Genomic DNA, 57,671 nt, shown 5'->3' with positions numbered 1-57,671 from the left:
GCCCAGTTCTACCAGCGCTGGCGCGCCCTGATGGCGCCCGTCTGGTCGCAGATGGCCGTGGTGGCTGCCGCCGACGCGCCCAGCGTGGAGCACTACGCGGCCCTGGGCGTGCCCGCCGACCGCCTGGTGCTCACCGGCAACCTCAAGTTCGACCAGCGCGACACGCCCGAGAGCCCGGACCGCCTGCCCTGGTTGGCGGGACGGCCCATCGTGGTCGCCGGCAGCACGCACGACGGCGAAGAAGCGGCCCTGCTGCTGGCCTGGCCCGAGCTGGCGCGCCAGCACCCCGGCGCGCTGCTGATCCTCGTGCCGCGTCACCCGGAGCGCTTCGACGAGGTGGCCGAACAGATCACAGCCAGCGGCCTGAGCTTCGTGCGGCGCAGCCGTGGCGAAACGCCGGCGGCTGGCACCGCGGTGCTGCTGGCCGACACCATGGGCGAACTGGGCACCTGGTACCTGCACGCCAGCGTGTGCTTCATCGGTGGCAGCCTGGTGCCCATCGGCGGTCACAACGCGCTGGAGGCCATGGCCTGTGCCCGGCCGGTGCTGTTCGGCCCGCACACCCACCACTTCCAGGAGCTGTACCAGGACGTCGAGGCCTGCGGCGCCGGCGAACGCGTCGACTCGGCCCGCCTGATGCTGCACACCGCCGCTCAGTGGATGCGCGACAAGGTCTTGTTGCAGCGCAAGGGCCAGCAGGCGCGCGATTTTGTTCTGCGCCAGCAGGGCAGCAGCCAGCGCAGCCTGCAGGCGCTGCGCCAGGTCTGGGCCCCCATGCGGCCCGAGCGCCTGGCACCGGCCCGGGCCTCGACGCCGGCCGGCCAGACCATCTGGTTCGACCCCACCCAGGTTGTCGAGGCTCTGCCGGCCCTGTTCACGCCGCCACTCGACGACAGCGCGGCGCTGGCCACCGGCAGCGGCCGCGGCCAGGCCCACCGCGTGGCACTGGACCACGGCGAAGGCGTGCTGCGCCACTACCGGCGCGGGGGCCTGATGGCCCGGCTCAGCTCCGACCGCTACCTGGGCCGCTCACCGCTGGCCAGCCGGTCCATGAACGAATTCACCCTGCTGCGCCGCCTGCGCGCCTGGGACCTCCCGGTGCCGGCGCCCGTGGCCGCGCGACAGGTATGCGGCCTGATCGGCCACACCGCCGACATCGTGGTCGCGATGATCCCGCAGACCCGCAACGTGGCCCAGGCGCTGTCCGAAGGACCGTTACCGGCCACGGACTGGATCGCACTCGGAAGCGCCATCCGCCAGTTGCACGACCGCCAGGTGTTCCACTCCGACCTGAACTGCCACAACCTGTTGCTGGACGCGCAGGGCCGCGCCTGGATCGTGGACTTCGACAAATGCGGCGTGCGACCGGGCGAGGCCTGGAAGCAGGAGAACCTGGAGCGTCTGCGCCGTTCGCTGCGCAAGGAACAGGGCCGGCGCCACCCGTTCCACTGGGACGAAGCCCGCTGGGACGACCTGCTGAAGGGCTACGCCGGCGAGGCCTGAACCGCCGATGATGGCGGGCGACGGCCCGCCGAGGCCATCAGCAGCGCGGTCATCAGGATGAAAAAGTGGCTCTCGGTCGACAGCCACAGCGAGCTGTGGGTCATGTTCGAGGTCAGCATGATGCTCACGAAGGCCAGCATCAGCGCCCGGTGTGTCGAACGGTAGCGCAACCCCTGCCGCACGATGGTGCCCATGAACCAGAGGATCAGCACGAAGCCGGGCAGCCCCTGCTCGAAATAGAACAGGATGAACTGGTTGTGCGGGTGCGGGCAGATGGCGTCGCAGAACTTCGGATCCTTGAAGTACGAACGCGCCAGCACCGGGTAGGACGCGGTTCCGGCGCCCATCAGCTTGGCGTTGTCAAAGTCGGTCTGGCGGACCATGAAGCGCCAGACCTCGATGCGCGCGCCGATCGAGGTCACGGTCCCCGCACTGTGGTTCTGCGCCTCCTGCCAGGCCAGGTTGGTGCGGTGCTGGAACTGCGGCGAGAGCGTGTAGGCCGACATCAGGGCCAGCGCGCCGGCCAGCACCACGCCCAGCAGCATCTGCGGGCGGCGCCAGAGCATCGCCAGTGAGAACACGACAGTGGCCAGCAACAGGCTGAGGTAACCGGTGCGGCCCTGCGTCAGCACCAGGATGCTCACTGCGGCCAGCCCGGCCACCAGCCAGCACAGGACCTTCTTCCAGTTCGATGTGGCCTTGATCGCCCAGTGCGCGCACAGGACGGTGAACAGCGACATCATGATGCCCTGCGAGATGTGGTCCTTGAACACGGTGTGGTCGGCACCGAAGCCCTGGTTGTAGGTGCGCGACCAGGGCAGCTGGAACCACACGTTCAGCCAGGTGGACACCAGCGTGAACAGCAGAGCCAGACCGAACGCCGTCCAGCAGTGGGCCCGGTCTTCGCGGCGCGCCAGCAGGAAGATGAACACCGGCAGCAGCAGGAACTTCACGTATTTCTTGTAGTAGCCCCCGATCTCCGCCCAGCTGGCGGGCGACCAGAACGAGGCCAGGACGATCAGCAGCACCAGCGCCAGCGCCGGACGCACCACCGGGTTGGCCCAGGAACTGCGCAGGAACTCGCGCAAGTCGGTGCCGTCGAGGCTCAGCGCCCACAGCAGGACGACGATCAGCATCAGGCTGTTGGCCAGCGCCACCGACATCGGAAAGGCGCCGAACAGCAGCGCCAGGCTGTAGATGGCGGCCCTGCGGGCAAACGTTCGGAAACTCATTGCAGACTTGTCGTGGGAAGAAGTGCCGGTTCAGGAGGTCGGCAGCGGCTCAGCGCTTGACCATGGTGTCGCCGGGCACAGGCCGGTCGTAGCGGATGATGGCGTAGCGGAAGAAGCACTCCAGTGCCACCAGCAGGCAGAACAGGAAGCCTTCCGCGCCACACAGGAATCCGCGCCGGAAGATGTACAGACGGATGAAGTTGCTGGTGGCCGAGGCCAGGCCGCGCAGCACGCCACCGCGGCGCCCGGCCTGCACGCGGCGCACCGCGCCGAGCTGGGCGTACTGCGCCATCTTGAGCAGGCCGCCATAGACCGACTCGCGCGAGTGGTGCAGCAGGCGGGTGCGGAAGGTCCTGACCGGCGTGGCCGGGTCGCGCAGCACCGCGTGTTCGTGCACAACGCCCTCGTAGCGCAGCAGCTGGTCGGTGCGGAACAGGCGCCACACGCCACCTTCGGTCTTGGCCATGCGGTGCAGGGTGCGGCCGAAAGCCACCTGGTCCCAGTAGATCTTCCACACCGCGTTCTCACCGGAGGCCACCGCAGCCCTGATCTCGTCCTGCAGGCCCTGCGGAATCACCTCGTCGGCGTCCAGGAAGAAGATCCAGTCCGCCTTCACATGGGTCATGAGCCGGTTGCGCTGCTCGGCGAAACCGCGCCAGTCCGGATACAGGTGCACCTGGGCCCCCATCTCCTGGGCGATCTCACGCGTGCGGTCCTCGCTGCCGCTGTCAATCACCACCACCTGGTCGGCGAACGACGCACTCTGGATGCAGCGCGCGATGCGGTGCGCTTCGTTGAGCGTGAGGATGCCGATGCACAGCGTCGGTTTGCGATGTTCAGCCACGGGCCCTCCAGCCGATGAGCCCGCGCCAGCGGCCGAACATGCGGGCCAGCAGCTTGGGCGAAAACACGATGGCCCGCAGGGGCAGTCCCAGGGTGGTGGTCACCAGCAGCCATCGGCGCAGGCGCTGCGCCTCCTCGCGCGAGCGGTACTTGGTGGCGAACTGCAGCTTGGACTGCGCGTGGTGGAAGCCCCGTGCGTACTCGTGGCGCCAGGGCGACGCGCCGCGCACCGAGCCGCGCGAATGGTGGATGGCCTGCACCGCGGGCACGACGACGATGTTCTGTTTCGCGTTGAACAGGCGCAGGCACAGGTCGTCGTCCTCGTAGTAGAGGAAGAACTGCTCGTCGAAAAACCCGACCTCGCGGAACGAGGCCATGCGCAGCAGCATCGCCGCGCCACAGACGAAGCCCACGCAGGTGGGGCCGGAAGCGCCCGGACCGCGCGGTGCCCACCAGGTCTGGGGAAAGCGGTAGTTGATCTCGGGCTTGCCGGAGGCGCTGACCAGCTGCGGCGCCAGCACGGCGGCCTGGGGCATCGCGGCCGCGGTTGCGAGCAGGGCTTCCAGGCCCGGGCCGTCGATCTCGCAGTCCGGGTTGAGCAGGAAGGCGAACGGGGTCTGCACCCGGGCCAGCGCGCGGTTGTTGGCCGCCCCAAACCCCAGGTTGCGACCATGGTCCAGCACGATCGCATGCGGCCAGAGCCGGCGCGCCGAGGCGGCCGTGCCATCGGCGCTGCCGTTGTCCGACACGATGACGTTCGGACAGTGCGACAGCAGCGTGTTCAGGGCCGGCAGGCAGTGCGCGCTCTCGCGCGTGACCACGATGATGGTGACCGCCGCCAGGGCATCACCGCTCAGGCGCGCTGGATCCAGGGGCACGTCGTGGCTGCTCGGCACCAGGGTATCCTCAGTGCGCACTCGCGCCCACCACCGCGTCGGGCTTGGCCTGGCGCAGCAGATCCAGCATGGTGTGTTCGATGCGGTGCAGGGCCTCGGCCGAATGGCCCTCGAAGCGCAGCACCAGCACGGGCGTTGTGTTGGAGGCACGGATCAGGCCAAAACCGTCGGGCCAGTCGACCCGCAGGCCGTCGATGGTCGAGACCTTGGCCGGCACCTCGAAGCGCGCCAGGGTCAGCAACTGTTCCACCACCGCGTGGGGTTCGCCTTCCGCGCAGGCCACGTTGAGCTCCGGCGTGCTGTGCGAGGTGGGCAGCGCGTTGAGCACCGCGTTGGCGTCGGGGCTTCGGCTGAGGATCTCCAGCAGGCGCGCACCGGCGTAGCTGCCGTCGTCGAAGCCGAACCAGCGCTCCTTGAAGAAAATGTGGCCGCTCATCTCGCCGCCCAGCGGGCTGTCCAGCTCCTTCATGCGCGCCTTGATCAGCGAGTGGCCGGTCTTGTAGATGTTGGCCACACCGCCGGCCGCCTCGATGGCCGGCGCCAGGCGCTGCGAGCACTTGACGTCAAAGATGATCTGGCCGCCCGGCACGCGAGACAGCACGTCCTGAGAGAACAGGATCATCTGGCGGTCGGGGAAGATGTTCTGACCGTCCTTGGTCACGATGCCCAGGCGGTCGCCATCGCCATCAAACGCCATGCCCAGCTCGGCATCGGTCTCTCGCAGCACGCGGATCACGTCCTGCAGGTTCTCAGGCTTGCTCGGGTCCGGGTGGTGGTTCGGAAACTCGCCATCGACCTCGCTGAACAGCTCGATCACCTCGCAGCCCAGCGCTCGGAACAACGCCGGGGCCGAGGCGCCAGCGACGCCGTTGCCGCAGTCGACCACGACCTTCATCGGGCGCGAGAGCTTCACGTCGCCGACGATGCGGTCGGTATAGGGTTTCAGCACATTGACATGCCGCACCCGACCGCCGTCCTGGCGCACATGGGTTTCGGTCTCCATCATCCGGCGCAGGGCCTGGATGTCCTCGCCATAGATCGCCCGGCCGCCCATGACCATCTTGAAGCCGTTGTAGTCTTTGGGATTGTGGCTGCCGGTGACCTGGATGCCGCTGCTGCACAGCGTGCTGGCCGCAAAGTACAGCATGGGGGTGGTCGCCATGCCGATGTCGATCACGTCGATGCCTGCGGCCACCAGGCCCCGGATCAGCGCCGCCGACAGGCCGGGGCCGCTGAGCCGCCCGTCGCGGCCCACGGCCACCGAGCGCTCGCCCTGCTGCAGGGCCACCGTGCCGAAGGCAAGCCCCAAAGCTTCCGCCACCGTCTCGTTGAGGGCGCCGGGAACGATGCCCCGGATGTCGTAGGCCTTGAAGATGGAGGCGGTCACTTGCATGGTCGTCGCTCGGGGGAACAAACCCGCGATTGTAGGTGGCCGGGCCATGCTTCCCGGCCCGGGACATGTCCGGAAATGGCCAGTCTCAACTCGGAATAACACCTACCATGCCAGCCATGAACCGCCCTGCCCCGCTCGACGCCGACGCCCTCTACCGGGCGCTGGGCGCGCGCGACGCCCGTTTTGACGGGCGCTTCTTCACCGGCGTCACCTCCACCGGCATCTACTGCCGCCCGATCTGCCGGGTCCGCACACCCAAGCGAGACAACTGCCAGTTCTTTGAACACGCCGCCCAGGCCGAACAGGCCGGCTTCCGCCCCTGCCTGCGCTGCCGGCCGGAGCTGGCGCCGCGCGACCGCCACTGGTCGACCGAGGACGCCGGGGACATCCTGATCCGCCAGGCCACCGCCCTGCTCGACACGCCGGAGACCTGGAACACAGGCGCGAATGAACCACCGCTGGAGCAGCTGGCGGCTCGGCTGGGGGTGAGCGGACGTCACATCCGCCGGCTGTTCGAAAGCCGACTGGGCGTCTCGCCCCTGCAGTACCTGCAGACGCGGCGCCTGCTCGCCGCCAAACAGATGCTGGCCGACACCGACCTGCCGGTGGCCCAGGTGGCCCTTGCCGCGGGGTTCAGCAGCCTGCGCCGCTTCAACGACGCGTTCGTGGGCCGCTACGGCCTCAATCCGACCCAGTTGCGGCGCAGCCGGTCCACCGACTCGCCCAACGCCCCGCGGGCGCCGGCCGAGGTGCGGCTCTCCTGGCGGCCGCCCTACCGGGTGCAGGACGTGCTGCGCTTCTTCGCCGACCGTGCCCTGCCGGGACTCGAGGCCGTCGACACGGTGCAAGAGACCCTGGTGCGAACGCTGCGCCTCTCGGTGCGCGGCACGGTTGCGTGCGGCTGGATGCTCATCCGATTCCTTCCGGACGAGCACCGCATCGGTCTGCGGGTCAGCGAGGGCCTGATGCCGGCACTGCCCGCGGTCATCGACCGCGTACGGGCGGCCCTGGACCTCGACGCCGACCCGCAGGCCATCGACGCCGTGCTGCACCCCGATTTCCCGGACGGCGACGGCGTGCGCGTGCCCGGCGCGTTCGACGGCTTCGAACTGGCGGTGAGGGCTGTGCTGGGTCAGCAGGTGACGGTGGCTGCGGCACGCACCCTGTGTGGCCGCCTGGTGGACCGGCTGGGCACACCGTTGCCCGACGGTCCACCGGGTCTGCAACGCCTGTTCCCCACGCCCGAGACGCTCGCCGATGTCGACGGGCAGGTGCTGGGCGAGATCGGGATCGTGCGCCAGCGCCAGCAAGCGATCTGCGCGCTGGCGCGCGCAGTGGCGGACGGCCACCTGGTGCTCGACGGTCGTGCCGACCCGGCATCGACCCTGAAGAGCCTCGAGACCCTGCCCGGCATCGGCCCCTGGACGGCCCAGTACATCGCGATGCGGGCCCTGCGCTGGCCCGACGCCTGGCCCAGCGGCGACGCCGTGCTCCTGCAGGCGCTGGGTCTGCGGGGCCTGCCCGCCGCCGCGGCACGCCGGGAAGCCGATCGCATAGCCCGGCGCTGGCAGCCCTGGCGCAGCTACGCCGTGATCCGAGCATGGACCACGCCACCGCACCTCAAGACCTCCGAGGAGATTCCCAATGAACAACACCCTTGACCATCGCATCCAGACCATCGTGGGCAGCCCGCTGGGCGATCTGCGTCTGGTAGCCAGCACCAACGGACTGGCCGGCCTCTGGTTCGTGCAGCGGCAACGCCACGAACCACCCGCAGAACGCCGGGCGAACTGGTCCACCGTGGCGGCGCACCCGGTGCTCGACGCCACGAAGCGGCAACTGGACGAGTACTTTCACGGGCGCCGCCAGCGCTTCAATTTGCCCCTGGATCTGGAGCAAGGCACACCGTTCCAGCGCGCCGTCTGGCAAGCCCTGCTGGCGATCCCGGCCGGCGCCACCACGAGTTACGGCGCTCTGGCCTCCGGCCTGGGCAAGCCCCAGGCGGTGCGCGCGGTGGGCGCTGCTGTCGGTCGCAATCCACTGAGCATCGTGGTGCCCTGCCACCGGGTGGTTGGCGGCAACGGTTCACTGACGGGGTACGCCGGCGGTCTGGACCGCAAGCAGGCTCTGCTGCAGCTCGAGGGCGCATTGATCGACAAACCGCATCAATAACCAGAGCGAACATCATCAACGCTTCAGCCCGCCGCACGGCCTTTGCCTGCACACTGAATCCATGTCGCCCACACTCGCTCTCGAATTTTTCCTGCTCGCCGCCCTCTGGGGCTCGTCTTTTCTCTTTATGAGACTGGGGGCGGCAGAGTTCGGCGCCCTGCCCACGGCAGGCATGCGGGTGGCGCTGGCGGCGCTGTTCCTGCTGCCGGTGTTTCTGCTCAAAGGCGTCTGGGCCGACTTCCGCCAGCGCGCCCGGCTCATCCTCTTTGTGGGCCTGCTCAACTCGGGCATCCCGTTCGCCCTGTTCGCGTATGCGGTCATGCACATCAGCACCGGCCTGACCTCGATCCTGAACGCCACGGTGCCGCTGACGGGGGCCCTGGTGGCCTGGGCATGGCTCAAGGACCGGCCCGATGCCTGGCGCGCCACCGGCCTGGCCATCGGCTTTGTGGGCGTCTGCCTGCTGGTGATCGGCAAGTCGGGTTTCAGCCTGGCACCGGGAGCCGCCTCCGCTGGACAAGCCCTGTTGGCCATGCTGGCCTGTCTCGTGGCCACGTTCTGCTACGGGCTGGCGGCCAGCTTCACCAAACGCCACCTCACCGGCGTCCACCCGCTGGCCACCGCTTCGGGTAGCCAGATCGGCGCTGCCCTGGGGCTGGCCCTGCCCACGCTGTGGCTGTGGCCTGACCAGCCAGTCAGCACCGGCGCCTGGGGCGCGCTGGTCGCCGTGGCCCTGCTGTGTACATCGCTCGCTTACGTCCTGTTCTTTCGCATCATTGCCCAGGCAGGCCCCAGCAAGGCGCTCACCGTGACCTTCCTGGTACCCGTGTTCGCGCTGATCTACGGGCGCATCTTTCTCGACGAAGCCATCACCCCGTGGATGATCGGCTGCGGCCTCGTCATCATGGCGGGCACGGCCCTGTCGACGGGCCTGGTGAGGCGACGCCCACAGGTCGGCAGCGCATAAAAGCAGACACGCCGGCGTGCGTGTTGCGGAAATGAAAAAGCCGTTCAGACCAGAGATCTGAACGGCTTATCAAAACTGGCGGAGTGGACGGGGCTCGAACCCGCGACCCCCGGCGTGACAGGCCGGTATTCTAACCAACTGAACTACCACTCCGCAGTGGTGCAGCTTCTGCCTTCTGCTCTCGCATCAGGCCAAGTGCCACAAACTTGGCGACCCTACGGGGATTCGAACCCCGGTACTCACCGTGAAAGGGTGATGTCCTAGGCCTCTAGACGATAGGGTCAAAACCTAAGAACCGAACTGTGCATTGTAGCAAAACCACGCTGCCCAATTCTTCAATTTTTGGTGGAGGTAAGCGGGATCGAACCGCTGACCTCTTGCATGCCATGCAAGCGCTCTCCCAGCTGAGCTATACCCCCACGAAATCCATTTCTGGGATGCCGACCCTGCTTTGTTGCGAGCAACTCAGTGTGAATCAGCAAGACTCAAATTATAGACCATTTTTCAGGCTTTCTGCAACCTCGTCAAAACTGTTTGTCGATTTTGCAGTTCCAGCACCGCATCAAGCGACGGTGTCTGTGCTGTGCCCATCACGAGCACGCGCACCGGCATGGCCAGTTGCGGCATCTTCAGACCATGCGCCGTGATGGTCTCCTTGATCGCTGCTGAAAGGCTGGCCTTGTCCCAGGCACAGTCGACCAGTTTGCTGGCCAGGGTCTGCAGCGCGGGACGGACGACGTCGGTGATGTGTTGCGTGCGCTCGGCGTCTGACGGTGTCACGTCGGTGTAGAAGGCCGCTGCCCAGTCGGCCAGCGCCACCGTGGTGTCGCAGCGGTCCTTGAAAAGACCACAGATGCGCGGCAGGCGCTCGTCGGCGGCGATGCCACGCTTGGCCAGTTGCTCAGCCACCAGCACCGACAGTGCAGCGTCGTCCATGGCCTTGAGGTGTTGCGCGTTGACCCAGCGCAGCTTGGCTTCGTCGAAGCGGCCTGCGCTGCTGCCCAGATGGTCGAGGTTGAACCACTGCAGGAACTGCTCGCGGCTGAAGATCTCGTCATCACCGTGGCTCCAGCCCAGGCGGGCGAGGTAGTTCACCATCGCGTCGGGCAGGTAGCCTTCGTCGCGGTACTGCGTCACCGGCTTGGCGCCATTGCGCTTGCTCATCTTCTCGCCCTGCTCGTTGAGCACGGTGGGCAGATGGGCGTAGACCGGCGGTTCCTTGCCCAGGGCACGGAAGATGTTGATCTGGCGCGGCGTGTTGTTGACATGGTCGTCGCCACGGATCACGTGCGTGATGGCCATGTCGATGTCGTCCACCACCACGCAGAAGTTGTAGGTGGGCGTGCCATCGGGGCGCGCGATCACCAGATCATCGAGTTCGTCGTTGCTGAACTCGACACGGCCTTTGACCTTGTCCTCCCAAACCACCGAACCGCCCTGTGGGTTCCTGAAGCGCAGCACAGGCTTCACACCTTCCGGGATGGGCGGCAGGGTCTTGCCAGGCTCCGGGCGCCAGGTGCCGTCGTAGCGCGGCTTCTCCTTGTTGGCCATCTGGCGTTCGCGCAGTGCGTCCAGCTCGGCCACGCTCATGTAGCAGGGGTAGACAAGCCCTTTTTCAACCATCTCGGCCAGCACCGCCTTGTAGCGGTCCATGCGCTGCATCTGGTAGAACGGCCCTTCGTCGTGGTCCAGGCCCAGCCACTTCATGCCTTCGATGATCACGTCCACCGCGGCCTGGCTAGAGCGCTCCAGATCGGTGTCTTCGATGCGCAGGATGAAGGTGCCGCCGGTGGCGCGGGCAAAGGCCCACGGGTACAGCGCCGAGCGGATGTTGCCCAGGTGGATGAAGCCGGTGGGCGATGGTGCGAAGCGGGTGCGAACGGTCATGTGAGGGAAAAGAAGATTCAAAGACTGGAGAGGCCGCGATCCAGGTCGCTGCGGATGTCGTCCAGGTGTTCAAGGCCGACGGCGACGCGGATCAGGCCCTGACCGATGCCGGCGGCCTGGCGCTGCGCTTCGGACAGCTTGCCGTGCGAGGTGCTGGCGGGGTGGGTGCACAGGGTCTTGGTGTCGCCGAGATTCGTGCACAGCGACAGCACTTGCAGCGCATCAAGCACATGAAAGGCGCGCTGGCGCGCCTGCTCGGGGCTGGCTGCTTTCACGTCGAAGGACAGCACGGCGCCACCGATGCCGTTCATCTGGCGCATGGCCAATTCGTGCTGCGGGTGGCTCGCCAGGCCGGGGTAGTACACGCGGCCCACGGAAGGGTGGGCCTCCAGCCAGTGCGCCAGTGCCAAGGTCTGCGCACTCTGCGCCTTCATGCGCAGCTCCAGCGTTTCCAGGCCCTTGAGCACCACCCAGGCGTTGAATGGCGAAAGCACCATGCCGGAGTTCTTCTGCACCGGCAGGAACTTCTCGCGCACCATGGCTTCGCGGGCACACAAGGCGCCGGCCATCACGCGGCCCTGCCCGTCGAGGTACTTGGTGCCAGAGTGCATCACGATGTCGGCACCCAGAGCGATGGGGCGCTGCAACACCGGTGTGGCAAAGCAGTTGTCCACCGCCAGCAAAGCGCCGGCGTTGTGGGCCAGATCGGCCAGGGCCTGGATGTCGCACACCTCACCCAGCGGGTTGGTGGGTGTTTCGGCAAACAGCAGGCGGGTCGTGGGCCGCATGGCCGCGCGCCAGGCCGCCAGATCGGTCTGCGGCACCACCGAGGTTTCCACGCCGAAGCGCCCGAACTCCGAGCCAATCAGCTTGAGCGTGGAGCCGAACATGGACTGCGAAACGATGACGTGGTCGCCCGCCTTGAGCAGGCTGAAGCACATCAGCATGACCGCGGCCATGCCCGAGGCGGTGGCCATGCAGGCCTCGGCACCTTCCATCGCGGCCAGGCGCATCTCGAAGCTGGTCACCGTGGGGTTGCCGGAGCGGCCGTAGGTGTAGCCGTCGTCTTCGCCGGCAAAGCGGCGTGCGGAGTCTTCGGCGGACGGCTGCACATAACCGCTGGTCAGGAACAGCGCCTCGGAGTTCTCGCCGTACTGGCTGCGCTCGGTCGCCAGCCGAACCGCCAGGGTTTCGCGGTGCAGAGCGTCAGCGGATTTCGCGTTCGATGACATGGCGGATCAGGCGGTCTGGGCGTTGGGCAGGGCCAGGCGCGAGCTGTCTTCCTGCCCTTCTTCGGTCTGGTCGCGGCCCTGGTTCATGCGCGCGATGGTCTCGGGCGTGATGTCACCGGTGACGTACACCCCGTCGAAGCACGAGGCATCGAAACCCGCCAGCTTCGGATTGAGCGCGGCGATGGCCTGCTTCATCGCGTCCACGTCCTGGTAGATCAGCGCGTCGCAGCCGATGAGTTCGCGAATCTGCTCAACCGTACGGTCGTGCGCCACCAGTTCCTGCGCGGTGGGCATGTCGATGCCATAGACGTTGGGGTAGCGCACGGGCGGCGCGGCGCTGGCCATGTAGACCTTGCGCGCACCGGCGTCGCGCGCCATCTGCACGATCTCCTTGGAGGTGGTGCCGCGCACGATGGAGTCGTCCACCAGCAGCACGTTGCGGCCCTTGAACTCGCTGGCGATCACGTTGAGCTTCTGGCGCACCGACTTCTTGCGCACCCCCTGGCCGGGCATGATGAAGGTGCGGCCGACGTAGCGGTTCTTCACGAAACCTTCGCGGTACGGCAGGCCCAGGATCTGGGCCAGCTCCATGGCGCTGGGACGCGAGGATTCCGGGATCGGGATGACCACGTCGATTTCATTCGGTGGCACGGTGGACACCAGCCGCTTGGCCAGGGTCTTGCCCATGTTCAGGCGGGCCTGGTAGACCGAAATGCCGTCGAGCACCGAGTCCGGCCGCGCCAGGTAGACGTATTCGAAGATGCAGGGGTTGTGGCTGACCTTGTCCGCACATTGCTCGAAGCTGGCCTGGCCATCCAGGTCGATGAACACGGCCTCGCCGGGCGCCACATCGCGTTCCAGTTCAAAGCCGTTGCCCTCAAGCGTGACCGATTCGCTGGCGACCATGCGGGCGCCATCGGCGTTGCGACCGATGCACAGCGGACGGATGCCGAAAGGATCGCGGAAGGCCAGCAGGCCGTGGCCGGCGATCAGCGCGATCACGGCATACGAACCCTTGATGCGCCGGTGCACGCCACGCACCGCGGCGAACACGTCGGCCGGCTTGAGCGATGCCCCGCGGGTGGACTTTTCCAGTTCGTGCGCGAGCACGTTGAGCAGCACCTCGGAGTCGCTCTCGGTGTTGATGTGGCGGTGGTCGGTCTGGAACAGCTCCTGCTTCAGACCCTGGGCATTGGTCAGGTTGCCGTTGTGCACCATCACCAGACCGAACGGCGCGTTGACGTAGAACGGTTGCGCCTCTTCTTCACTGAAGGCGTTGCCCGCGGTGGGGTAACGCACCTGACCGAGCCCGACATTGCCCGGCAGCGCGCGCATGTTGCGCGTGCGAAAGACGTCGCGCACCATGCCCTTGGCCTTGTGCATGAAGAACTTGCGCCCTTGCTGGGTGACGATGCCGGCGGCATCCTGTCCCCGGTGCTGCAGCAGCAACAGGGCGTCGTAGATCAGCTGATTGACAGGCGCCTGGCTCACCACGCCCACGATTCCACACATGATTGGATCCTCAACGAAACAAAGACTGTCGACTCAGGCCAGGTAACGGGCCACCGGCTCGGGCAGCAGCGGCCTGAGGGCCTGCAGGCTGTCACCCAGCACCTGGGCCACCGCTGACGTCTGCCAGGCTTGTTGCGACTGGAGCGGTGTCATTCCCACCACCACCGCCACCGCCAGCAGCACCACCGCGCCACGCAGCAGGCCAAACACACCACCCAGCACGCGGTCAATGGGACGCAAACCCACGGCCGTCACCATCTTTTTCACCAGCCACGCCACAAACCCGCCGGCGAACGCGCTGGCCACAAACACCAGGACGAATGCCACCGCAATGCGCAGTGCCGCGGAGAGGCCGTCCAGCGGCAGCAGGCGCGCCACATCTCCTGCATAGGCCTGGGCCAGCAAGAACGCCGCCACCCAGACCATCAAAGAAAGCACTTCGTACACCAGACCCCGCCACATGCCGACCACGGCCGACAGCAGCAGCACGAACAGCAACAACCCATCCACTGCGTTCATGTCGCCGCCCCCAGGCCCCGGGCCAACGCCGTCACAGCCAGAGCAGGGCCGTCGACAGACCCAGCGCCTTGGCGCGCTCTGCGGCCTTTTCGGCCTCCGCGCGCGTGGCGAAAGGTCCCAGGCGCACCCGGATGCGACGCCCCTGCGGCGTCTCGGCCACATGGGTGTAGGTCTTGAGTCCGGCCCGCTCCAGCTTCAAACGGGCCTCGCGGGCACGTTCGGCCTCCGAAAACGCCCCCACCTGCACGACGATGCGCTCGTTGCCGGTAGCGGTTTTTTCAGAGGGCTTCTCAGGTGGTTTTTCGGTGGTATTCCCCGCCGCAGCCTTGTCGGCAACGGGCTTCTCAAGCGGAGGCTTCTCTGCGGGCTTTTCAACGGGTTTGTCGGCCGGCTTGGCCACAGCCTTCGGCTCGACCACCTCCTCGCGCGCGGCAAGGCTGTCGGCCGTGGCCACCGGCGCCGGCCTGGCCGCGGCAGGAGCCTCGGTCTTGGGTGCAGGCGTTGCGGGCGTGTTGCGGGAGGGAATCTCGATCGGCACGTCGACCGCAATGGGGCGGGGTTGCGTATCGAACAGCAGCGGGAACCCGAGCACCCCCACCAGCACCAGCACGGCCGCCCCGATCAGGCGGTGCCGGGCCCGACGACGCACGGCCTCGATGCTTTGCGGCGGCGGTGGGGCGGTGTGGCCCGCAGAACCGGAACGGGATGTGAGCATGCGGAAATGGGTCCGGCGGAGATCGCGGAGAGGATCAGTTCGCGAGGTGCCTGGCCGCCAGACGCGGCACGCCATCCTTCAGAACACCCCCCACCGTGTGGAAGGAACCAAAGACCACGATTCTATCAGTGGGGTCCGCTTCCAGCACCGCCGCGCGCAGCGCCTCCAGCGGCGACGGATGGCATCCGGCCACCCGCGAACGCCCGCCAGAGGCCTGGCCGGCGCCGCTGTCGAGCACGGCCGCCAGATCGGTCGCCCGGCTGGCGCGCGGCAATGGCAGATCGGTGAGGTGCCAGCGGTCGATCAGCGGTGAAATGCGCTCCAGCATGGCGGGCAAGTCCTTGTCGGCCATGGCACCGAACACCGCGTGCGTGACCGGGTAGTAGCCCATGGCGTCGAGGTTCTCGGCCAGCGCGGCCACGGAATGGGGGTTGTGGGCGACATCGAGCACGAGTGCGGGCTCTCCGGGCACGATCTGGAAACGGCCGGGCAGCTCGACCATGGCCAGCCCGTTGCGGACGGCCTGTGCCGTCACGGGCAGGCGGGGTCGCAGCGCCTCGATGGCGGCCAGGACGCCCGAGGCGTTCACCAGCTGGTTGGCGCCGCGCAGGGCCGGGTAGGCCAGACCACTGAACTTGCGCCCACCCTGTGAAGGGTGCATGGCCCAGCCCCACTGCTGCTTGTCACCGGCGAAATGGAAGTCCTTGCCGATGCGCCAGAGCTGGGCGCCGACTTCGAGCGCCCGGTCCAGCACGCTTTGCGGCGGCACCGGATCGCTGACCACCACCGGCCGGCCGGTGCGCATGATGCCGGCTTTCTCGTAGCCGATGGCCTCGCGGTCGTTGCCCAGCAGGGCCATGTGGTCCAGCGCGATGCAGGTGATGACCGCGCAGTCCGGGTCGACGATGTTCACCGCGTCCAGCCGCCCGCCCAGTCCCACCTCCAGGATGGCCACATCCAGCCCGCTGAGCGACAGCGTGCGCAGGATGGCGAGTGTGGTGAACTCGAAATAGGTCAGTACCACAACGCCGTCATCACCCGATCCACCGTCCCCGAGCCTCGCACGCTCGACCTCGGCGAACGCCGGCAAAAGGGCATCAGCAGCGACCGGCTCGCGCCCGATGCGGCAACGTTCCTCGAAATGCACCAGGTGGGGCGAGGTGTAGACCCCGGTCCGGTACCCGGCCTCGCTGTAGATGGCCTCCAGCATGGCGCAGGTCGAGCCTTTGCCGTTGGTGCCGGCCACGGTGATCACCGGGCAGGGCATGGACAGGCGCATGCGCTGCGCCACCCGCTGCACCCGGTCCAGCCCAAGCTCGATGCCGCTGATGCCCTGGGGATGCTGGCGCTCGCAATGGGCCAGCCACTCGTCTAAGGTGTTCATGACCGGGATTATCCCGGCCATCACAAAGCCCCGTGCTCAGCCCGCGAAACGGTCGGTGGCTTCGATCAGCCGGTCCAGGATGCCGGGTTCGTTGAACGCGTGGCCAGCATCGGGCACGATGTGGAAGTCGGCCTGCGGCCAGGCGCGGTGCAGATCCCAGGCGGTGCGGGCCGGGGTGCAGGCGTCGTAGCGCCCCTGCACGATCACCCCCGGCACGCCGGCCAGCCTGTGCGCGTCGCGGATGAGCTGCCCCTCCTCGAGCCAGCCGTCGTGCACGAAATAATGGTTCTCGATGCGTGCGAAGGCCAGCGAGAAGGCGTCGTCGGAGTGTTTGGCGGTGTTGGCCGCGTCGGGCAGCAGGCGGATGGTCTGGCCCTCCCACAGGCTCCAGGCACGCGCGCAGGCCAGTTGGGCCACCGGGTCGTCGCCGGCCAGCCGCTTCCGGTAGGCGGTGAGCAAGTCGCCGCGTTCGGCCTCGGGGATCGGCGCGAGGAAGCCCTCCCACAAGTCGGGAAAGAGCCACGAAGCACCCTCCTGGTAGTACCAGCGCACCTCGTCGCGGCGCAGGGTGAAGATGCCGCGCACGACCAGTTCGGACACGCGCTCCGTGTGCGTCTGCGCATAGGCCAGCGCCAGCGTGCTGCCCCAGGAACCACCGAACACCAGCCAGCGATCGAAGCCCAGCAGAGCGCGCAGCCGCTCCATGTCGGCCACCAGGTGCCAGGTGGTGTTGTTCTCCAGCGAAGCCGCCGGCTTCGACCGGCCGCAGCCGCGCTGGTCGAACAGCAGCACGCAGTACTTCTCCGGGTCGAACAGGCGGCGGTGGTCGGGCGAACAGCCCGAACCCGGCCCACCGTGCAGGAACACCGCCGGCTTGCCCCGCGGGTTGCCGCAGAGCTCCCAGTAGATCTGATGGCCGTCGCCGGTGTCGAGCACGCCGGTCTTGAAGGGTTCGATGGGGGGATAGAAGCTGCGCAGGGTCATGGTGAAGCGCGACCTTCACCAAGAGGCCGCGTGACAGAATTCGGGGATGACCACACTCTACGGCATCCCCAACTGCGACACCGTCAAAAAGGCCCGGGCCTGGCTGAGCGAGCACGGCGTCGCGCACAGCTTCCACGACTTCAAGAAGCAGGGTGTGCCCGAGGCCGCACTGGACCAGTGGCTGGCCGCCGCGGGCTGGGAAACGCTGGTCAACCGCAAAGGCACCACCTGGCGCGGGCTGGACGAGGCCACCCGCTCGGCGGTTGTGGACAGCGCAAGCGCACGCGCCGTGCTGCTGCAGCACCCCAGCCTGATCAAACGCCCGGTGGTCGGCTGGACGGACGGCTCGGTCACCGTGGGCTTCGACCCGGGCGCCTGGAGCGACCGGCTTGACCGCGAGCGCTGAGCGCGGCTGGCGGTGATCGAATTCACTCCGATCTCCCGGCGCCCCGCATTCAACTTTTACAATGCGAAAACACCCAAGAGGAATGCGCATGCGCTCAATACCTGCGTCTCAAAGACATCGGCTAGCCGCCCTGCTGACCAGCCTGGTGCTGGCGGCCTGTGGCGGTTCGGGAGAATCGCCTGGCAGTTCCGACGAATCGGTGTCAAGGGGCAGTGAGGTTGCCGCCAGCCAGCAGCGCGCATCCAGCATCAATTCGACCGATGCCGTGGTTCAAAGCCCTGCCTCCAGTGAGACGGGCGCGCAGGCCAATCCGGTCCACAAGGTGAGCGTCGACCGCCGGGCCGCACCCTCCCCCTCCATCAGCGTGGATCTGGGCCCGCCGGAAGCCTCGGCCATCGAGAAGATGGAACGGCACAACCGCAAAGGAAGTGGCCTTGAGAGAGCCAAGCGCGTCCAGATCGGCTTTGGCCGTGACATGGCCACCACCAGCTCGCGCAAGAATCTGCAGCAAATGGCCTGGAACACCACAGCCAGCGGCGTGCAGCGGGCCAGCCTGCGCTTCAGCTCCACCGGGGCGGCCGGCCTGCGCCTGGGCGTGCTGGTCCAGGCCTTGCCCGACGACGCGGTCCTGCGGGTGTATGCCGAAGGCAGCACCGACGCCCGGGAGACCACGGGCGCCCACATCAATTCCTCGATCGCGGCCAACGTGCAGGCCGACGGCGACTCGGACGCTGCCCGCACGTACTGGACCCCGACGACGGAGGGCGAAGCCACGGTTCTGGAAATCGACCTGCCTGCGGGGCGCCCGACCGCCTCCACCGTGTTCACCGTGCCCAAACTCATGCACCAGACCGTGCTCGCACCCAAGGCCAGTCTGGGCCAGATCGAGCAGAAGTCTGAATGTCCCGGCGTGACTCCCGACGTTATGTGCACCGACCCCCTCCCGCCGGTGACCAATGCCGTGGGTTCGATGGACTTCGTCGACGGCGGCTTGTCGTGGGTCTGCACCGGAACGCTGATCGCCAACCGCGGCGCCACACAGCAAGGCTACTTTCTGACGGCCAACCACTGCATCAACAACCAGTCTGCGGCCAGCTCGCTGCATGTCTTCTGGTTCTACCGCTCCAGCGCCTGCGACAGCACCACCGTCAACCCGGGCACCGTGCCGAGCTTCAGCGGAGCAGACCTGCGCTACAACAAGACCGAGTTCTCGGGCAGCCTGCGCACCCCCGTGGGCACCGACACCTCGCTGCTGGACCTAAGAGACACACCGCCCGCAGGAACGATCTACGCCGGCTGGGCCTTCCAGCGCGAAGTCGTGGGTGGCAGCGCGAACTACGTCGGCGTGCACAGCCCGGGTGGCGGATTCCTTCGCCGCTCCGACGGACGGCTGATCGGGTACGGGTCCGTGCTGAACACCTTTGTTTCCCAGGGCGTCGAGCACTTCAACGTCGACAGCTCCTTCAACACGCAGTCCCCGATGTACCAAGTCCGCTGGACCACCGGCATCACCGAAGGTGGCAGCAGTGGCTCTGGTCTATTCGCCGATGGCACGACCAACAACCCGCGCATCGTGGGTCAGCTGTGGGGCGGCGCGTCCAGCTGCGAATACCCCACCCTCAGCGACTACTATGGCCGCTTCGACATCGCCTATGAAAACGGTCTGATCAACTGGCTCAACCCTGGTTACCGCATGGTCTTCCGGTTCTACAACAGCCTCAATGGTTCGCACTTCTTCAGTGCGAATGTGGCCGAGCGGGACAACGTGCGCGCAACGGTTCCATCGCTCATCTATGAAGCGCCTGCCTTCATGGTGTCGCCCGCCCCAGGGGCAGGACTGAGCCCGGTGTACCGGTTCATGAACCGCAGCACGGGCGTGCACTTCTACACCATCAACGAGTCCGAGCGGGCGGCCGTGGCGGCCAACCCGGGTTTCAACAACGAAGGCATCGCGTGGTATGCGCGGCAGGCGGGCAGTCCCGCGGCTGGCACCATCGAGGTCTTCCGCTTCCTGCGCAGGGCCACGGGCACCCACCTGTACACCGTCAGCGTGGCGGAACGGGACAACATCATCGCCACCCGCGCGGCGGAATACACCTACGAAGGGGTGGCCTACCTCGCGTGGGCAGCCAACTGACCGGGCGCTGACCTTCAGCGCGGCAGGAACACCAGCCAGTACACCAGCAGCAGGTTCAGCAGCACGCTGAACCCCAGCAGCAGCTTCCAGAGCATGGCCGGGTCGCGCTGGATCAGCGGGGTGGCAGGCGGTGCGGTGAGCGGGCGCGACGCGCCACGCTCCAGTGCCAGCAGCAGCTCTTCGGCGGTTTCGAAGCGCTGCTTCTGGTCGCGGCTGACGGCCTTGAGCACGATGTGGTCGAGCCAGATCGGCACCTCGGGGTGGTGGCGGCTGGGCGCGACCGGGTCGCGGTAGTAGCGGCCGGCCTGGTAGGGCAGCACCTCGCCATAGGGCAGCTTGCCCGTCAGCAGCTGGTAGAGCGTGACGCCAAGCGCGAACAGGTCGCTGCGCGCGTCGGCAGCTTGCGGCTCCGCGTCGGTGTCCACGCCGCCGCCGCGCAGGCGGAACCCCCACTGTTCGGGATTGATGAAGCTGGGTGTGCCGGCGTGCAGCGCGCGCGCCGACGCAGGCTCGCGCCCGCTGAGCGCCACGCCCAGGTCGAGCAGGCGCAACACGCCGTCTTCGCCCTGGTGCAGGTTGGCGGGTTTCACGTCGCGGTGGATCACGCCCTGGCGGTGCAGGTGGCCCAGGGCCCGGGCGGCCTGGGTGGCCATGGCGATGGTCTGGGCCACGCCAGGTCGGTACTGGCGGTCCAGCATGTGCTGCAGCGATTCGCCGCTGTGCCAGTCGTACAGCAGGTAGAAGGCGCTGGCGCCCTGCCCGGCCGGCAGCGTCGGCGGCGCGTCGTGCAAGGCCACCAGGTGTTCGGCCGCGCGGCTGGTGGCCATGCGGCGCGCCAGCCAGGCTTCGTGCGCGAGCATGGCGCGCTCTTCGGCGTCGTGTGCGCGCTGGGGGTGCAGGGTCTTGAGGGCGTAGAGCTTCTGCGTGGCCGGGTCGCGCGCCTGGTAGACGAGGTTGATGCCGTTGTCGGCCACCACGGCGGTGATGGCCAGGCCGTCGATCTGCTCGCCCAGCTTGAGCCTGGGCGGGATGGGCAGCCGCGCGGCCAGGCGGTTCTGGTCCTGCAGGGTGGCGCTGTCGAGCCCGCGCACGCGCACGGCCAGGGCGGTGACGTTGTCGTTGCTGCCACGCTGCAGGGCCGCGGCCACCATGGCTTCGCACAGGGCCTGGGCATCGTCTGTGCCCGGCTGTTCACCGATCAGGGCCTTCAGCCGCGCCTCGTTCAGCACGTTGTGCACGCCGTCGGACATGAGCAGGAACAGGTCGCCCACCAGCAGGTCGCCCTGGCTGTAGTCCACCACCACACGGTCTTCCACACCAATGCAACGCAGCAGCTGGTGGCTCAGGTCGGGGTGATCGGCGACGTGGTCGTGCGTGAGCTGGGTCAGTTGCCCGCCGCGCATCAGGCAGGCGCGCGTGTCGCCCACATGGGCCAGGGTGTAGCTGTGGCCGCGCAGCACCATGGCGGTGAGCGTGGTCAGGCCCATGGCCGGATGGCGGCGGCGGTTGACGCCCGCCAGCCAGGTGTTCTGCGCGCCGATGATGCGGTCCATGGCGACCGTGGTGTCCCAGGTCTCGGGTGTGCCGTAGTAGTCGCGCACCAGGCTGGTGACCGTGGTCTGCGCCGCTTCCTTGCCCAGCCCGCCCGCGCTCACGCCGTCGGCAATGGCGACGATGGACCCCATGTCCGCCTGCCCCGGGGGCGGCAGCATGGCGGCGCAGAAGTCCTCGTTGGTGTCCTTGCGGCCGGCCTGGCTGGCGTAGCCGATGTCGATGTCAAAAGCCATGCACCACCTCTAGCAAGAACAGCGCCCAACGTTGGTGCGACGCAGGGCTAGCCCATCAGCATCTGCATGCTGCGCTCGTAGTGGGTGGACAGGCTTTCAAACTGGGCCAGCAGACCCTCGCTGGCATGGGCCACGGTCTCCAGCCGCGCCAGCCGGTCGCGCCCCGCCGGACGATGGCCTTGCGGCGTGGCGGCCAGCATCTGCCGCCAGCCGGTGGTGGCCTGGTCCAGTGCGGTGCGGATGTCGGGCGTGGTCAGTGGCAGGCCGTTGAGGTAGGCCAGTGCGCGTTCGAAATCGTGCTGCACCTCGGTCATGGCGGCGCTGCGGCCGGCGCTGCCCTCTTCCAGATCGAGCAGGTCCATCAGCGCCATCTTGGCGAAACGCTGCGAGAGCATGCGCTGGCGGCCGGCGGCGTTGAGCACCTGCAGCGAGGCCATGGCACCGGCATGCTGCAGGCTGGCGGTCAGGCGCTCGGCGTCCTGCAGCAGGCGGTCGGCCAGCTCGTCCACCCGGGGCACCTGCGCCGGGGTGGGCTTGCCCTTGAGCGAGGCCTTCAGCGCCTGCCAGGTGGCGCCCAGCAGGCCCAGCAGGTCGCCGAAGCTGGGTTGCGACAGGCCCTTGCCCAGCCAGGCCAGGTTGGCGTCCACCCGCTGGATCGACTCGTCCAGCAGGGCCTGCTGCTGGCGCGACTGCACGTCGGCCAGCCGCAGCAGGTACAGCTTCACCAGGCGCTGCGAGAACATGCGCAGCTGGCCCGCGCGGTTGACGGCCTCGGCGAAATGGGCCGACTGGATGATCTGTTCCGACACCTGGCCCAGGCGCTGGTTGGTGTGCATGGAGGCGGTGCGCAGGATCTGGAAGGCGTCGTCGTCGGTCAGCGCGCGCGCCCGCATGAGGATGCCCTTGGCGCGCTCGACCAGCTTGCGCTCCTCGAAGCGCTGCGACACGTCGCGCAGCTGTTCCAGCAGCGCCTGTTCGCGCTCGAAACGCGCCTGCGCCAGCTGCACCAGTGGCCGCAGGCGCGCCGCCCCGTACCCGTTCACCACCCAGGCATGCACGCCGGCGCCCGTGGCGCGCTCGATGTGGGCGGCGTCGGCATCGGACGTGAACAGCAGCACTGGCCGGGGCAGCACCTCCGCCAGCGTCTGCGTGGCCTTGAACAGGGCTTCATCGGGGCGCGCGACCTCACCGACCACCAGATCTGGTGCGTGCTGCACGGCGACCTGCACCAGTTTGCTGCAGTCCTCGACGATGGCCAGGACCTGGCATCCCGCGGCGGGCAGGTCGTCCTGCAACGGCAGAAGGGCCCGGGAACCGGGGCGAAGAAGCAGCACGGAAGTCATAAGAATCAAGCACTTGTGATCAGTGAGCGCCCTGCTCTTTGCGGGCGAAACCGGCGCGGCGCCAGGGGTGCGGCAAAGGCCCGCGAATGGGGCGCCGATCATATGGCACACCTCTTGCATTGAACAGGCCAGACGTGACGACGCGTCCCACCCCGACCGCAGCGTCGGGGCCTGCCCACAACGACGTGTGCAGCGACTGAAACGGTGCTGGCCCTGTGCCTGCGCCACCCCGGCAGACCTGCCGGGTTTCGAACATTCCCTACCCCTGAGTTCCGGCCCACCCGCCGCTGTGCGATCGCCCGCGTGCGTCCGCCGGAGCCAGCCACAACCCCCGTGATCTTCAGACAGGAGTCGCCGCAATGAAAAAGATGAAACTCGTGATGGTGGGCAACGGCATGGCCGGTGTGCGCACGCTCGAAGAGCTGCTGAAGATCGCACCCGAGTTCTACGAGATCACCGTTTTCGGTGCCGAGCCGCACCCCAACTACAACCGCATCCTGCTCAGCCCCGTGCTGGCGGGCGAACAGACCATCGACGAGATCATCCTCAACGACTGGTCCTGGTACACCGACAACGGCATCACCCTGCACGCGGGCTACAAGGTGACCGAGGTGGACCGCGTCAGGCGCGTGGTGCACTCGGTCGGCCCCAATGGCGAGAAAGTGTCGGCCGAGTACGACCGCCTGATCATGGCGACCGGATCCAACCCCTTCATCCTGCCCATCCCCGGCAAGGACCTGCAGGGCGTGCTGGCCTACCGCGACATCGCCGACACGCAGGCCATGATCGACGCCGCCGCCACCTACAAGCACGCGGTCGTCATCGGCGGCGGCCTGCTGGGCCTGGAAGCGGCCAACGGCCTGATGAAGCGCGGCATGACGGTCAGCGTGGTGCACGTGGCGCCCTGGCTGATGGAGCGCCAGCTGGACGACGTGGCGGGCAAGCTGCTGCAGAAGTCGCTGGAGGAGCGCGGCATGCAGTTCCTGATCGGCGCGCAGACGCAGGAGCTGGTGGGCGGTGACGATGGCCGCGTGAAAGCCATCCGTTTCAAGGACGGCAGCGAGGTGCCGGCCGACCTGGTGGTGATGGCCGTGGGCATCCGCCCCAACACCGCGCTGGCCGAAAGCATGCGCCTGCACGTCAACCGCGGCATCGTGGTCAGCGACACGATGCAGACCGTGACCGACCCGCGCATCTACGCGGTGGGTGAGTGCGCGGCGCACCGCGGCATCGCCTACGGCCTGGTGGCGCCGCTGTTCGAGCAGGGCAAGGTGCTGGCCACGCACCTGGCCGAGTTCGGCATCGGCCGCTACACCGGCTCGCTCACCTCGACCAAGCTCAAGGTCACGGGCATCGACCTGTTCTCCGCCGGCGAGTTCATGGGCGGCGACGGCACGGAAGAGATCGTGATGAGCGACCCCTTCGGCGGCGTCTACAAGAAGCTGGTGATCAAGGACGACAAGCTGGTCGGCGCCTGCCTGTATGGCGACACGGTGGACGGCAGCTGGTACTTCAAGCTGCTGCGCGAAGGCCGCACGGTCGGCGACATCCGGGACAGGCTGATGTTCGGCGAGTCCAACATCGGCGACACCGGCCACCAGGGCCACAACAAGGCCGCGGCCATGGCCGACAGCGACGAGGTCTGCGGCTGCAACGGCGTGACCAAGGGCGCCATCTGCAAGGCCATCAAAGAGAAAGGCCTGTTCACACTGGACGAGGTGAAGAAACACACCAAGGCCAGCGCCAGCTGCGGCTCCTGCACCGGTCTGGTGGAGCAGATCCTGATGTTCACGGCCGGCGGCGACTACTCGGCCACGCCGAAGAAAAAGGCCATCTGCGGCTGCACCGAGCACAGCCACCAGGACGTGCGCGACGCGATCCGCAACGACAAGCTGCTGACCATCGCCGACACCTTCAGCGCCCTGGGCTGGAAGACGCCCAACGGCTGCGCCACCTGCCGCCCGGCCATCAACTACTACCTCATCAGCACCTGGCCCAAGCAGGCCAAGGACGACCCGCAGAGCCGCTTCATCAACGAGCGCTCGCACGCCAACATCCAGAAGGACGGCACCTACTCCGTCATTCCGCGCATGTGGGGCGGCGAGACCACGGCCGACGAGCTGCGCCGCATCGCCGACGCGGTGGACAAGTACAAGATCCCGACCGTCAAGGTGACCGGCGGCCAGCGCATCGACCTGCTGGGCGTGAAGAAGGAAGACCTGGTCAACGTCTGGCGTGACATCGGCATGCCCAGCGGTCACGCCTACGCCAAGGCGCTGCGCACGGTGAAGACCTGTGTCGGGTCAGAGTGGTGCCGCATGGGCACCCAGGACTCGACCCAGATGGGCAAGGACCTGGAGAAGGCCATGTGGCGCATGTACGCGCCGCACAAGGTCAAGTTCGCTGTCAGCGGCTGCCCGCGCAACTGCGCCGAGGCCGGCATCAAGGACGTCGGCGTGATCGGCGTCGACTCGGGCTGGGAGATGTACATCGCCGGCAACGGCGGCATCAAGACCGAGGTGGCGCACTTCCTTGTCAAGGTGAAAACGGCCGAGGAGGTCATGGAATACACCGGCGCCTTCTGCGAGCTGTACCGCCAGGAAGGCTGGTACCTGGAGCGCACGGTGCACTACGTCAACCGCGTGGGCCTGGACTACATCAAGAAACGCATCCTGGACGACGCGGCCGGCCGCAAGGCACTGTGGGAACAGCTGCAGTTCGCCCTCGACGGCGAGCCCGATCCGTGGTTCGACTTCCCAGAAGCGGCCGTGGACACGCGCCAGTTTGAACCCGTCGCCATCGTCAAGGCCTGAGGAGCGCTCATGAAACGACGCGACGTGCTCATCCTGGCAGGCTCCCTGCCCCTGGGTGTGAACGCCCAGGTCAGCGACCTCGCCGATGCGATCAACAAGGCCGGGCGTCAGCGCATGCTCTCGCAGCGCATGGGCAAGGCCTGGCTCGCAATGGTGCACAAGACCGAGGACCGGTCGGCCCAGGCCGTGCTCGACAAGTCGATGGCGCTGTTCGACCGCCAGCTGGTCGAGCTCAAGGCCTACGCGCCGTCGCCCGAGATCCGCGAGACCTACACCACGCTGGAAGCCGCCTGGAGCGACTACAAGACCGCGCTCGTCGGCGCCGCGCCCAGCAAGGCCGGTTCTGCCGCGCTGCTCAAGGCGGACGCCCGTGTGCTGGCACTGGCCCACCAGGGCACGGTGCAGTACGAGGCCGCCATGGGCCAGCCCGTCGGCAAGCTGGTCAACGTCGCGGGCCGCCAGCGAATGCTTTCGCAGCGCATGGCCAAGTTCTACTTCGCAGCCGCGTTGCCGGTGGACGCTTCGACAGCGCTCGCCGAGATCGGCAAGGCCCGCACCGAGTTCCTGGCAGCCATGACCACGCTGCGCGAGGCGCCCGAAGCCACGTCCCGCATCCGCGACGAACTCAGCCTGGCCGATGGCCAGTGGTTCTTCTTCGACCAGGCCCTGCAGCGTGTGCAGTCCGGTGCCGCGGCCACGGCCAAACCGCTGTCCGACGTGTTCGTGACCAGCGAGAACCTGCTCAGCGTGATGGACCGCGTCACCAATCTCTACGCCAACCTGAAGTCCTGATTACAGAGAAAGCCCCATGAACATGAGCCAATGGACCCCCATCTGCCAGGTTGACGACATCCCCGTGCTCGGCTCGCGCCGCGTGGCGCGCGAGCAGGGCCTGGACGTCGCGATCTTCCGCAACGACCAGGACGAGGTGTTCGCCCTGCTCGACCGCTGCCCGCACAAGGGCGGCCCGCTGAGCCAGGGCATCGTCTTCGGCACCCACGTGGCCTGCCCGCTGCACAACTGGACCATCGGCCTGTGCGACGGCCAGGCGTCGGCGCCCGACGAGGGCTGCACGCCCAAGTTCAGCGTGAAGGTGGAGAACGGTCAGGTGTTCCTGGACGCCACGCAGCTCGCGTCGCACGCGACCGACCTGGAGCGTCCGATCGCCGGCCCCGCCCGCCGCACCGCCAAGGCCTGAGCCCATGACCGAAACCCGCTCCACCTGCCCGTACTGTGGTGTGGGCTGCGGCGTCATCATCGAATCCGATGGGCCGCAGATCACCGGTGTGCGCGGCGACCCGGATCACCCCGCGAACTTCGGCAAGCTCTGCACCAAGGGCAGCACGCTGCACCTGACGGCCACGCCCGCCATCACGCGCCAGACCCGCCTGCTGCAACCCATGCAGCGGCTGCAGCGCGGCCAGGCGCCGGTGGCCCTGGGCTGGGACGCGGCGCTGGACCGCGTGGCCGGCGAGTTCGGCCGCATCGTGCGCGACCACGGCCCCGACGCGGTGGGCCTGTACCTCAGCGGCCAGTTGCTGACCGAGGACTACTACGTCTTCAACAAGCTGGCCAAGGGCCTCATCGGCACCAACAACGTCGACACCAATTCGCGCCTGTGCATGAGCAGCGCGGTGGCCGGCTACAAGGCCACGCTGGGCGCTGACGCGCCGCCCGCCTGCTACGACGACGTGAACCACGCGCAATGCCTGTTCATCGTCGGCAGCAACGCGGCCTACGCCCACCCCATCCTGTTCCGCCGCATCGAGGCAGCGAAGCAGAAGAACCCAGGCATGAAGGTGATCGTGGCCGACCCGCGCCGCACCGACACCGCCGAACTGGCCGACCTGTATCTGCCCCTGCTGCCGGGCACCGACGTGATGCTGTTCCACGGCCTGCTGCACGTGATGCTGTGGGAAGGCTGGACCGACAACGCCTACATCGCTGCGCACACGAACGGCTTCGACGAACTGAAGGCGCTGGTGCGCGACTGCACGCCCGACGTGGTGGCGCAGACCTGCGGCATCTCCAAGGAAGACCTGTTCAAGGCCGCAAGGTGGTTCGCTGGCCTTGACGGCCAGGGGTTCGCACATCGCCGACCGACGCTCAGCCTGTATTGCCAGGGCCTGAACCAGAGCAGCAGCGGCACCGCCAAGAACGCCAGCCTGATCAACCTGCACCTGGCCACCGGCCAGATCGGCAAGCCCGGGGCCGGCCCCTTCAGCCTGACCGGCCAGCCCAACGCCATGGGCGGGCGCGAGGTCGGTGGCCTGGCCAACCTGCTGTCCGCCCACCGCGACCTGGCCAACCCCGCGCACCGCGCCGAAGTGGCGGCGCTATGGGGTGTGGCCGATGTGCCGAGCAAGCCAGGCAAGACCGCGGTCGAGATGTTCCAGGCCGCCGCCGACGGCGAGATCAAGGCGCTGTGGATCGCCTGCACCAACCCCGCGCAGTCCATGCCCGACCAGGCCACGGTGCGCCGCGCCCTGCAGCGCGCCGAATTCGTGGTGGTGCAGGAAGCCTTCGCCACCGCCGCCACCTGCGACTTCGCCGACCTGCTGCTGCCCGCCACCACCTGGGGCGAGAAGGAAGGCACCGTCACCAACAGCGAACGCCGCATCAGCCGCGTGCGCGCCGCCGTGCCCGCCGCCGGTGAGGCGCGGCACGACTGGCGCATCGCCGTCGATGTGGCGCGCCGCCTGGAAGCACAGCTGCGCCCCGGCCAGCCCACCCTCTTCCCCTACGAGACGCCCGAAGCGATCTGGAACGAACACCGCGAATCCACCCGCGGCCGCGATCTCGACATCACCGGCCTGAGCTACGCCATGCTGGAGCAGCGCGGCCCGCAGAGCTGGCCGCTGCGCGAGGGCGAGGCCAGCGGCCAGGCAAGGCTGTACGAAGACGGCGTGTTCCCCACCGCCGACGGCAAGGCCAAGTTCGCTGCCCTGCGCTACCAGCCCACCGCGGAGGTGCGCGAATCGCGCTTTCCCTTCTCGCTGACCACCGGCCGCTTGCGCGACCACTGGCACGGCATGACGCGCACCGGCACCATCGGCCGCCTGTTCGGCCATGTGGCCGAACCCGCGGTGCAGATGAACCCGCAGGACATGGAGCGCCGCGGCCTCAAGGACGGCGAGCTGGTGCACGTCACCAGCAAGCGCGGCTCCATCGTGCTGCCGGTGCAGGGCTCGCGCACCGTCCACACCACGCAGGCCTTCATCGCCATGCACTGGGGTCCCGAATACCTGAGCGGCCGCAGCAGCCAGGGCGAGCCGCTGGCGGGTGTCAACGCCATCACCACCTCGGCCTACTGCCCCACGTCCAAACAGCCCGAACTCAAGCACGCGGCCGTGAAGGTTCTCAAGGCCGAACTGCCCTGGGCCCTGCTGGGCGTGGCCTGGTTGTCCGAAGCCACGGCGCTGACGGCGCTGACCGAACTGCGCGCGCTGATGCCGTCGTTCGAGTTCGCGTCCTGCGTGCCCTTCGGCCGCGAACGCACCGGCGTGCTGTTCCGCGCCGCCGCGCACGAAGCACCGGAGCCCGCGCTGGTGGAGCGCATCGAAGCGCTGCTGGGCCTGACCACCGCCGACACCCTGCGCTACGCCGACAAGCGCCGCCAGCAGCGCCGCAGCGCCCGCCTGCAGCGCACCGGTGACGACATCACGCTCGACGCCTTCCTGCTGGCCGGCGACACCAGCGCCGAGTCCTGGATCAAGACCCTGCTGCAGGACGAACTGCCCGCCGGCCGCTACGGCCGCCTGCTGCTGATGCCCGGCGCTGCGGCCCCGGTGGCGGTGGTCGCGAAAAGCCCCCAGGTCTGCACCTGCTTCAATGTCGGCGAAGACGCGATCCGGGGTGCGCTGCCGCGCTGCGGCGGCACCGACGACCAGCGTCTGGCGCAGTTGCAGGGCCAGCTCAAGTGCGGCACCAACTGCGGCTCCTGCATCCCGGAACTGCGGCGGCTGGTGAAGGCCGTGCCCGCATCCCTGGTAGCCATATAACCCGCAGTCATCTGACCTCGCGGACAATGTCGGCCCATGAGCATCAGCCACTACATCAAAGAGATCGGGCGCGGCAAGGACGGCGCCCGTTCGCTCACGCGCGAACAGGCCGCCGACCTGTTCGGCCAGGTGCTGGACGGCGCCGTGACCGACCTGGAAGTAGGCGGCTTCTGCCTGGCCATGCGCATCAAGGGTGAGACGCCGGACGAGATGGCCGGCTTCCTCGACGCCACCCACGCCCGCCTGCAGCGCCTGCCGGACAACGGGCTCACCACCGTGGTGCTGCCGAGCTACAACGGTGCGCGCAAGCTGCCGGTGCTCACTCCCCTGCTGGCCCTGCTGCTGGCGCGCGAAGGTGCGGCGGTGCTGGTGCACGGGACCGCCACCGAGGACAAACGCGTGACCAGCGAAGCGGTGTTCGCCGCACTGGGCCAGCCGGCCCGTTCGGCGGTGGGTTCGTTGAACGAAGGCGACTGCGCCTTCGTTCCCACCGAGGTGTTCTTCCCCGGCCTCAAGCGCCTGCTGGACGTGCGCCGCGTGGTCGGCCTGCGCAACCCGGCGCACAGCCTGGTCAAGCTGATGAACCCGTGCGAAGGCCGCGCGCTGATCGTGGGCAGCTACACCCACCCGGAGTACGCGGTGTCGATGGCTCAGACCTTCGCCCTGGTCGGCGCACACGCCCTGCTGCTGCGCGGCACCGAAGGCGAACCCGTGGCCGATGCGCGCCGCACGCCGCAGATGGACGCCTTCCGCGACGGCGAACGCATCCTGCTGCAGCAGGCACAGGAAGGCTCGCTGGCCGCATTGCCCGAACTGCCCAGGGTCATCTCGGCCGACGCGACCGCCGCCTACATCCGTGCGGTGCTGGACGGCCGCCTGCCCGTGCCCACACCGATTGCCCTGCAGGTGGCACACATCCTGCAAGAAGTCTCTCGCCCCGCCACAACAGAGACAAACCGCGTCGCTGCGGTCAGCACCCCATGAACATGCCCGCCACCGTCATCACTTCCGAAAGCCAGTTCCTCCCAGGCACCGTCACCCTCGTGGGTGCCGGTCCGGGCGACCCGGAACTGCTGACCATCAAGGCCGCCAAAGCCATCGCCGCGGCCACCGTGCTGCTGGTCGATGACCTGGTGGGCGACGGCGTGCTGACCCATACCTCCCCCAGCGCGCGCATCGTGCACGTGGGCAAGCGCGGTGGCTGCAAGAGCACGCCGCAAGCCTTCATCGAGAAGCTCATGATCATGGCCGCGCGCGAAGGCGAGGTCGTGGTCCGCCTCAAGGGCGGTGACCCCTTCATCTTCGGTCGCGGCGGTGAAGAGGTGGAACACCTGCGCGAGGCCGGCATCGCGGTGCAGGTCATCAACGGCATCACGTCCGGTCTGGCCGGCCTCACCTCGCTGGGCGCGCCGCTCACCCACCGCGACCATGCGCACGGTGTCGTCTTCATCACCGGCCACGCCAAGCCGGGCGACGCCGGCACCGACTGGCAGCAACTCGCCGCCACCGCGCGCGACGCGAAGCTGACCCTGGTGATCTACATGGGCGTTTCCAGCGCCGCGCAGATCCAGTCCGACCTGCTCACCGGCCTGCCGGCCGACACGCCGCTGGCCATCGTCCAGCACGCCAGCCTGCCGCAGCAGCGCCACGCGGTGGGCACGCTGGGCGCCCTCACCGACACGCTGGCGCGCGAAGGCCTGGGCAGCCCCTCGGTGATCGTGGTCGGCGACGTGGTGCGCGGCATCGCGGCCGTGGCGCAGCCGGCGGGCGCGCAGGCCCTGCGCGCCGCCTGAGCACCGGCCGCGGGGGCCTGCCTCGCTACACTCCGCGCACACCAATACAAGTGCGGCGAAGGCCGCCGGCGGAGGATGCCCGTGATCAACAAACTCAAGCGTTTCGTGGACAGCCACGGCAGCCTGCACACGGGCCGCGGCATGGTCACCGGCGTCATCGCCTTGACCCTGGCCTGCCTGTGCTTCCTCGGCGTGATGGCCTTCCACTTCCCCGAGTACCTGACCACACCCGAGCTGCGCAAGAGCTACGACGTGGCGCTGATGCGCCAGCTGCTGTTCTGGTCGCTGGTGGTCGCGGGCGCTCTGAGCCTGGTGAACCTGGTGTTCCGTCGCGCGCCCTGGCTGGCCGCCTCGGCATTTGCCCTGGTGCTGGTGTCGGCCCTGCTGGGCGGCCACCAGGTGGAGGTGGACCCCAACTTCCCCGACCACACGCCCTACATCGGCCTGGACTGGTTCATCCTCGACCTGCTGGGCTCGGCGCTGATCTTCATCTTCATCGAGAAGCTGTTCGGCCTGCGCAAGGACCAGCCGGTGTTCCGCCCCGAGTGGCAGACCGACTTCCAGCACTTCATCGTCAACCACATGCTGATCGGCTTCATGCTGCTGGCCACCAACCTGCTGGTGCACAAGCTGTTCGGCTGGGCCGCCAGCGACGGCATCCGCGGCTGGGTCGCGGCGCTGCCGTTCTGGGTCGCGTTGCCACTGATCATCCTGGTGGCCGACCTGGTGCAGTACTGGACGCACCGCGCCTACCACGAGGTGCCGCTGCTCTGGCGCCTGCACGCGGTGCACCACAGCGCCAAGCACATGGACTGGATGGCCGGCTCGCGCCAGCACGTGATCGAGATCCTGATCACCCGCACTCTGGTGCTGGCGCCCATCTTCACCCTGGGTTTCTCCAAGGACGTGATCGACGCCTACATCATCGTGGTCGGCTTCCAGGCCGTGTTCAACCACGCCAACGTCAGCGTGCGCCTGGGGCCGCTGCGCCACCTGATCGTGACGCCCAACTTCCACCACTGGCACCACAGCCAGGACCAGGAGGCGCTGGACCGCAACTACGCCGCGCACTACGCCTTCCTCGACCACCTGTTCGGCACGGCCGTCAAGAGCGACCGCGAATGGCCGGCCCAGTACGGCGTCCTGGGCGACTACGTGCCCGACGGGTTCTGGAAGCAGGTGAAGTTCCCCTTTGTCTGGAAAGGCTGACCCGGTGCAGTCTTTCGATGTGGTGATCGTCGGCGCGGGTGCGGCTGGCCTGTTCTGCGCGGGCCTCGCGGGCCAGCGCGGCCTGAAGGTGCTGCTGCTGGACCACAGCGAGAAGGTGGCCGAGAAGGTGCGCATCTCGGGCGGCGGCCGGGCCAACTTCACCAACCGCGACATCGACGTGCGCCAGCCGCACAAGCACTTTGTCGGCGAGAACCCGAACTTCTGCCGCTCGGCGCTCTCGCGCTACACCCCGACCGACTTCATCGCCCTGGTGCAGAAGCACGGCATCGCCTTCCACGAAAAGCACAAGGGACAGCTCTTCTGCGACCGCTCGGCGGGTGACCTGATCGACATGCTGCTGGCCGAATGCTCGGCCGGTGGCGTGGCGCGCTGGCAGCCCTGCGGCGTGAAGGACCTGCGCACCACGGCCAGCGGCAGCTACGAACTGGACACCGACCGGGGGCTGGTGCAGGCCCGCAAGGTGGTGATTGCCACCGGCGGCCTGTCGATCCCGGCCATCGGCGCCACCGACTTCGGCTTCCGGGTGGCACAGCAGTTCGGTCTGCGGATCGTCGAACCGAGACCTGGCCTGGTGCCGCTGACCTTCGACGGTGCCGGCTGGGCGCCCTACGCGGGTCTGGCAGGCCTCGCATTGCCCGTTCTCATCGAAACCGGCGACAAAAAGCACCGCACGGTGTTCGCCGAAGACCTGCTGTTCACCCACCGCGGCCTGTCCGGCCCGGCGGTGCTGCAGATCTCCAGTTACTGGAAGCCAGGCACGCCGATCCGCATCAATCTGGCACCCGAGGTGGACCTGCCCGCGGCGCTGGCCGAGGCCAAGCAGCGCTCGCGCAAGCTGCTGGTCAACGAACTCGCGCAGTGGGTGCCGACCCGCCTGGCCGAGGCCTGGGTGGCGCAGGACGCCGACTGGCAGCGCCCGGTGGCCGAATGCAGCGACAAGGCGCTGGCCCGGCTGGCCGAGCGCCTGGCGCGCTGGGAGCTGGTGCCCACCGGCACCGAGGGCTACAAGAAGGCCGAGGTGACGCTGGGCGGCGTGGACACCCGCGACCTGTCGCAGCAGACCATGGAGTCGAAGCAGCCGGGCCTGTACTTCATCGGAGAGGTGGTGGACGTGACCGGCTGGCTGGGCGGTTACAACTTCCAGTGGGCCTGGGCCAGCGCACACGCCTGCGCTTCCAGCTTGTGAAGAGCACCCAAAACGCTATAATCCAAGGCTTTGCTGGCAAAACCCCGTCGGCCAATACTAGTTTTCAGACGGGGAAAACCGCTGGTACGAAGGCCGGGCCCGATCTTCCCGTCCATCCTCTGCCCGCACATTTGGAACCATTAGCTAATGACCACCATCCGCGTTAAAGACAACGAGCCGTTTGACGTCGCCCTGCGCCGCTTCAAGCGCACCATCGAAAAACTGGGTCTGCTGACCGACCTGCGCGCCCGCGAGTTCTACGAAAAGCCGACCGCCGAGCGCAAGCGCAAGAAGGCCGCCGCCGTCAAGCGCCATTACAAGCGCGTGCGCAGCATGCAGCTGCCCAAGAAGCTGTACTGATCCACACGTCAGTCGCTTCGACAAGAACCCGCCCGGGACGCCGCGCGGGTTTTTTTACGTCTGTGCGGCGGACGCCAGGCGGGTTTTCAGGGCGCCGGCCGCCTCGGCCAGAGCGGCCTCGAAGTCCGGCCGCAGCGGGTGCTCGGTGCGCCAGCTCGGCCGGATCAGCGCCACATGGAACGGGATGCTCACAGCCAGCGGCCGCACCACCAGACCACCCTCGACCCCATTCCCAGCGAGCTCCAGCGCCGTCAGCGGGTTGACGATGCCCAACCCCAGCCCCTGTCGCACCAGGGCGCAGACCGACACCGCGCTGGGGGTTTCCAGCTTCAGCACGCGCGCCACGCCCGCCGCGGCGAACAGCGCGTCCACCTGCTGCCGGTAGGGGTCGGCCGGCGCGAAGCTGATGAAGGACTGGCCCGCGAAATCGCCCGGGGCCAGCACCGCTTTCTGCGCCAGCGCATGCCCCGCCGGCAGCACCGCCACCTCGTCGGCCACCAGCAGCGTGTCCAGCGTGCAGGCGGCCGGCGCCTCGTGACGCTCGGAGAGGCCGAGGTCGAAACGCTGCTCGGACAGCGCGGCCTCCAGTTGCGGCGACTCGATGGGCGTCAGGGCCACCGCCGCCTCGGGCTGTTTCAGGGCGAAGCGGCGCACCGCATCGGGCAGCAGGGCATGCGAGAGCGCGGGCAGGCAGGCCAGCTGAAGTCGCCCGTGGGCGTAGCCCTTGAGCGCCACGGCCGTGGCGGCGATGCGCTCCAGCCCCACGTAGGACTGCTCCACCTCGTCCATCAGCGCCAGCGCCCGCACGGTGGGTTTCAGGCGCCCCCTCACCCGCTCGAACAGCGCGAAGCCCAGCACCTGCTCCAGCCGCGCCAGTTCGCGGCTGACCGTGGGCTGCGAGGTGTGCAGCAGCTCGGCCGCGCGCGTGACGTGGCCCGTGCCCATGACGGCCCGGAAAAAGTCGATCTGGCGGTGGCTCAGTTTCATATCAATTTTGAATCGATGCCGAATTATCTGGCATTGCTCAATATGACCAGAACCGGGATCATCCGTGCCCATGAACCCCTTTTCCGACGCCCTCCTCCAGTCCCTCGCCCGCCAGCACGGCACCCCGCTGTGGGTCTACGACGCCGCCACCATCCGCGCGCGCATCGCCGAGCTGCGCGCCTTCGACACCATCCGCTTCGCCCAGAAGGCCAACTCCAACATCCACCTGCTGCGCCTGATGCGCGAACAGGGCGTGGTGGTCGATGCCGTTTCACGCGGCGAGATCCTGCGCGCGCTGGCCGCCGGCTTCACTGCCGACCTGGACGCCCAGGGCGCCTCGGGCATCGTCTTCACCGCCGACCTGTTCGACCACGCCACCCTGGCCACCGTGGTCGAGCACTGTGTGCCGGTCAACGCCGGCTCCATCGACATGCTGCACCAGCTGGGCGCGGTCTCGCCCGGCCATGCCGTGTGGCTGCGCATCAACCCCGGCTTCGGCCACGGCCACAGCAACAAGACCAACACCGGCGGCGAACACAGCAAGCACGGCATCTGGCACGCCGAACTGGACGACGCGCTGGCGGCGGTCAAGCAGCACGGCCTGACGCTGGTGGGTCTGCACATGCACATCGGCTCCGGCGTGGACTACGCCCACCTGCAGGAGGTCTGCCACGCCATGGTGCAGCTGGTGAAGCGCGCCACGGACGTTGGTGGAATCGACCTGCAGGCCATCTCGGCCGGCGGCGGCCTGTCCATCCCCTACCGCGAAGGCGAACCGCGCATCGACACCGCGCACTACTTCAGCCTCTGGGACCATGCGCGCCGCGCCATCGCCGCCCAGCTGGGCCACGCGGTGCACCTGGAACTGGAGCCCGGCCGATTCCTGGTGGCCGAGGCCGGCGTGCTGGTGACCGAGGTGCGCGCCACCAAGCCCATGGGGTCGAACCGCTTCACCTTGGTGGATGCCGGCTTCTCCGATCTGATGCGTCCCTCCATGTACGGCGCCTTCCACGGCATGGGCCTGATCCCCGCCGACGACACGCCGCGACCGACGGTCGAGACCGTGGTCGCCGGTCCGCTGTGCGAATCGGGCGACGTGTTCACCCAGGCCGATGGCGGTGTGGTGCTGACGCGCGCGCTGCCGCAAGCGAAGGTCGGCGACCTGCTGGTGCTGCACGACGCCGGCGCCTACGGCGCCTCCATGTCCAGCAACTACAACAGCCGTCCGCTGGCGGCCGAGGTGCTGGTGGACGGCGACAGCCACCGCCTGATCCGCCGCCGCCAGACGGTCGACGAGCTGCTGGCGCTGGAACAGGTTTGAGAGAATCACGGGTTTTCCAGAACATCCACGGGAACACACCATGAGCCTCAAAGAGAAGATCACCGACGACATGAAGGCCGCGATGCGCGCCAAGGACAGCGAGCGCCTGGGCACCATCCGCCTGCTGACCGCGGCCATGAAGCAGAAGGAAGTGGACGAGCGCATCGAGCTGGACGACGCCGCCGTCATCGCTGTCATCGACAAGATGGTCAAGCAGCGCAAGGACTCGATCACCGCCTTCGAACAGGGCGGCCGCGCCGACCTGGCGGCCAAGGAAGCGGCCGAGCTGGTGGTGCTGGAGGCCTACCTGCCGGCCCGCCTGTCGGCCGACGAAATCGCCGCCGAGGTCCAGGCCATCGTGAGCGCGCTGGGCGCGAAGGGCCCGGGCGACATGGGCAAGGTCATGGGTGCCGTCAAGGCCAAGCTGGCCGGCAAGGCCGACATGGGCCAGGTGTCCGCCGCCGTCAAGGCCGCGCTGGCAAGCTGACAGGACGCTGAACACCCGGCGGCCTTTCAGGGTAAACCGGGTCAGGCTGGCGACAGCTGCGTTCCTACACTCGCGGCACTTTTCCGGAGGTGCCCCATGCGAGTTCTGTTCTCCCGTCTGACCCTGGCCCTCGGCCTGTGCGCCGCCGGCTTGGCGCTGGCCCAGGCGCCAACCGCCCAGCCGGTGCGCATTGGCGTCATCGGCCCGTTCAGCGGCCCCTCGTCCGACTTCGGCAACCCCATGCTGCACGGCGTGCAGTTGGCGGTCGAGGAGATCAATGCGGTTGGCGGATACCTGGGGCGTCCGCTAGAGCTGGTGGTCAAGGACGACCAGGGCAACCCGGACGTGGGCCTGAAGGGCTCGCAAGAGCTGGCTTCGGCCGGCGTGATCGCCACCATCGGCTTCTGCAACACCGGCGTGGCCGCCAAGTCGCTGGACGTATTCCAGAACGGTCAGCTGCCGCTGATCATCCCCTGCGCCACCGGCACGCCGCTGACAGCCAAGTTCCCGGCGCCGCAGAGTTACATCTTCCGCACCTCGGCGCGCGACGCGATCCAGGCACCCTTCGTGGTTGATGATCTGCTCAAGCGCGGCTGGACGAAGGTCGCGATTTTTGCCGACACCACCGGCTACGGCGAAGCCGGCATGAAGGACGTGGAGGCGGCGCTGGCGGCCAAGCAGCTCAAGCCGGTGCATGTGGCCCGCTTCGCGCTGGGCGTGAAGGACCTGGGCAAGGAGCTGGCCGCCGCGCGCGACGCCGGCGCCAATGTGGTGTTCAGCTACACCGTCGGCCCGGAGAACGCGACCATCGCCAACGGCATGCGCGACCTCAAGTGGGACGCGCCGCAGGTCGGCGCCTGGCCGCTGTCCTTTCCGTTCTTCATCGACGGCGCCAAGGCCGCGGCCGACGGTGCGCTGATGGCCCAGACCTTCATCGCCGAGCCGAGCAACGAGCGCCGGGCCGCTTTCCTGACCGCCTACCAGCGCAAGTACAAGCACAAGATTGCCGTGCCCATGGCGGCGGCGCAGTCCTACGACAGCACCTACCTGCTGACCTATGCGCTGTTCTCGATCCGCGACGGCAAGTTCACCGGCCCCGCGGTCAAGGCCGCGCTGGAGAACATCCCGCGCGTGTACTACGGCGTGGTCTCGACCTACGAGAAGCCCTTCAGCGCCGACGACAAGGACGCCGTCACGCCCAACATGCTGGTCATGGGCAAGGTGAGGAACGGCGCGGTGACCTTCGCCTACCCGGAAGACGCGCGCCGCAACCTGGTGGTGCAGAGGAAAAAGTGATCTTCAGCCGCGTGAAAGAATGAATGCGGTTCCCGCCACCGCCAGCGCAGCCCCAGTCCATGCCCCCATGGCGGGCCGCCGGCGGTAGACCGCCCAGAGCAGCGGCAACAGCAACACCGGCGTGACCGACGAGAAGATCGCCACCAGGCCGGCCTGGCCGTGGCGCATGGCGTAGAGGATCAGGGTCATGCCCAGCGCCATCGCCACCGCCGCGCTCAGGAAGGTCAGCAACGCATCGCGCACACGCAGCGGCTGTTTGGCCCGAGCGCCCGGCCAGCCCGAGGCCAGCAGCAGGCCGTGCGCCGCCAGCGCCAGGCTCATGCGCACCGCCGAGGCGCTGACCGCGTCGATGCCGGTGGCCATCAGCGGCTTGAGCATCAGCGTCGCCACCGACTGGCACAGGGCCGCGACCAGGCCCAGCCCCACGCCGATCAGCAAGCGGCCGCGCGTCTGTTCCCAGCCGTGCGACTCATCCTCTCGCTTGCCCCAGAGCACGGCCATCATCACGCCGCCCACCAGCAGCGCACTGCCCACCAGTGCCCAGCCCTGGATCAGCTCGCCGAGGAACAACCAGGCCAGCAGCGCCGAGAACATCGCGTGGGTGGCGAACAGCACGCCCGAGCGGCGCGGGCCGAGGCGGTTCATGCAGGCGAACAGCGCGGTGTCGCCGATGAAGATGCCGACCACACCCGAGAGGCCCAGCAGGCCGACCGCAGCGGCGTCCAGATCGCGCCAGCCGCCACCGGCCAAGGCCAGCGCCCAGAGGATCGCGCTGGCGAACAGCATGCGCCAGCGGCTGAAGGCAAACGCCCCCAGGCGCTGCGCCGGCGGCGCGGAGAAGAGACTGGACACCGCCCAGCTGGCGGCGGCCACGACCGCGAGCGCCTCGGGCCTCAAGCGATGCAGCGCAGGGCCGCCCCAAGCTGTATCAGCCCCAGGCACCGGCAGCCGCCGGGGCCCTTCCCTGCACCGGGGGAGCGACCCGCGCAGCGGCGGAGCGTGGGGGCCATGCCTCAGCTCCCGGCGACCTTCATGCGGTTGATGAGGATCGATCCGACGGTTTTGGAACCGTAGGTGTAGGCGTCGGCGCCCACGGCCTCGATGCCCTTGAGCATGTCTTTCAGGTTGCCGGCGATGGTGATCTCCTGCACCGGAAACGCGATCTCGCCGTTCTCGACCCAGTAGCCCGACGCGCCGCGCGAGTAGTCACCGGTCACGTAGTTCACGCCCTGGCCCATCAGCTCGGTGACGAACAGGCCGCGTCCCAGTTTCCGGATCATGGCCGCCAGGTCATCGCCGGGCTGCGTCAGCCGGCTGGACAGCGTGAGGTTGTGCGAGCCGCCCGCGTTGCCCGTGGTGCGCATGCCCAGCTTGCGCGCCGAGTAGGTGGAGAGGAAGTAGCCCTGCACCTTGCCGGCCGACAGCACCTTGCGGCGCACCGTCTTCACGCCCTCGTCGTCGAACGGCGCACTGCCCTTGCCGCCCACGATGTGCGGGTCCTCGACGATGTCCAGGTGCGGCGCCATCACCTTCTTGCCCAGGCTGTCGGCCAGGAAGGTGGTCTTGCGGTAGAGCGCGCCGCCACTGGTGGCCTGCACGTAGGCGCCCAGCAGGCCGGCCGCCAGCGGCGACTCGAACAACACCGGGCATTCGGTGGTCGGGATCTTGCGAGCGTTCAGGCGCGAGAGCGCGCGCTCGGCGGCATAGCGCCCCACGGCCTCGGGCGTGGCCAGGTCCTGCGGCGCGCGCACCGAGCAGTACCAGTAGTCGCGCTGCATGTGGGCGCCCCGGCCGGCGATCGGCGCCACCGACAGGCTGTGGCGCGAGCTGGCGTAGCCGCCGCTGAAGATGCCGGGCTGGTCGCGCTCGCCGCCGCGCATGTGGGCGGTGAAGAAGTGTGACTGCTGGGCCGAGACGCTCGCGCCCTCGCTGTTGCTGATCTTCCTGCTGGTGGCAAACGCCGCCTGTTCGCAGGCCAGCGCGAGCCGGACCGCCTCGTCGGACGTGACCGCCCAGGGGTGGAACAGGTCCAGGTCGGGGTAGCGGTCGGCGATGTCCTCGGGGTCGGGCAGGCCGGCCACCGGGTCCTCGGCGGTGAAGCGCGCAATGTCGTAGGCGGCCTGCACCGTCTGGCGCACCGCCCCGGGCGAGAAGTCGGAGGTCGAGGCGTTGCCGCGGCGGCGGCCCAGATAGACCGTCACGCCCAGCGACTTGTCGCGGTTGCGTTCGACATTCTCCAGCTCGCCCTTGCGCACGCTGACGTTCAGGCCAGCGCCTTCCGAGACCTCGGCGGCCGCGTCCGCCGCCCCGAGACGCTTCGCTTCGGCCAGCGCAAGGTCCACCACCTCCTCGAAGCGGCTGCGCGAATACTGGAACCCGGCCAGCGGTGCGGAGGGATCGGACGGGGTGGAAACGGGAGCGGTGGGGGTGTTTTTCATGTCGGCGGCTATGATACTTGCCGCCCTCTTTCCCCCTTCCCCATGTCCCGCAAACCCACAAAAGGCTACTTCGTCCGCGGCCATTTCGTCGCCATCGGCAGCGAACTGGACCTCGAACTCAAACGCGAACTCAAGGGTTCGGTCGACATGAGCAAGACCGACCTCAAGAAGCACAGCGACCACCTGCAGTCGCTGGGCGAGAGCCTGCTGACGCTGCGCAGCGACCTCATGACCCGGCTGCGCGAGCAGCACGAGGGCATCGACGACAAGCTGATCGACGCGCTGGTCGAGGCCAAGCGCATCACCAACTTCGAGGGCAAGCGCCGCCAGATGCAGTTCATCGGCAAGCTCATGCGCAAGCTGGACGAGGGCACGGTCGCCGCCATCGAAGCGGCGCTCGAAGAACAGCGCAAACCCTCGGCCCGCGAAACCCTGGCCCTGCACCAGGCCGAGCAGTGGCGCGACCGCCTGATCGCCGACGACGGCGCGCTCACCGACTGGATGCAGGCCGCGCCCGAGACCGACGTGCAGCCGCTGCGCGCCCTGATCCGCCAGGCCCGCAAGGATGCCCAGGGCGTGACCGAACGCCCCGGCGAGGCCCAGCGCCACGGCAAGGCCTACCGCGAGATCTTCCAGCTGGTGCGCGCCGCGCTGAGCCGCGACGACACCGACGAACCCACCTCTTCAGAAGACGACCATGAGTGAATCCTTCGACCCGGTGCGCATCGGCATCGTCTCCATCAGCGACCGCGCCAGCACCGGCGTCTACGAAGACAAGGGGCTGCCGGCCCTGCGCGAGTGGCTGGGCAAGGCGCTGAAGAACCCGATCACCTTCGAAGAACGCCTGATCCCCGACGAGCAGGCGACCATCAGCCAGACCCTGATCGAACTGGTCGACGCCGGCTGCGCCCTGGTGCTGACCACCGGCGGCACCGGCCCCGCCAAACGCGACGTGACGCCCGAGGCCACCCTGGCCGTGGCGCACAAGGAAATGCCCGGTTTCGGCGAACAGATGCGCCAGATCAGCCTGGCCTTCGTGCCCACGGCGATTCTCTCGCGCCAGGTCGCGGTGATCCGCGACAGCAGCCTGATCATCAACCTGCCGGGCCAGCCCAAGGCCATCGCCGAGACGCTGGAAGGCGCGAAAAACGCCGACGGCAGCACGCGCGTCAACGGCATCTTCGCCGCCGTGCCCTATTGCATCGACCTGATCGGCGGGCCTTACCTCGAAACCAACGATGACGTGATCAAGGGTTGGCGTCCGAAAACCGCCGTTCGCCCGGCGCGCTGACATCCATCGCGGGGCCCATCACGCCCCGCAGACAACAACGCTTCGGGGGGAAGCATGCCGGTTTATCGCTGCAACAAATGCGGCCACGTGAGCGAATCGGGTGTCGCCGGGACGCAGGTGGCCTGCGCCGTCTGCCAGGCGCCGTGTTCGGTGTTCGACACGGTGTTCTATGTTCAGAAGCTGATCGAACGCTACGCCGCCGCCATGCGGGAGATCCGGGCCCTGCAGGCAGATGAGCGGCAGGCCGCCGACGGTGACCCGAATGCGGGCCAGCCCGCTCAGCAGGAAGAACCTGACGGGGACACCGACACGGAAAACTTTGCAACGGCCGCCCAGCACGCGCCCATCGAGCGCTGGCTCAAGGCCAAACAGATTGAAGCCCGCTTCGATCACAGCAATGTGGACACCAGCGGGTATTTCGATGAAGCCGCCCAGCAACTGGGGAAAAACCATGCGCTGTTTGGCGAGCTGATCCAGCGCGTCACCTGGTCCTACCGCAAGAGCCACACCGGGCTGAACATCGATCTGACCGGCGTCGCGCAGAAAGACGTGCTGGCACTCACCACGCTCTGCCGCCAGTTCTACAGCCACACCCTGTTTGCCCGATACCAGTATCAGAAGCAGGAAAAGGTCATCCGGCTTTCACTCCAGCCCGCGCCCAAGGTCAGGCAGTTCTTTGAAGGCGCCTGGCTCGAGTGGTTCGCGCTGCTGGAGCTGGTGGACCACCTCAAAGCGAGAAAGCTGGGTTTTTCCTGCGCCCGTGGTGTGGAGGTCCTTTTCCCCAACGAGGACATGCACGAACTGGATGTCGTGGTGCTGCCCTCCGGTCAGAATCCCATCTGCATCGAGTGCAAGACAGGTGAGTTCCGGCGCGAGATCGACAAGTACCAGCGCCTTCGCAAGCGTCTGGGAGTGGAACGGAGCCGCTTCATCATCTGCGCCACCGACATCACGGAAGAACAGGCTGTCAGCCTCACGGCCATGTACGACCTCACCTTTGTGAACCCGGCCTCGCTTGCGCGCCATCTGAACAGCCTTGTCTGAAACCCTGCCATTCCATCCCATGAACATCACCAAAGACACCGTCGTCACCCTCACCTTCCGCGCCAGCGATGCCAGCGGCAAGCTGCTCGAAGATGGCAAGACACCGCGCAGCTACCTGCATGGCGGCTATGGCAACACCCTGCCGGGCATCGAGGCGGCGCTGGAAGGCCAGGCGGCCGGTTACCAGACCACCGTGAAGCTCGCGCCGGCCGATGCCTTCGGCGAACGCGACGAGTCGCTGGTCACCACCATTCCGAAGAAGGACTTCCCGCCGGGCGTCAAGGTGGGCGGCCAGCTCGAAGGCCACGACGACCAGGGCCGGCACCAGGTGTTCACGGTCGTGAAGATCAAGGGCGACACCGTGCACCTGGACGGAAACCACCCGCTGGCCGGCCAGACGCTGACCTTCCAGCTCAAGGTGCTGGACGTCAAGGCTGCGAGCGCCGAAGAGATCGCCCACGGCCACGCCCACGGTGCGCACGGCCACCACCATTGAGTCGCCGATCCCCGCTGACCGCCTCCCTCGATTTCCCGGACACCGCGCCGGGAGCCCTGCCCGGCGCCCGGCTGCGGCTGCGTTTTGAACAACCGCTCGCGGTGATCGAGGCCTGGTCGCTGGACCAGGTGCGGCCAGCCATCGAGCAAGTGCAGGCTCATGCGGCGGCGGGTCGCTGGTGCGTCGGCGGGTTGGCCTACGAAGCGGCCCCGGCGTTCGACCCGGCCCTGTCCGTGCGGCCCGCCGATCCCCGCTGGCCGCTGGTCTGGTTCGGCGTCTACGACGCCCCTCTGGATGTCCCCGCCGGTGAACCACCAGCCCCGGTCCCGGTGGACTGGCGCATGGACTGGGACCGCCCGCGCTACCTGAAGCAGGCCGACACCGCTCGCCAGACCATGGCGGCCGGCGAGTGTTACCAGATCAACCTCACCACGGCCCTGCAGGGCGCGCTGGGCGGAGACCCCGCAGGCTGGATGGATGAGCTGCAGCACCACCAGGGCAGCGGCTACCTGTTGTGGCTGGGCGATGGTGTGCGCCAGGTGCTCAGTGCCTCGCCCGAGCTGTTCTTTGACTGGCAACCCGGCCCGCAGGGCGGGCGCCTGTGCTGCCGCCCGATGAAGGGCACGGCCGCGCGCGAGAGCGACCCGGTGCTCGACCGGGCCGCGCGCGAGGCGCTGCAGGCCAGCGACAAGGAGCGGGCCGAGAACGTGATGATCGTGGACCTGCTGCGCAACGACATGGGCCGCCTGGCCCAGACCGGCAGCGTGCGCGTGGACCGCCTGCTGGAGGTGGAGGCCTGGCCCACCGTGTGGCAAATGACCTCCACCCTCACCGCCTCCGCCCTGCCCGACACCACCCTCGGTGATGTGCTGACCGCACTCTTTCCCTGCGGCAGCGTCACAGGCGCGCCCAAGCGCCGCGCCATGCACCACATCGCCGCGCTGGAAGACGCGCCACGTGGCTTCTACTGCGGCGCCCTCGGCGTGGTGCGGCCGGGCGGCCACGCCACCTTCAACGTGCCAATCCGCACCGTCTGCCTGCACCGGCCGGGCTCCGGAGCCAGCGACGACGGCTGGCACGCCCGCTACGGCGTCGGCAGCGGACTGACCGTGTGCGCCGACCCGGCTGCCGAATGGAGAGAACTCATGACCAAGAGCCGCCACCTGCACCGCATCGGCGAGCCGTTCGATCTGCTGGAAACCCTGCGCCTGGAGCACGGCCGCTACTGGCTGCTGCCACACCACCTCGACCGCCTGCGCGAGAGTGCGGCCCACTTCGGCCACGTGTTCGATCCTTCGGCGGTCGACGGTGCGCTGGAAGCCGTGCGCCAGGCGCATCCCCAGGGTCTGTGGCGCGTGCGCCTGCTGCTGGACGCCTCGGGCCGGGCCGAGGCCCAGGCCTATGCCATGACCGAGACCCCGTCGCCCGTGCGGGTGGCGCTGGCACCCTCGCCACTGAACACCGAAGAGGCGCTGCAGGAGTTCATCCAGCACAAGACCACGCGGCGCGCGCACTACGAGGCGCTGGCGCCCACCGACCCCGCCGTGTTCGACCACCTGCTGTTCAACCAGCGCGGCGAGCTCACCGAGTTCACCCGCGGCAATGTGGCCATTCAGCTGGACGGGCAGTGGTGGACGCCGGCGCTGGCCTGCGGCCTGCTGCCCGGCACCTACCGGCGCGAGCTGCTGGCCCAGGGCCGGCTGCAGGAGGCAGTGATTCCGGTGCAGCAGCTGGCACAGGCCCAGGGCCTGGCCTTCTTCAACGGCCTGCGCGGCTGGCTGGACGCGGCGCTGGACCCCGCGCCGCCGCCCCGCTGATCACTTGCCGACCAGCTGGTTGAGCTTCTCGGCCTCGAAACACTCGGTCTTGGCGGCGTCGGCCGGCACACAGTCCTTCTGAGCCAGCGACAGCTTCTCAATCGCCTGCCACAGCAGCGCGATCTGGTGCTCCTGCCCGGCGGCACTGTCGATCAGGCTGCGCATGGCCTGCGACAGCGGGTCGTCTTCCTGCGTGATGCCATAGGCCTGGAACTTGGGTTTGGCGTCTTCGGTCACGTCGGCGCTCTCCCCGGTCTTGCTCGGGATGATGCGCGCCGGGATGCCGACCGCGGTGGCACCCGCCGGCACCGGCTTGATCACCACCGCGTTGCTGCCGATCTTGGCGCCGTCGCCCACCTCGAAACCGCCCAGCACCTTGGCGCCCGCGCTGACCACCACGTTTTTGCCCAGCGTCGGGTGGCGCTTGGTGCCCTTGTAGAGCGAGGTGCCGCCCAGGGTCACGCCCTGGTAGATGGTGCAGCCATCGCCAATCTCGGCGGTCTCGCCCACCACCACGCCCATCGCGTGGTCGAAGAACACGCGCTCGCCCAGCTTCGCGCCGGGGTGGATCTCGATCCCGGTGAGGAAGCGCGCGACGTGCGAGATGAACCGCCCCGGCCACTTGAGGCCATGCGTCCAGCACCAGTGCGCCGGGCGATGCAGCCAGACGGCGTGCAGGCCCGGGTAACAGGTGATCACTTCCCAGGTGCTGCGCGCGGCGGGATCGCGCTCGAGGATGCACTGGATGTCGGATCGGATTCTGGCAAACATGGGGCCGGGAGTATGTAAACGGGGAATCAGTCTAGCGCTTCGCGCGCTCGGCCGTTTGCAGCATCGCCTTGGCGACACCGCGCAGGATGTGGATTTCCTCCGGCGTCGGTTGCGCCCGGTTGAACAGCGCGTTCAGCCTCGGCATCAGCTTCTTGGGCGCGGCCGGGTCGAGGAAGTCGACCGCCACCAGCGCCTGCTCCAGGTGGCCCAGCATGCCGGCCACCGCCGCCGCATCGGCGGCCGGGCGCTGGGGCGTGGTCGGCGGCAGCGCAAAACCGCCCAGCGCCTGGCGCCAGTCGTAGGCGATCAGCTGCACCGCGGCGGCGAGGTTGAGCGAGCCGAAGCCTTCGCTGGTGGGGATCGACAGGCAGGCGTGGCAGCGGTAGACGTCTTCGTTGCGCATGCCGAAGCGCTCGGAGCCGAAGAGGAAGGCGATGCCTTCGGGCTGCACCGCGTCGGGTGCGGCGGCCTCGGCCAGGAACTGCACGAAGTGCTCGCGCGGTGCCCGCGTGGGCGGGCCGAAGTCGCGCGGCGTCATGGCGGTGGCGCAGAGGTGGCTCACGCCGTCCAGCGCCTCGTCCAGTGTCTCGACGATGCGCGCCTTGGCCAGCACATCGTTGGCGCCGCTGGCGCGCTGGATGGTTTCGTCCTTGCGCAGCACATTCGGCCAGCGCGGCGCCACCAGCACCAGATCGTCGAAGCCCATCACCTTCATGGCGCGGGCGGCGCCGCCCACATTGCCGGCGTGGCTGGTCTGGATCAGGATGAAGCGGGTGCGCATGTCGGGTGAGCCGGTAAAATGCCGGGTATTGTCGCCGCCCGCATCGCCGGACACCGCGCTCCCGTTCTTCCCCCTGCCCACGGCCGCTTTCTGCGGCGCCGTCAAGGAACACAATTCATGTCGTCCAACCTCCACCCCATGCTGAACGTGGCCATCAAGGCCGCCCGCGCCGCCGGCGCCATCATCAACCGCGCCGCCCTCGATGTCGAAACCGTGCGCGTGACCACCAAACAGACCAACGATTTCGTGACCGAAATCGACCATGCGGCGGAGGCCGCGATCATCGAAACCCTGCTGACGGCCTACCCCGACCACGGCATCTGGGCCGAAGAATCCGGACGACGCGAAGGCAAGGGCCGCGACAAGAACCACGTCTGGATCATCGATCCGCTGGACGGCACCACCAACTTCATCCACGGCTTCCCGGTCTACTGCGTGAGCATCGCGCTCATGGTGAACGGCCGCATCGAACAGGCCGTGGTCTACGACCCGACCCGCAACGACCTGTTCTGCGCGACCAAGGGCCGCGGCGCCTACCTCAACGACCGGCGCATCCGCGTCGCCAAGCGCACCACGCTGCGCGACTGCCTGATTTCCACCGGCTTTCCGTTCCGCCCGGGCGACGCTTTCCAGACCTACCTGCAGATGCTGGCCGACGTGATGCCCCGCTGCGCCGGCGTGCGCCGCCCCGGCTCCGCCGCACTGGACCTGGCCTATGTGGCGGCCGGTTTCTCTGACGGTTTCTTCGAGATGGGCCTCTCGCCCTGGGACGTGGCCGCGGGCGCGCTGCTGGTGACCGAGGCCGGTGGCCTGATCGGCAACTTCACCGGCGAAGCCGACTTCCTGGAACAGCGCGAGTGCATGGCCGCCAACCCGCGCATCTACGGCCAGCTGGTGGGCCTGACCGGCAAGTACAGCAAGTTCGCCAGCGCCGGCGACAAGGCCTCGGTGCGGCAGTCGGTGTCCCGGGCCCCGGAGCCTGCCACCGAAGAGGCCCCTGCCAGCGACACCCCGCCCGCGGAGCCAGCCGCCCCGTTCTGACCGGGCATCACCCCATCGGCAGGGTCCACCAGAAGGTGGCCCCATGGCCAGGCCGGGCCTCGGCCCAGATGCGGCCGCCATGGCGCTCCAGCGTGCGCGCCACGATGGCCAGCCCCACGCCGGTGCCGCCCGGTGCATTGGCACCGGCGTGCAGGCGCTGGAACAATCCGAACAGTTTCTGGGCGTGTGCCATGTCGAAGCCCATGCCGTTGTCCCGGAGATAGAACGCCCGGCGCGCCGCATCGAAGCCCAGCTCGATCAGCGGCGACTCCAGGTGGCGCGAGTATTTCAGCGCGTTGTCCATCAGGTTGGACAGCAGCTGGCGCAGCAGCTTGGCATCGCCCATCACCCGCGGCAGGGGATGCAGCTGGACCCTGGCGTGGGGCACGCCCGGTGCCAGCGCCTCGGCCACCGACCGGGCCAGCGCATTCATGTCGACCGACACCGGCTCGATCTCGACCCGCACCACGCGCAGCAGTTCCAGCATGTCCGTGATCATCTGGCCCATGTTGCGCGAGGCGCTGACGATGCGCTCGAACATCAGCCGCCCTTCCGGGCTCAGGCGCTCGCCGTCGGTTTCGCCGACGAGCGATGCGAACCCGTTGACCGAGCGCAGTGGCGCCCGCAGGTCGTGGGCGATCGAGTACGAGATGACCTCCATGTCGCGCATCGAGCGCTCCAGCTCGGCGGTGCGCTCGGCCACGCGCCGCTCCAGGCTGGCATTGAGCGCGCGCACCTCCTCCTGCGCCGTGACCCGTTCGTGGATGTCCAGCAGCGTGCCCGACATGTAGAGCGGCCGGCCGGCCTCGTCGCGCCGGTGCACCCGGCCGCGGTCGTTGAACCAGAGCCATGCGCCCTTTTTGTGGCGCATGCGCAGGTCGCAGTCGTAGACCGGTGTTCCGCCCCGCAGGTGGGCCTGCAGCAGCGACTGCGCCCGGCCAAGGTCGTCGGGATGCACCAGCGCCTGCCAGGTCTCGCGCGTGGGCGGTTGCAGCTCATCCAGGCGGTAGCCCAGCAGACCTGCCCAACGGTCGCTGTAGTGCGTGAGGCCGGTGGTGATGTCGAGCTCCCAGATGCCGGGGCCGGTGGCCTCCAGCACCCATTCCAGGCGCTGGCGCTCATCCCTCAGCGCCTCTTCGGCCTGGACGTAGGGCGTGACGTCCGAGTAGGTGCGCACCATGCCACCGTCGGGCAGTGGCCGGTTGTGTATTTCCAGCGCACGGCCGTCAGATGTGCGGCGCATGTAGCGGTCGGGCACAGGTCCGGCATCGGCCTCGACATAGCGGCGCGCCCCTGGCTCAACCAGACCATAGTCCACACCAAAATCTCCGCGCGCCGTCTGGAAAGCGACGACCTCGTCCTGCGTGGGCTGCCGGGACATCAGCTCGTCGGGCAGGTCGAGCATCTCCAGCAGGCGCCGGTTGTAGACGGTCACCCGCCCCTGGGCATCCATCTTGGACAGGCCCTGGCTCATGGTGTCGAGCGTGACCTGCAGGGCCGAGGTCTTGTCGGCCAGCAAGGCGCTGGTGGCCTGCAGCTGCTGGCGGGAGCGCTGGCGCTCGTCGTGTCCGCGCCGGGCCAGCACCAGCTGCCGCACCGTGCCCAGCAGCGGCTGCAGGAACTCCACATCGTCCTCGCGGTAGCCGTCGGTGGCGTTGGCCAACCCCACCATGGCGATCAGCCGGCCACCGACTTCCAGCGGAATCCCCAGGAACGAGTGCATGGGCGGGTGGCCGTGCGGCAGCCCCCCCCGGCGCGCGTCGGTTTCCGGGTGGTTGGTGAGCACGGTCTCGCCGGTCAGCAGCGCGTGCCCGAACAGGGTCTTCAGATTGCGGAACTCCATGCCCGAGTCCATCTGCTCGGCGAACACACGCCTGGACGCCTCGTCCCAAGAGATGTCGGTGATCGCATGCGACTTGAGGTACGGCTGCCCTTGCGGGTCGTACAGCACCTCGCCCACGAAGCCGTAAGCGCTGTTCGTCACCGACAGGAAGGCCTTGAGCAGCCCTTCGAAGGCCTGCCGCTTGTCGTCGGCTTCGATGTAGGCGGCCTGCGCCTGCCGCACAGCGTCCAGCATCCGGTGCTGCCGGTCGAGCGCCTGCGCGGCCTGGCGGGCCTCGGTCACATCGTGGACATAGCCGTGCCACAGCACCGAACCATCCGGCTGCGCCTGCGGCAGGCCTTCCGCACTGCACCAGCGCGTGCCCTTGCCCGGATGGTTGACCCGGAACACCGTGCGCCAGGGTTCCAGCTTGTTCGTGGACGACCAGATGGAGTGCGCCAGGGCCTGCTGGTCGTCTGCATGCACCCGGCTGAACAGGATTCGTCCATCCTGGTACAGCTGCTCGGGCGTCAGGTCGAACAGATCGCGCACCATGTCGCTGACGAACTCGAAGCTGCCCCAGCCCTTGACGGGCATGCGCGACTGGAACACCACGCCCGGCACCCTGGCCGTGATGTGCTGCAGCAACTGCAGCTGCTTCACATGGGCGTCGATGGCCTCGCGCTGGGCCGTGATGTCCTGCACCACACCAAAGTCGGTCTGTGGGATGCCCTTGACGGCGGTCTGGCTGATGCGGGTGCGCATCCAGCGCACCGCGCCATCCGGCCGTGTCCAACGGAAATCCAGCTCGCGCCCGTCGCGCGCCGCACGGGCCTCCAGCCACGCCGGCATGTCCTCGGGATGGATGCCGCCGCGCCCCACGGTGCGCTCCAGCGTGTTTGCCGGCGCAAGACCGGTGATCTCGAACAGCCCCGGTGAGAAGTTCACCGTGTCGTCGTCGTGTGCATTGGTCCAGTGACCGACCATGGCCAGCTTCTCGATGGCGGCATGCAGCTCCACCTGGTGCTGCAGGTCCAGGTTGGCGGCCCGCAGCTCCTTCTGGGTCCGGTCGCGCTCCTTTTCAGACGCCACCTCATGGCTGATGTCCAGCAGGTACACCAGCAGCAGCTCGTCCCCGCCAAGCACCGAGGTGTGCAGACGCAGGTGGCGCGCGCGGCCGTCGATCATCACCGTGCAACGGGGTTTGTCCTGCTCCTTGAGCGAGTCGAGATAGGCCTGGCGCTGGGTGGCGTCGGGCCACAGCCCCAGTTCGATGGTGGAGCGTCCGATGGCCTGGTCACGGGCGATGCCAGAAAGGGTTTCCCACGCCTGATTGACCGCCACCAGACGGCCATCCGCGCGCCGGGACAGCGAGGCAGCGAACGGGGCGTCTTCGAACATCTGCTCGAACGGCAGGGGCATGACCGCAGCGGACAAACCGGTTCCGGACGGGTACGCGCTGGTGGACGGCGGCATGTTCAAAAAGACAGGGCTCTGCGGACAGACAATGGCCCATTGTGGGTCACAAGGTCGCACTGCGGGAAGACCCCGAACTGCTAAAGTAGGTCGCTTTTGTGCACTGTTTCCCGGACTTGCCTTGACCGCCCCGCTGGACCGCCACACCCCCATGATGCAGCAGTACCTGGCCCTCAAGGCCGGGCACCCCGACACGCTGCTGTTCTACCGCATGGGCGACTTCTACGAGATGTTCTACGCCGATGCGGAAAAGGCCGCGCGGCTGCTGGACATCACCCTCACCCAGCGCGGCCAGTCGGCCGGCGAGCCGGTCATCATGGCCGGCGTGCCCTTCCACTCGGTCGAGAGCTACCTGGCGCGGCTGATCAAGCTGGGCGAGTCGGTCGCCATCTGCGAACAGGTGGGCGACGTGGCCACCGCCAAGGGGCCGGTGGAGCGCAAGGTGGTGCGCGTGGTCACGCCCGGCACGCTGACCGATACCGAACTGCTGTCCGACAAGACCGAGGCGCTGGTGATGGCGGTGCACCCGGGTGCCCGCACCGGCCTGGGCCTGGCCTGGCTGTCGGTGACGCAGGGCATCGTGTTCCTGGCCCAGTGCGCCAGCGACGAGCTGGCCGACTGGATCGCCCGCGTGGGCCCCGGCGAGGTGCTCTACAGCGCCGAGGTCACTCCCGCGTTCGAGAAGTCGCTGCAGCAGATCAGCGCCCAGCCCCTGCCCAGCGGCGCGCGCTGCGTGGCCGTGGTGCGGCCGGCCTGGGCCTTTGACGCCGGGCTGGGTGAGCGCAAGCTGCTCGAACAACTCCAGGCCGCCAGCCTGGCCGCCTGGGACGCGCAGGAGCTCAAGGACGCGCACGCCGCCGCCGCCGCGCTGCTGGCCTATGCCGAACACACGCAGGGCCGCGCGCTCACCCACATCAGGAGCCTGCAGGTGGCGCGCAGCGGCGAGCTGATCGACCTGCCGGTCAACACGCGGCGCAACCTCGAACTCACCCACACCCTGCGCGGCGAGACCAGCCCGACGCTGTTCTCGCTGCTGGACACCTGCCACACCGGCATGGGCAGCCGCGCGCTGCGCAGCTGGCTGCTGGAGCCGCGCCGCGAGCGCACCCAGGCGCGCGAGCGGCTGGCCGCCATCGGCCTGTTGCGGGGTGGGCTGTGGCAGACCCTGCGCGCCGAACTCAAGGGGTCGAGCGACGTCGAGCGCATCACCGCCCGCACCGCGCTGCGCCAGGTGCGCCCGCGCGAGCTGGTGGGCCTGACGGCGACGCTGGGCCGGTCGTTGCAGCTGTCGAAGGCGCTGGCCACCGGCTTGGGCGCGCACCCACCGGCCTTGCTGCAGCGCATCGCCGCCGACCTGACCCCGCCCCCAGGCTGTGCCGAACGGCTGGCCCAGGCCATCGCGCCCGAGCCGGCCGCCCTGGTGCGCGACGGTGGCGTGATCGCCGACGGCTTCGACGCCGAACTCGACGAGCTGCGCGCCATCCAGACCAACTGCGACGGCTTCCTGATCGACCTCGAAACCCGCGAACGCGCGCGCACCGGCATCGCCAACCTGCGCGTGCAGTTCAACAAGGTGCACGGCTTCTACATCGAGGTCACGCAGGGCCAGCTGGACAAGGTGCCCGACGACTACCGCCGACGCCAGACACTCAAGAACGCCGAGCGCTTCATCACGCCCGAGCTCAAGGCCTTTGAAGACAAGGCGCTCAGCGCGCAGGACCGTGCCCTGGCGCGCGAGAAGTATCTGTACGAGCTGCTGCTCGACGAGATGCAGGCCTGGATCGACCCGCTGACGAGGCTGGCCCGTGCCATGGCCGCGCTGGACGCGCTGTGTGCGCTGACCGAGCGTTCGCTGACGCTGAACTGGAACGAACCGACGTTCGCGCCCGAGCCCTGCATCGAGATCCGGGGGGGCCGCCACCCCGTCGTGGAAGCGCGGCTGAACGAAACCACCGGCGGCAGTTTCATCGCCAACGACACGGTGCTGGGCGGCAAGCAGCGCATGCAGGTCATCACCGGCCCCAACATGGGCGGCAAGAGCACCTACATGCGCCAGGTCGCGGTCATCGTGCTGCTGGCTTCGATGGGCAGCTACGTGCCCGCCGCCAGCTGCCGCCTGGGCCCGATCGACGCCATCCACACCCGCATCGGCGCGGCCGACGACCTGGCCAACGCGCAGTCGACCTTCATGGTCGAGATGACCGAGGCCGCGCAAATCCTGCACGCCGCGACGCCGCAGAGCCTGGTGCTGATGGACGAGATCGGCCGTGGCACCTCCACCTTTGACGGTCTGGCCCTGGCCGGCGGCATCGCCGCGCACCTGCACGACAAGGCGCGCTGCTTCACCCTGTTCGCCACCCATTACTTCGAGCTGACCGAGTTCCCGGCCGGCCACCACGGCGCGGTCAACGTGCACGTGAGTGCGGTCGAGGGTGGCGGCAAGGGTGGCATCGTCTTCCTGCACCAGATCGAACCCGGTCCGGCCAGCCGCAGCTACGGCATCCAGGTCGCGCGCCTGGCCGGCGTGCCGGGGGCGGTGGTGCAACACGCCCGCCACGCGCTGGCCGCACTCGAAAGCCAGAGCGAACAAAGCCGCAGCCAGGTGGACCTGTTCGCCCCGCCGCCGGCACCACCCGAGCCTGAAACGCCCCCCGTGGTGGCGGCGCTGGCCGCCATCGAACCCGACACCCTGAGCCCGCGCGAAGCGCTGGACAAGCTCTACGCTCTCAAGAAACTCGCCACGAAACCATGACCTACTGCGTCGCCGTCAAACTCAAGGCCGGACTGGTCTTTCTCTCCGATTCCCGCACCAACGCGGGTCTGGACCAGATCAGCACCTTCCGCAAGATGATCGTTTACGAGAAGCCGGGCGACCGCTTCATGTGCCTGCTCTCGGCCGGCAACCTGAGCATCTCGCAGTCGGTGCGCGAGATCCTGCAGGTCGAGCAGCTGGCCGACCACGAGGGCGGCGACCCGGTCACCATCTGGAACGCCAGGAGCATGTTCGACGCCGCGCGCGTTCTGGGATCGGCCGTGCGGCATGTGTTCGAACGCGATGGCGAGGCGCTCAAGCGCGCCGGCGTGGACTTCAACGTGTCCATGATCTTCGGCGGGCAGATCGGCAGCGAGGGCATGCGCCTGTTCCAGGTCTACTCGGCCGGCAACTTCATCGAGGCCACGCCCGAGACGCCCTTCTTCCAGATCGGCGAATCCAAGTACGGCAAACCCGTGCTGGACCGTGTGATCACACCCGACACACCGCTGGACGAGGCCGCCAAGTGCGCGCTGGTGTCGATGGACAGCACGCTCAAGTCGAACCTGTCGGTGGGCCTGCCGCTGGACCTGGTGGTCTACGAAGTCGACGCGCTCAAGACCGACCGGATCACCTGCATCGATGAGAACAACCCCTACTTTCGCATGGTGCGCAACACCTGGGGCCAGAAGCTGCGCGAGGTGTTCGACGCCATCGAGCACCCGGTCTGGGACGGTTCGCCGACCACCGTGCCGCTGATGGGCTGCAGCACGCGCAGCCAGCCCCTCAAGAAGATCACGAACCCGAAAGAGAAGCTGATCTGATGTCCCTGATCGTTTTCTCCCACGCCAACAGCTTCCCGGCCAGCACCTACGGCGTGCTGTTCAAGTCGCTGCGGGCGCGCGGCCACGCGGTGCGTGCGGTGGAGAAGTTCGGCCACGACCCGAAGTACCCGGTCACCAGCAACTGGCCGCACCTGGTGCAGCAGCTGGCCGACTTCGCCGGCCCTGAAATCGAAAAGCACGGCAAGCCGGCCTGGCTGGTCGGGCACTCGCTCGGCGGCTTCCTGAGCATCATGTGCGCCGCGCGCCACCCCCGGCTCGGCGGCCACGGCGTGCAGGGTGTGCTGCTGATCGACTCGCCGGTGCTCGGCGGCTGGCGGGCGCGGGCGCTGGAGCTGGCCAAGCGCACGCAGCTGGTGGGATCGATCTCGCCCGGCAAGATCAGCCGCATCCGCCGCCACAGCTGGCCCGATGCCCAGTCGGCCTTCGACCACTTTGCCCGCAAGAAGGCCTTCGCCGCCTGGGAACCCCAGGTGCTGCGCGACTACATCGAACACGGCACGCTGGATGCAACCACGCCCCAGGGGCCACGCCGCGTGCTGGCCTTCGACCGCGACATCGAGACCGCGATCTACAACACCCTGCCGCACAACCTCGACCGCCTGCTGCGGCGCCATCCGCTGCAGTGCCCGGTGGGCTTCCTGGGTGGCAATGACTCGCAGGAGATGAAACAGGTCGGCATGGCCATGACGCGCAAGCTGGTGGGGCCCCATCCCGAGCGCCTGCGCATGCTCCCGGGTAGCCACCTGTTCCCCATGGAACGCCCGCACGAGACCGCTGCGGCCATCGACGCCTGCCTGCAGGCGCTGAAAAATCCGGGCTTTTCCGGCGCTTGATCCCGGGTACCCGGGGTAGGATGCTGCAAGCACCATGAGCGCTGCGTCCAACCCACACACGGCCACTGCCGGCCGTGCCTCCCACGACTGGACCGATCACCCGGCCTGGCTGCGCTATGGAGCGGCCATCGTGCTGACGCTGATCGCGGTCTGGGCGCGCGTCGCACTGGCGCCGGCCGACTCCGGCGGGCGCTTCATCACCCCTGCGCTCGCGGTGGCGCTTTCGGCCCTCTACGGTGGCCTCGGCCCCGGACTGGTCAGCCTCGCACTGGGCATGCTGCTGGTCAATTTCTTCATGGTGCCGCCCTACGGGTCCTTCGTGTTCCAGAACCTGGAGGAAGCCTTCTGGCTCAACACCTGGCACCTGATCACCCAGCTGGTGGTGGTCGGGGCGATTGCGCTGATGCAGTCGCGCAACCGGCAGCTGCAGGCAGCGGACCGGCAGATCCGGCTGGCGCAGCAGCACCTCCTGGACACCTTCGAGCACGCGGCCTCGGGCATCACCCACGTCGACACCCGAGGCCGGCTGCTCCGCGCCAACCAGACCTTCTGCAACATGGTCGGCTACAGCAAGGACGAGCTGGCGCACCTGAGCTTCCAGGACATCACCGTCGCCGAGGACATCGGCCCCGACCTGCGCATGCTCGACGAGGCGCTGACCGGCGCACGGATCAGCTACATGCTGGAGAAGCGCTACCGGCACAAGGACGGACACATCGTGTGGGTCCAGCTGACGGTGGCGCTGGTGCGCAAATCCAGCGGCGAGCCCGATTACCTCATAGCGGTGGTGCAGGACATCAGCGCCCAGAAGGCCGCGGAAGAGGCCCTGCGCACCAGCCAGAACCTCATGAGCCAGGCACAGAAGCTGGCGAACATCGGCGCCTGGCAGGCCGACCTCGCCACCGGCCGGATCGGCAACCTCACCAAGAGCGAGTCCTTCCTCTCCTTCCCGTCCAACGAATACGGCATCAAGGACATGCTGGACATGATCCACCCCGACGACCGCCTGCGGGTGATGGCGCTGTGGCCACGGGCCGTCAAGGGAGAGGCCGTCTACGAGATCGAGTACCGGGTCGTTCTTGACGGGCACGAGTACTGGCATTCGGTGAAGGCGGAGTTCGAACGCGACCCCCAGGGCCGCGCGATCCGGGCCCTGGGCGTGACGCAGGACATCACCGAACGCAAACGCATCGAACTGGAGTTCCAGCAGCTCAACGCGACGCTGGAGCAGCGCATCCGCGACCGCACACGCGCGCTGCGAGACGCCTACGACGAGCTGGAGAGCTACTCGTACGCGGTGGCGCACGACCTGCGGTCGCCGCTGCGCATCATCAATGGCTTCGCGCAGGCCCTGCGGGAAGACAACCCGGGCCTGGACACCGCCAGCCAGGAACACCTCGGCCGCATCATGGGCGCAAGCAAGAAGATGGGCGAGCTGATCGACGGGCTGCTCAAGCTCTCGCAGTACTCACGCGGCGAGGTGCAACGCGAGAACGTGAACCTGAGCGCCATCGCCACCCGCATCCTCGAGGAGCTGTCGGTGGCCGAACCCCAGCGCGCGGTCGAGTGGGAGATCGAGCCCGACCTGCTCGTGCAGGCCGATCCGGCGCTGATCGAGGCGCTGATGCAGAACCTGCTGAACAACGCCTGGAAGTACACCGCCGGTGTGGCACCGGCCCGCATCCGGGTGTTCTCGCGCGAGGCCGATGGCGGGCGCGAGTTCTGCGTCAGCGACAACGGCACGGGTTTCGACATGGCGCGCGCCAGCAAGCTGTTCCAGCCCTTCCAGCGCCTGCACGGACCGAGCGAGTTCGCCGGTCTGGGCATCGGCCTGGCCACGGCGCGCCGCATCGTGCAGCGCCATGGCGGGGAATTGCG

Annotated in this window: 47 protein-coding genes and 3 tRNA genes (2 of these 50 cut by a window edge); 28 read left to right on the top strand and 22 right to left on the bottom strand. The window is 68.2% G+C overall.

Going from position 1 to position 57,671, the window contains the following annotated elements:
* A protein-coding gene (locus HPS01S_RS15460; RefSeq protein ID WP_066158035.1) for a 3-deoxy-D-manno-octulosonic acid kinase crosses the window boundary here: on the top strand, positions 1–1,503 show its 3' portion. Its footprint begins 501 nt before the window's first position; the window shows 1,503 of its 2,004 coding nt (coding positions 502–2,004); the start codon falls outside the window, past its left edge; the stop codon is at positions 1,501–1,503.
* Here the strand turns inward: HPS01S_RS15460 and HPS01S_RS15455 are convergent.
* The 4 genes from HPS01S_RS15455 to HPS01S_RS15440 are packed head-to-tail and all read right to left on the bottom strand — an operon-like array spanning position 1,485 to position 5,867.
* Entirely contained in the window at positions 1,485–2,735 is a 1,251-nt protein-coding gene (locus HPS01S_RS15455; protein ID WP_066158031.1) for an O-antigen ligase family protein, read from the bottom strand. The two genes, HPS01S_RS15460 and HPS01S_RS15455, sit on opposite strands and share 19 nt — an antisense overlap.
* Before the next feature lie 49 nt (positions 2,736–2,784).
* Positions 2,785–3,579 carry a glycosyltransferase family 2 protein gene (locus tag HPS01S_RS15450; RefSeq protein WP_066158028.1) on the bottom strand — a complete coding sequence of 265 codons (795 nt, stop codon included), beginning with the start codon at positions 3,577–3,579 and terminating at the stop codon, positions 2,785–2,787.
* Positions 3,572–4,474, bottom strand: a complete 903-nt coding sequence (locus tag HPS01S_RS15445) for a glycosyltransferase family 2 protein (RefSeq protein WP_255284224.1) — start codon at positions 4,472–4,474, stop codon at positions 3,572–3,574. Before HPS01S_RS15445 ends, HPS01S_RS15450 begins: the two co-directional genes overlap by 8 nt.
* Before the next feature lie 10 nt (positions 4,475–4,484).
* Positions 4,485–5,867, bottom strand: coding sequence for a phosphomannomutase/phosphoglucomutase (locus HPS01S_RS15440; RefSeq protein WP_066158027.1), 1,383 nt, complete (start codon positions 5,865–5,867; stop codon positions 4,485–4,487).
* Positions 5,868–5,974: 107 nt separating this feature from the next.
* On the opposite strand from HPS01S_RS15440, the gene HPS01S_RS15435 reads away from it, so the two are divergent.
* The 3 genes from HPS01S_RS15435 to HPS01S_RS15425 all read left to right on the top strand — a co-directional run bounded on the left by HPS01S_RS15435 (position 5,975) and on the right by HPS01S_RS15425 (position 9,006).
* Positions 5,975–7,528, top strand: coding sequence for a DNA-3-methyladenine glycosylase 2 family protein (locus tag HPS01S_RS15435; protein WP_066158026.1), 1,554 nt, complete (start codon positions 5,975–5,977; stop codon positions 7,526–7,528).
* Positions 7,512–8,039 (top strand): methylated-DNA--[protein]-cysteine S-methyltransferase, encoded by a 528-nt coding sequence (locus tag HPS01S_RS15430; protein WP_066158023.1) that lies wholly within the window; start codon positions 7,512–7,514, stop codon positions 8,037–8,039. The genes HPS01S_RS15435 and HPS01S_RS15430 overlap by 17 nt, the downstream gene beginning before the upstream one ends.
* A gap of 61 nt (positions 8,040–8,100) precedes the next feature.
* Positions 8,101–9,006: a DMT family transporter gene (locus HPS01S_RS15425; RefSeq protein WP_066158020.1), complete on the top strand. Its 906-nt coding sequence runs from the start codon at positions 8,101–8,103 to the stop codon at positions 9,004–9,006.
* Between the two features lie 76 nt (positions 9,007–9,082).
* On the opposite strand, the gene HPS01S_RS15420 is transcribed toward HPS01S_RS15425, so the two are convergent.
* From HPS01S_RS15420 to pip, 10 genes are all read right to left on the bottom strand, one after another.
* A tRNA-Asp gene (locus HPS01S_RS15420) sits at positions 9,083–9,159 on the bottom strand.
* 54 nt (positions 9,160–9,213) lie between these two features.
* Positions 9,214–9,289 (bottom strand) — tRNA-Glu (locus HPS01S_RS15415).
* Between the two features lie 60 nt (positions 9,290–9,349).
* A tRNA-Ala gene (locus HPS01S_RS15410) sits at positions 9,350–9,425 on the bottom strand.
* An 85-nt stretch (positions 9,426–9,510) separates the two neighbouring features.
* Complete coding sequence (gene gltX, locus HPS01S_RS15405; RefSeq protein WP_066158017.1) at positions 9,511–10,893, bottom strand: glutamate--tRNA ligase; 1,383 nt, start codon at positions 10,891–10,893, stop codon at positions 9,511–9,513.
* Between the two features lie 17 nt (positions 10,894–10,910).
* Positions 10,911–12,125 carry an O-succinylhomoserine sulfhydrylase gene (locus HPS01S_RS15400; protein WP_066158014.1) on the bottom strand — a complete coding sequence of 405 codons (1,215 nt, stop codon included), beginning with the start codon at positions 12,123–12,125 and terminating at the stop codon, positions 10,911–10,913.
* A 6-nt stretch (positions 12,126–12,131) separates the two neighbouring features.
* Positions 12,132–13,637 carry an amidophosphoribosyltransferase gene (gene purF, locus HPS01S_RS15395; RefSeq protein WP_066158011.1) on the bottom strand — a complete coding sequence of 502 codons (1,506 nt, stop codon included), beginning with the start codon at positions 13,635–13,637 and terminating at the stop codon, positions 12,132–12,134.
* A gap of 33 nt (positions 13,638–13,670) precedes the next feature.
* Positions 13,671–14,156, bottom strand: a complete 486-nt coding sequence (locus tag HPS01S_RS15390; protein ID WP_066158008.1) for a CvpA family protein — start codon at positions 14,154–14,156, stop codon at positions 13,671–13,673.
* 31 nt (positions 14,157–14,187) lie between these two features.
* Positions 14,188–14,871 carry an SPOR domain-containing protein gene (locus tag HPS01S_RS15385; RefSeq protein WP_066158005.1) on the bottom strand — a complete coding sequence of 228 codons (684 nt, stop codon included), beginning with the start codon at positions 14,869–14,871 and terminating at the stop codon, positions 14,188–14,190.
* A 34-nt stretch (positions 14,872–14,905) separates the two neighbouring features.
* Positions 14,906–16,255: a bifunctional tetrahydrofolate synthase/dihydrofolate synthase gene (gene folC / locus HPS01S_RS15380; protein ID WP_157576346.1), complete on the bottom strand. Its 1,350-nt coding sequence runs from the start codon at positions 16,253–16,255 to the stop codon at positions 14,906–14,908.
* Between the two features lie 36 nt (positions 16,256–16,291).
* Positions 16,292–17,239: a prolyl aminopeptidase gene (gene pip, locus HPS01S_RS15375; protein ID WP_066157999.1), complete on the bottom strand. Its 948-nt coding sequence runs from the start codon at positions 17,237–17,239 to the stop codon at positions 16,292–16,294.
* Between the two features lie 46 nt (positions 17,240–17,285).
* Here pip and HPS01S_RS15370 point away from each other — a divergent pair, with 46 nt between their 5' ends.
* Positions 17,286–17,645: an ArsC family reductase gene (locus HPS01S_RS15370; RefSeq protein ID WP_066157997.1), complete on the top strand. Its 360-nt coding sequence runs from the start codon at positions 17,286–17,288 to the stop codon at positions 17,643–17,645.
* A gap of 88 nt (positions 17,646–17,733) precedes the next feature.
* Entirely contained in the window at positions 17,734–19,782 is a 2,049-nt protein-coding gene (locus HPS01S_RS15365) for a serine protease (RefSeq protein WP_169803947.1), read from the top strand.
* 14 nt (positions 19,783–19,796) lie between these two features.
* Here HPS01S_RS15365 and HPS01S_RS15360 read toward each other — a convergent pair whose 3' ends face one another.
* Together HPS01S_RS15360 and HPS01S_RS15355 are read right to left on the bottom strand one after the other, a co-directional pair.
* Positions 19,797–21,569 carry a bifunctional protein-serine/threonine kinase/phosphatase gene (locus HPS01S_RS15360; protein ID WP_066157991.1) on the bottom strand — a complete coding sequence of 591 codons (1,773 nt, stop codon included), beginning with the start codon at positions 21,567–21,569 and terminating at the stop codon, positions 19,797–19,799.
* 47 nt (positions 21,570–21,616) lie between these two features.
* The gene (locus tag HPS01S_RS15355) at positions 21,617–22,912 is read right to left on the bottom strand and encodes a type IV pili methyl-accepting chemotaxis transducer N-terminal domain-containing protein (RefSeq protein ID WP_066157989.1); all 1,296 of its coding nucleotides are present in this window, start codon (positions 22,910–22,912) and stop codon (positions 21,617–21,619) included.
* A gap of 359 nt (positions 22,913–23,271) precedes the next feature.
* Between HPS01S_RS15355 and nirB the strand changes: the two genes are divergently transcribed.
* From nirB to rpsU, 9 genes are all read left to right on the top strand, one after another.
* Complete coding sequence (nirB, locus tag HPS01S_RS15350; RefSeq protein ID WP_066157985.1) at positions 23,272–25,725, top strand: nitrite reductase large subunit NirB; 2,454 nt, start codon at positions 23,272–23,274, stop codon at positions 25,723–25,725.
* A 9-nt stretch (positions 25,726–25,734) separates the two neighbouring features.
* Positions 25,735–26,517 carry a type IV pili methyl-accepting chemotaxis transducer N-terminal domain-containing protein gene (locus HPS01S_RS15345; protein ID WP_066157982.1) on the top strand — a complete coding sequence of 261 codons (783 nt, stop codon included), beginning with the start codon at positions 25,735–25,737 and terminating at the stop codon, positions 26,515–26,517.
* A gap of 22 nt (positions 26,518–26,539) precedes the next feature.
* Entirely contained in the window at positions 26,540–26,923 is a 384-nt protein-coding gene (gene nirD, locus HPS01S_RS15340) for a nitrite reductase small subunit NirD (RefSeq protein WP_066158169.1), read from the top strand.
* A 4-nt stretch (positions 26,924–26,927) separates the two neighbouring features.
* A complete protein-coding gene (locus HPS01S_RS15335) occupies positions 26,928–29,726 on the top strand; it encodes a nitrate reductase (RefSeq protein WP_066157981.1) in 2,799 nt (932 codons plus the stop codon).
* Positions 29,727–29,762: 36 nt separating this feature from the next.
* Positions 29,763–30,710 (top strand): DNA-binding protein YbiB, encoded by a 948-nt coding sequence (gene ybiB, locus HPS01S_RS15330; protein WP_066157979.1) that lies wholly within the window; start codon positions 29,763–29,765, stop codon positions 30,708–30,710.
* Positions 30,711–30,712: 2 nt separating this feature from the next.
* Entirely contained in the window at positions 30,713–31,519 is an 807-nt protein-coding gene (cobA, locus tag HPS01S_RS15325) for a uroporphyrinogen-III C-methyltransferase (protein ID WP_066157975.1), read from the top strand.
* 141 nt (positions 31,520–31,660) lie between these two features.
* Positions 31,661–32,728 carry a sterol desaturase family protein gene (locus HPS01S_RS15320; protein ID WP_371836600.1) on the top strand — a complete coding sequence of 356 codons (1,068 nt, stop codon included), beginning with the start codon at positions 31,661–31,663 and terminating at the stop codon, positions 32,726–32,728.
* 4 nt (positions 32,729–32,732) lie between these two features.
* Positions 32,733–33,935 (top strand): BaiN/RdsA family NAD(P)/FAD-dependent oxidoreductase, encoded by a 1,203-nt coding sequence (locus HPS01S_RS15315; RefSeq protein WP_066157968.1) that lies wholly within the window; start codon positions 32,733–32,735, stop codon positions 33,933–33,935.
* Between the two features lie 147 nt (positions 33,936–34,082).
* A complete protein-coding gene (gene rpsU, locus HPS01S_RS15310; protein WP_056273869.1) occupies positions 34,083–34,295 on the top strand; it encodes a 30S ribosomal protein S21 in 213 nt (70 codons plus the stop codon).
* Between the two features lie 54 nt (positions 34,296–34,349).
* Here rpsU and HPS01S_RS15305 read toward each other — a convergent pair whose 3' ends face one another.
* Positions 34,350–35,282 (bottom strand): LysR family transcriptional regulator, encoded by a 933-nt coding sequence (locus HPS01S_RS15305; protein WP_066157965.1) that lies wholly within the window; start codon positions 35,280–35,282, stop codon positions 34,350–34,352.
* A 70-nt stretch (positions 35,283–35,352) separates the two neighbouring features.
* On the opposite strand from HPS01S_RS15305, the gene lysA reads away from it, so the two are divergent.
* From lysA to HPS01S_RS15290, 3 genes are all read left to right on the top strand, one after another.
* Complete coding sequence (lysA, locus tag HPS01S_RS15300; RefSeq protein WP_066157962.1) at positions 35,353–36,603, top strand: diaminopimelate decarboxylase; 1,251 nt, start codon at positions 35,353–35,355, stop codon at positions 36,601–36,603.
* A gap of 40 nt (positions 36,604–36,643) precedes the next feature.
* Positions 36,644–37,090 carry a GatB/YqeY domain-containing protein gene (locus tag HPS01S_RS15295; protein ID WP_066157959.1) on the top strand — a complete coding sequence of 149 codons (447 nt, stop codon included), beginning with the start codon at positions 36,644–36,646 and terminating at the stop codon, positions 37,088–37,090.
* 96 nt (positions 37,091–37,186) lie between these two features.
* Positions 37,187–38,386: an ABC transporter substrate-binding protein gene (locus tag HPS01S_RS15290; RefSeq protein WP_066157956.1), complete on the top strand. Its 1,200-nt coding sequence runs from the start codon at positions 37,187–37,189 to the stop codon at positions 38,384–38,386.
* 3 nt (positions 38,387–38,389) lie between these two features.
* Here the strand turns inward: HPS01S_RS15290 and HPS01S_RS15285 are convergent, their stop codons facing one another.
* The gene (locus tag HPS01S_RS15285; RefSeq protein WP_443093508.1) at positions 38,390–39,259 is read right to left on the bottom strand and encodes a DMT family transporter; all 870 of its coding nucleotides are present in this window, start codon (positions 39,257–39,259) and stop codon (positions 38,390–38,392) included.
* 140 nt (positions 39,260–39,399) lie between these two features.
* Positions 39,400–40,824: a metalloprotease PmbA gene (pmbA, locus tag HPS01S_RS15280; protein ID WP_066157950.1), complete on the bottom strand. Its 1,425-nt coding sequence runs from the start codon at positions 40,822–40,824 to the stop codon at positions 39,400–39,402.
* A gap of 42 nt (positions 40,825–40,866) precedes the next feature.
* Here pmbA and yjgA point away from each other — a divergent pair, with 42 nt between their 5' ends.
* The 5 genes from yjgA to HPS01S_RS15255 all read left to right on the top strand — a co-directional run bounded on the left by yjgA (position 40,867) and on the right by HPS01S_RS15255 (position 45,472).
* On the top strand, positions 40,867–41,529 hold the full coding sequence (gene yjgA, locus HPS01S_RS15275; protein WP_066157948.1) for a ribosome biogenesis factor YjgA: 663 nt from the start codon (positions 40,867–40,869) through the stop codon (positions 41,527–41,529).
* Positions 41,522–42,115, top strand: coding sequence for a molybdopterin adenylyltransferase (mog, locus tag HPS01S_RS15270; protein WP_066157945.1), 594 nt, complete (start codon positions 41,522–41,524; stop codon positions 42,113–42,115). The genes yjgA and mog overlap by 8 nt, the downstream gene beginning before the upstream one ends.
* A gap of 87 nt (positions 42,116–42,202) precedes the next feature.
* Entirely contained in the window at positions 42,203–43,159 is a 957-nt protein-coding gene (locus tag HPS01S_RS15265) for a PDDEXK family nuclease (protein ID WP_255284222.1), read from the top strand.
* A gap of 19 nt (positions 43,160–43,178) precedes the next feature.
* Positions 43,179–43,655 carry an FKBP-type peptidyl-prolyl cis-trans isomerase gene (locus HPS01S_RS15260; RefSeq protein ID WP_066157942.1) on the top strand — a complete coding sequence of 159 codons (477 nt, stop codon included), beginning with the start codon at positions 43,179–43,181 and terminating at the stop codon, positions 43,653–43,655.
* Positions 43,652–45,472 (top strand): chorismate-binding protein, encoded by a 1,821-nt coding sequence (locus tag HPS01S_RS15255; RefSeq protein WP_066157940.1) that lies wholly within the window; start codon positions 43,652–43,654, stop codon positions 45,470–45,472. Before HPS01S_RS15260 ends, HPS01S_RS15255 begins: the two co-directional genes overlap by 4 nt.
* On the opposite strand, the gene cysE is transcribed toward HPS01S_RS15255, so the two are convergent.
* Together cysE and HPS01S_RS15245 are read right to left on the bottom strand one after the other, a co-directional pair.
* The gene (cysE, locus tag HPS01S_RS15250) at positions 45,473–46,243 is read right to left on the bottom strand and encodes a serine O-acetyltransferase (RefSeq protein WP_066157937.1); all 771 of its coding nucleotides are present in this window, start codon (positions 46,241–46,243) and stop codon (positions 45,473–45,475) included.
* 31 nt (positions 46,244–46,274) lie between these two features.
* The gene (locus HPS01S_RS15245; RefSeq protein ID WP_066157935.1) at positions 46,275–47,024 is read right to left on the bottom strand and encodes an RNA methyltransferase; all 750 of its coding nucleotides are present in this window, start codon (positions 47,022–47,024) and stop codon (positions 46,275–46,277) included.
* A 117-nt stretch (positions 47,025–47,141) separates the two neighbouring features.
* Between HPS01S_RS15245 and HPS01S_RS15240 the strand changes: the two genes are divergently transcribed.
* On the top strand, positions 47,142–48,065 hold the full coding sequence (locus tag HPS01S_RS15240; RefSeq protein WP_066157933.1) for an inositol monophosphatase family protein: 924 nt from the start codon (positions 47,142–47,144) through the stop codon (positions 48,063–48,065).
* 7 nt (positions 48,066–48,072) lie between these two features.
* Here the strand turns inward: HPS01S_RS15240 and HPS01S_RS15235 are convergent, their stop codons facing one another.
* On the bottom strand, positions 48,073–51,309 hold the full coding sequence (locus tag HPS01S_RS15235) for a PAS domain-containing protein (protein ID WP_066157931.1): 3,237 nt from the start codon (positions 51,307–51,309) through the stop codon (positions 48,073–48,075).
* 205 nt (positions 51,310–51,514) lie between these two features.
* Between HPS01S_RS15235 and mutS the strand changes: the two genes are divergently transcribed.
* The 4 genes in view from mutS to HPS01S_RS15215 are tightly spaced (at most 34 nt apart) and all read left to right on the top strand, a layout consistent with a single transcriptional unit that may run on beyond the window.
* Complete coding sequence (gene mutS, locus HPS01S_RS15230) at positions 51,515–54,115, top strand: DNA mismatch repair protein MutS (RefSeq protein WP_066158167.1); 2,601 nt, start codon at positions 51,515–51,517, stop codon at positions 54,113–54,115.
* Positions 54,112–54,939, top strand: a complete 828-nt coding sequence (locus HPS01S_RS15225) for a proteasome-type protease (RefSeq protein ID WP_066157927.1) — start codon at positions 54,112–54,114, stop codon at positions 54,937–54,939. The genes mutS and HPS01S_RS15225 overlap by 4 nt, the downstream gene beginning before the upstream one ends.
* The gene (locus tag HPS01S_RS15220) at positions 54,939–55,793 is read left to right on the top strand and encodes an alpha/beta fold hydrolase (RefSeq protein WP_066157924.1); all 855 of its coding nucleotides are present in this window, start codon (positions 54,939–54,941) and stop codon (positions 55,791–55,793) included. Before HPS01S_RS15225 ends, HPS01S_RS15220 begins: the two co-directional genes overlap by 1 nt.
* 34 nt (positions 55,794–55,827) lie before the next feature.
* Positions 55,828–57,671: the 5' portion of a PAS domain S-box protein gene (locus HPS01S_RS15215; protein ID WP_066157922.1), read on the top strand. The gene runs 61 nt beyond the window's last position; the window shows 1,844 of its 1,905 coding nt (coding positions 1–1,844); its start codon is at positions 55,828–55,830; the stop codon falls past the right edge of the window.

Source organism: Hydrogenophaga pseudoflava NBRC 102511, from assembly GCF_001592285.1.
Taxonomy (GTDB): Bacteria; Pseudomonadota; Gammaproteobacteria; order Burkholderiales; family Burkholderiaceae_C; genus Hydrogenophaga; species Hydrogenophaga pseudoflava.
The sequence above is the reverse complement of the archived record's forward strand: the minus strand, read 5'-3'. Positions and strand labels throughout refer to the sequence as shown.

Coding starts and splice junctions, on each gene's coding strand:
- HPS01S_RS15435 (WP_066158026.1), top strand. CDS start 5,975: ATGCCAGCCATGAACCGCCCTGCCCCGCTCGACGCCGACGCCCTCTAC.
- HPS01S_RS15335 (WP_066157981.1), top strand. CDS start 26,928: ATGACCGAAACCCGCTCCACCTGCCCGTACTGTGGTGTGGGCTGCGGC.
- HPS01S_RS15220 (WP_066157924.1), top strand. CDS start 54,939: ATGTCCCTGATCGTTTTCTCCCACGCCAACAGCTTCCCGGCCAGCACC.
- HPS01S_RS15320 (WP_371836600.1), top strand. CDS start 31,661: ATGGTCACCGGCGTCATCGCCTTGACCCTGGCCTGCCTGTGCTTCCTC.
- nirB (WP_066157985.1), top strand. CDS start 23,272: ATGAAAAAGATGAAACTCGTGATGGTGGGCAACGGCATGGCCGGTGTG.
- HPS01S_RS15455 (WP_066158031.1), bottom strand. CDS start 2,735: ATGAGTTTCCGAACGTTTGCCCGCAGGGCCGCCATCTACAGCCTGGCG.
- cobA (WP_066157975.1), top strand. CDS start 30,713: ATGCCCGCCACCGTCATCACTTCCGAAAGCCAGTTCCTCCCAGGCACC.
- HPS01S_RS15225 (WP_066157927.1), top strand. CDS start 54,112: ATGACCTACTGCGTCGCCGTCAAACTCAAGGCCGGACTGGTCTTTCTC.
- mutS (WP_066158167.1), top strand. CDS start 51,515: ATGATGCAGCAGTACCTGGCCCTCAAGGCCGGGCACCCCGACACGCTG.
- HPS01S_RS15400 (WP_066158014.1), bottom strand. CDS start 12,125: ATGTCATCGAACGCGAAATCCGCTGACGCTCTGCACCGCGAAACCCTG.
- HPS01S_RS15290 (WP_066157956.1), top strand. CDS start 37,187: ATGCGAGTTCTGTTCTCCCGTCTGACCCTGGCCCTCGGCCTGTGCGCC.
- mog (WP_066157945.1), top strand. CDS start 41,522: ATGAGTGAATCCTTCGACCCGGTGCGCATCGGCATCGTCTCCATCAGC.
- HPS01S_RS15370 (WP_066157997.1), top strand. CDS start 17,286: ATGACCACACTCTACGGCATCCCCAACTGCGACACCGTCAAAAAGGCC.
- HPS01S_RS15345 (WP_066157982.1), top strand. CDS start 25,735: ATGAAACGACGCGACGTGCTCATCCTGGCAGGCTCCCTGCCCCTGGGT.
- HPS01S_RS15390 (WP_066158008.1), bottom strand. CDS start 14,156: ATGAACGCAGTGGATGGGTTGTTGCTGTTCGTGCTGCTGCTGTCGGCC.
- HPS01S_RS15295 (WP_066157959.1), top strand. CDS start 36,644: ATGAGCCTCAAAGAGAAGATCACCGACGACATGAAGGCCGCGATGCGC.
- pmbA (WP_066157950.1), bottom strand. CDS start 40,824: ATGAAAAACACCCCCACCGCTCCCGTTTCCACCCCGTCCGATCCCTCC.
- rpsU (WP_056273869.1), top strand. CDS start 34,083: ATGACCACCATCCGCGTTAAAGACAACGAGCCGTTTGACGTCGCCCTG.
- HPS01S_RS15355 (WP_066157989.1), bottom strand. CDS start 22,912: ATGACTTCCGTGCTGCTTCTTCGCCCCGGTTCCCGGGCCCTTCTGCCG.
- HPS01S_RS15360 (WP_066157991.1), bottom strand. CDS start 21,569: ATGGCTTTTGACATCGACATCGGCTACGCCAGCCAGGCCGGCCGCAAG.
- HPS01S_RS15430 (WP_066158023.1), top strand. CDS start 7,512: ATGAACAACACCCTTGACCATCGCATCCAGACCATCGTGGGCAGCCCG.
- HPS01S_RS15305 (WP_066157965.1), bottom strand. CDS start 35,282: ATGAAACTGAGCCACCGCCAGATCGACTTTTTCCGGGCCGTCATGGGC.
- HPS01S_RS15385 (WP_066158005.1), bottom strand. CDS start 14,871: ATGCTCACATCCCGTTCCGGTTCTGCGGGCCACACCGCCCCACCGCCG.
- HPS01S_RS15425 (WP_066158020.1), top strand. CDS start 8,101: ATGTCGCCCACACTCGCTCTCGAATTTTTCCTGCTCGCCGCCCTCTGG.
- HPS01S_RS15245 (WP_066157935.1), bottom strand. CDS start 47,024: ATGCGCACCCGCTTCATCCTGATCCAGACCAGCCACGCCGGCAATGTG.
- cysE (WP_066157937.1), bottom strand. CDS start 46,243: ATGTTTGCCAGAATCCGATCCGACATCCAGTGCATCCTCGAGCGCGAT.
- HPS01S_RS15260 (WP_066157942.1), top strand. CDS start 43,179: ATGAACATCACCAAAGACACCGTCGTCACCCTCACCTTCCGCGCCAGC.
- pip (WP_066157999.1), bottom strand. CDS start 17,239: ATGACCCTGCGCAGCTTCTATCCCCCCATCGAACCCTTCAAGACCGGC.
- gltX (WP_066158017.1), bottom strand. CDS start 10,893: ATGACCGTTCGCACCCGCTTCGCACCATCGCCCACCGGCTTCATCCAC.
- purF (WP_066158011.1), bottom strand. CDS start 13,637: ATGTGTGGAATCGTGGGCGTGGTGAGCCAGGCGCCTGTCAATCAGCTG.
- folC (WP_157576346.1), bottom strand. CDS start 16,255: ATGAACACCTTAGACGAGTGGCTGGCCCATTGCGAGCGCCAGCATCCC.
- nirD (WP_066158169.1), top strand. CDS start 26,540: ATGAGCCAATGGACCCCCATCTGCCAGGTTGACGACATCCCCGTGCTC.
- HPS01S_RS15440 (WP_066158027.1), bottom strand. CDS start 5,867: ATGCAAGTGACCGCCTCCATCTTCAAGGCCTACGACATCCGGGGCATC.
- HPS01S_RS15240 (WP_066157933.1), top strand. CDS start 47,142: ATGTCGTCCAACCTCCACCCCATGCTGAACGTGGCCATCAAGGCCGCC.
- lysA (WP_066157962.1), top strand. CDS start 35,353: ATGAACCCCTTTTCCGACGCCCTCCTCCAGTCCCTCGCCCGCCAGCAC.
- yjgA (WP_066157948.1), top strand. CDS start 40,867: ATGTCCCGCAAACCCACAAAAGGCTACTTCGTCCGCGGCCATTTCGTC.
- ybiB (WP_066157979.1), top strand. CDS start 29,763: ATGAGCATCAGCCACTACATCAAAGAGATCGGGCGCGGCAAGGACGGC.
- HPS01S_RS15365 (WP_169803947.1), top strand. CDS start 17,734: ATGCGCTCAATACCTGCGTCTCAAAGACATCGGCTAGCCGCCCTGCTG.
- HPS01S_RS15235 (WP_066157931.1), bottom strand. CDS start 51,309: ATGCCCCTGCCGTTCGAGCAGATGTTCGAAGACGCCCCGTTCGCTGCC.